The organism is Micromonospora sp. NPDC051925 (assembly GCF_044548625.1).
In the GTDB taxonomy this organism is placed as follows: Bacteria; Actinomycetota; Actinomycetes; order Mycobacteriales; family Micromonosporaceae; genus Micromonospora.
In genome coordinates this window covers 114,873-167,345 of the sequence record NZ_JBIUCH010000020.1, presented here as the reverse complement: position 1 = coordinate 167,345, position 52,473 = coordinate 114,873, and the positions used below count along the sequence as shown (strand labels likewise).

General features: G+C 71.8%; 49 protein-coding genes and 1 pseudogene (1 of these 50 cut by a window edge). 33 read left to right on the top strand and 17 right to left on the bottom strand.

What is annotated here, in order from left to right:
* The first annotated feature begins 118 nt into the window (after nt 1-118).
* From ACIG87_RS25445 to ACIG87_RS25435, 3 genes are all read left to right on the top strand, one after another.
* Entirely contained in the window at nt 119-3,814 is a 3,696-nt protein-coding gene (locus ACIG87_RS25445; protein WP_396853793.1) for a DEAD/DEAH box helicase, read from the top strand.
* A 176-nt stretch (nt 3,815-3,990) separates the two neighbouring features.
* Nucleotides 3,991-4,179, top strand: a complete 189-nt coding sequence (locus ACIG87_RS25440) for a hypothetical protein (protein ID WP_396853791.1) — start codon at nt 3,991-3,993, stop codon at nt 4,177-4,179.
* 107 nt (nt 4,180-4,286) lie between these two features.
* Nucleotides 4,287-4,874, top strand: a complete 588-nt coding sequence (locus tag ACIG87_RS25435) for an HAD family hydrolase (protein WP_396853789.1) — start codon at nt 4,287-4,289, stop codon at nt 4,872-4,874.
* 5 nt (nt 4,875-4,879) lie between these two features.
* Here ACIG87_RS25435 and ACIG87_RS25430 read toward each other — a convergent pair whose 3' ends face one another.
* Nucleotides 4,880-5,500, bottom strand: coding sequence for a pyridoxamine 5'-phosphate oxidase family protein (locus ACIG87_RS25430; protein WP_396853787.1), 621 nt, complete (start codon nt 5,498-5,500; stop codon nt 4,880-4,882).
* A gap of 152 nt (nt 5,501-5,652) precedes the next feature.
* On the opposite strand from ACIG87_RS25430, the gene ACIG87_RS25425 reads away from it, so the two are divergent.
* From ACIG87_RS25425 to ACIG87_RS25415, 3 genes are read left to right on the top strand one after another with little or no spacing between them, the layout of a single operon-like run.
* Entirely contained in the window at nt 5,653-6,159 is a 507-nt protein-coding gene (locus ACIG87_RS25425) for a DUF2231 domain-containing protein (protein WP_396853785.1), read from the top strand.
* A 50-nt stretch (nt 6,160-6,209) separates the two neighbouring features.
* Entirely contained in the window at nt 6,210-6,698 is a 489-nt protein-coding gene (locus ACIG87_RS25420; RefSeq protein WP_396853801.1) for an Hsp20/alpha crystallin family protein, read from the top strand.
* A 6-nt stretch (nt 6,699-6,704) separates the two neighbouring features.
* Nucleotides 6,705-7,841, top strand: a complete 1,137-nt coding sequence (locus ACIG87_RS25415; RefSeq protein WP_396853784.1) for a glycosyltransferase family 9 protein — start codon at nt 6,705-6,707, stop codon at nt 7,839-7,841.
* Nucleotides 7,842-7,917: 76 nt separating this feature from the next.
* Here ACIG87_RS25415 and ACIG87_RS25410 read toward each other — a convergent pair whose 3' ends face one another.
* Both ACIG87_RS25410 and rfaE2 read right to left on the bottom strand, forming a co-directional pair.
* A complete protein-coding gene (locus ACIG87_RS25410) occupies nt 7,918-8,790 on the bottom strand; it encodes a glycosyltransferase family 2 protein (protein WP_396853782.1) in 873 nt (290 codons plus the stop codon).
* Entirely contained in the window at nt 8,787-10,634 is a 1,848-nt protein-coding gene (gene rfaE2 / locus ACIG87_RS25405; RefSeq protein WP_396853780.1) for a D-glycero-beta-D-manno-heptose 1-phosphate adenylyltransferase, read from the bottom strand. The genes ACIG87_RS25410 and rfaE2 overlap by 4 nt, the downstream gene beginning before the upstream one ends.
* A gap of 160 nt (nt 10,635-10,794) precedes the next feature.
* Here rfaE2 and ACIG87_RS25400 point away from each other — a divergent pair, with 160 nt between their 5' ends.
* A complete protein-coding gene (locus ACIG87_RS25400) occupies nt 10,795-11,343 on the top strand; it encodes a type 1 glutamine amidotransferase domain-containing protein (protein ID WP_396853779.1) in 549 nt (182 codons plus the stop codon).
* Nucleotides 11,344-11,463: 120 nt separating this feature from the next.
* On the top strand, nt 11,464-13,137 hold the full coding sequence (locus tag ACIG87_RS25395) for an MDR family MFS transporter (protein ID WP_396853778.1): 1,674 nt from the start codon (nt 11,464-11,466) through the stop codon (nt 13,135-13,137).
* Between the two features lie 140 nt (nt 13,138-13,277).
* On the opposite strand, the gene ACIG87_RS25390 is transcribed toward ACIG87_RS25395, so the two are convergent.
* Nucleotides 13,278-13,769 (bottom strand): NUDIX domain-containing protein, encoded by a 492-nt coding sequence (locus tag ACIG87_RS25390; RefSeq protein WP_396853776.1) that lies wholly within the window; start codon nt 13,767-13,769, stop codon nt 13,278-13,280.
* Nucleotides 13,770-13,854: 85 nt separating this feature from the next.
* Here ACIG87_RS25390 and ACIG87_RS25385 point away from each other — a divergent pair, with 85 nt between their 5' ends.
* Complete coding sequence (locus tag ACIG87_RS25385) at nt 13,855-15,504, top strand: fatty acid--CoA ligase (RefSeq protein ID WP_396853774.1); 1,650 nt, start codon at nt 13,855-13,857, stop codon at nt 15,502-15,504.
* A 178-nt stretch (nt 15,505-15,682) separates the two neighbouring features.
* Here ACIG87_RS25385 and ACIG87_RS25380 read toward each other — a convergent pair whose 3' ends face one another.
* The 6 genes from ACIG87_RS25380 to ACIG87_RS25355 form a co-directional block, all read right to left on the bottom strand.
* Nucleotides 15,683-16,696 carry an NADPH:quinone reductase gene (locus ACIG87_RS25380; protein WP_396853772.1) on the bottom strand — a complete coding sequence of 338 codons (1,014 nt, stop codon included), beginning with the start codon at nt 16,694-16,696 and terminating at the stop codon, nt 15,683-15,685.
* Nucleotides 16,697-16,708: 12 nt separating this feature from the next.
* The gene (locus ACIG87_RS25375) at nt 16,709-17,845 is read right to left on the bottom strand and encodes a glutathione-independent formaldehyde dehydrogenase (RefSeq protein WP_396853771.1); all 1,137 of its coding nucleotides are present in this window, start codon (nt 17,843-17,845) and stop codon (nt 16,709-16,711) included.
* 41 nt (nt 17,846-17,886) lie between these two features.
* On the bottom strand, nt 17,887-18,540 hold the full coding sequence (locus ACIG87_RS25370; protein ID WP_396853800.1) for an HAD family hydrolase: 654 nt from the start codon (nt 18,538-18,540) through the stop codon (nt 17,887-17,889).
* A 188-nt stretch (nt 18,541-18,728) separates the two neighbouring features.
* Nucleotides 18,729-19,553 (bottom strand): hypothetical protein, encoded by an 825-nt coding sequence (locus tag ACIG87_RS25365; RefSeq protein WP_396853798.1) that lies wholly within the window; start codon nt 19,551-19,553, stop codon nt 18,729-18,731.
* A gap of 142 nt (nt 19,554-19,695) precedes the next feature.
* Complete coding sequence (locus tag ACIG87_RS25360) at nt 19,696-20,337, bottom strand: FKBP-type peptidyl-prolyl cis-trans isomerase (RefSeq protein WP_396853769.1); 642 nt, start codon at nt 20,335-20,337, stop codon at nt 19,696-19,698.
* A gap of 294 nt (nt 20,338-20,631) precedes the next feature.
* Nucleotides 20,632-21,729, bottom strand: coding sequence for a Ku protein (locus tag ACIG87_RS25355; protein ID WP_396853767.1), 1,098 nt, complete (start codon nt 21,727-21,729; stop codon nt 20,632-20,634).
* Between the two features lie 84 nt (nt 21,730-21,813).
* Here ACIG87_RS25355 and ligD (ACIG87_RS25350) point away from each other — a divergent pair, with 84 nt between their 5' ends.
* The 15 genes from ligD (ACIG87_RS25350) to cas6e all read left to right on the top strand — a co-directional run bounded on the left by ligD (ACIG87_RS25350) (nt 21,814) and on the right by cas6e (nt 36,546).
* Nucleotides 21,814-22,752: a non-homologous end-joining DNA ligase gene (gene ligD / locus ACIG87_RS25350; protein ID WP_396853765.1), complete on the top strand. Its 939-nt coding sequence runs from the start codon at nt 21,814-21,816 to the stop codon at nt 22,750-22,752.
* Nucleotides 22,745-23,659: a non-homologous end-joining DNA ligase gene (gene ligD / locus ACIG87_RS25345; RefSeq protein ID WP_396853763.1), complete on the top strand. Its 915-nt coding sequence runs from the start codon at nt 22,745-22,747 to the stop codon at nt 23,657-23,659. The genes ligD (ACIG87_RS25350) and ligD (ACIG87_RS25345) overlap by 8 nt, the downstream gene beginning before the upstream one ends.
* A gap of 145 nt (nt 23,660-23,804) precedes the next feature.
* Entirely contained in the window at nt 23,805-24,776 is a 972-nt protein-coding gene (locus tag ACIG87_RS25340) for an XRE family transcriptional regulator (RefSeq protein ID WP_396853761.1), read from the top strand.
* Nucleotides 24,777-24,929: 153 nt separating this feature from the next.
* Nucleotides 24,930-26,171 carry a helix-turn-helix domain-containing protein gene (locus ACIG87_RS25335; protein ID WP_396853759.1) on the top strand — a complete coding sequence of 414 codons (1,242 nt, stop codon included), beginning with the start codon at nt 24,930-24,932 and terminating at the stop codon, nt 26,169-26,171.
* 156 nt (nt 26,172-26,327) lie between these two features.
* Nucleotides 26,328-26,495, top strand: coding sequence for a hypothetical protein (locus tag ACIG87_RS25330; RefSeq protein ID WP_396853757.1), 168 nt, complete (start codon nt 26,328-26,330; stop codon nt 26,493-26,495).
* Nucleotides 26,485-27,672: a helix-turn-helix domain-containing protein gene (locus ACIG87_RS25325; protein WP_396853756.1), complete on the top strand. Its 1,188-nt coding sequence runs from the start codon at nt 26,485-26,487 to the stop codon at nt 27,670-27,672. Before ACIG87_RS25330 ends, ACIG87_RS25325 begins: the two co-directional genes overlap by 11 nt.
* The gene (locus tag ACIG87_RS25320) at nt 27,669-27,851 is read left to right on the top strand and encodes a hypothetical protein (RefSeq protein ID WP_396853754.1); all 183 of its coding nucleotides are present in this window, start codon (nt 27,669-27,671) and stop codon (nt 27,849-27,851) included. The genes ACIG87_RS25325 and ACIG87_RS25320 overlap by 4 nt, the downstream gene beginning before the upstream one ends.
* Nucleotides 27,852-28,407: 556 nt before the next feature.
* Nucleotides 28,408-28,758 (top strand): HD domain-containing protein, encoded by a 351-nt coding sequence (locus tag ACIG87_RS25315; protein ID WP_396853752.1) that lies wholly within the window; start codon nt 28,408-28,410, stop codon nt 28,756-28,758.
* Between the two features lie 114 nt (nt 28,759-28,872).
* On the top strand, nt 28,873-31,338 hold the full coding sequence (cas3, locus tag ACIG87_RS25310) for a CRISPR-associated helicase Cas3' (RefSeq protein WP_396853751.1): 2,466 nt from the start codon (nt 28,873-28,875) through the stop codon (nt 31,336-31,338).
* A complete protein-coding gene (locus ACIG87_RS25305) occupies nt 31,331-31,726 on the top strand; it encodes a hypothetical protein (RefSeq protein ID WP_396853749.1) in 396 nt (131 codons plus the stop codon). The genes cas3 and ACIG87_RS25305 overlap by 8 nt, the downstream gene beginning before the upstream one ends.
* 4 nt (nt 31,727-31,730) lie before the next feature.
* Complete coding sequence (casA, locus tag ACIG87_RS25300; RefSeq protein ID WP_396853748.1) at nt 31,731-33,305, top strand: type I-E CRISPR-associated protein Cse1/CasA; 1,575 nt, start codon at nt 31,731-31,733, stop codon at nt 33,303-33,305.
* A 12-nt stretch (nt 33,306-33,317) separates the two neighbouring features.
* Entirely contained in the window at nt 33,318-33,917 is a 600-nt protein-coding gene (casB, locus tag ACIG87_RS25295) for a type I-E CRISPR-associated protein Cse2/CasB (protein WP_396853747.1), read from the top strand.
* Nucleotides 33,918-33,929: 12 nt separating this feature from the next.
* Nucleotides 33,930-35,090 carry a type I-E CRISPR-associated protein Cas7/Cse4/CasC gene (gene cas7e / locus ACIG87_RS25290; RefSeq protein ID WP_396853746.1) on the top strand — a complete coding sequence of 387 codons (1,161 nt, stop codon included), beginning with the start codon at nt 33,930-33,932 and terminating at the stop codon, nt 35,088-35,090.
* A 5-nt stretch (nt 35,091-35,095) separates the two neighbouring features.
* Complete coding sequence (gene cas5e / locus ACIG87_RS25285) at nt 35,096-35,848, top strand: type I-E CRISPR-associated protein Cas5/CasD (protein WP_396853744.1); 753 nt, start codon at nt 35,096-35,098, stop codon at nt 35,846-35,848.
* Nucleotides 35,839-36,546, top strand: coding sequence for a type I-E CRISPR-associated protein Cas6/Cse3/CasE (cas6e, locus tag ACIG87_RS25280; protein ID WP_396853742.1), 708 nt, complete (start codon nt 35,839-35,841; stop codon nt 36,544-36,546). Before cas5e ends, cas6e begins: the two co-directional genes overlap by 10 nt.
* A 71-nt stretch (nt 36,547-36,617) precedes the next feature.
* On the opposite strand, the gene ACIG87_RS25275 is transcribed toward cas6e, so the two are convergent.
* Complete coding sequence (locus tag ACIG87_RS25275; protein ID WP_396853740.1) at nt 36,618-38,927, bottom strand: esterase-like activity of phytase family protein; 2,310 nt, start codon at nt 38,925-38,927, stop codon at nt 36,618-36,620.
* 168 nt (nt 38,928-39,095) lie between these two features.
* Nucleotides 39,096-39,377: an SCO0607 family lipoprotein gene (locus ACIG87_RS25270; protein WP_396853738.1), complete on the bottom strand. Its 282-nt coding sequence runs from the start codon at nt 39,375-39,377 to the stop codon at nt 39,096-39,098.
* Between the two features lie 251 nt (nt 39,378-39,628).
* Here ACIG87_RS25270 and ACIG87_RS25265 point away from each other — a divergent pair, with 251 nt between their 5' ends.
* The gene (locus ACIG87_RS25265) at nt 39,629-40,384 is read left to right on the top strand and encodes a TIGR03089 family protein (protein WP_396853736.1); all 756 of its coding nucleotides are present in this window, start codon (nt 39,629-39,631) and stop codon (nt 40,382-40,384) included.
* 132 nt (nt 40,385-40,516) lie between these two features.
* Nucleotides 40,517-41,173, top strand: coding sequence for a hypothetical protein (locus ACIG87_RS25260; protein WP_396853734.1), 657 nt, complete (start codon nt 40,517-40,519; stop codon nt 41,171-41,173).
* A gap of 110 nt (nt 41,174-41,283) precedes the next feature.
* Here ACIG87_RS25260 and ACIG87_RS25255 read toward each other — a convergent pair whose 3' ends face one another.
* Together ACIG87_RS25255 and ACIG87_RS25250 are read right to left on the bottom strand one after the other, a co-directional pair.
* Entirely contained in the window at nt 41,284-41,580 is a 297-nt protein-coding gene (locus tag ACIG87_RS25255; protein WP_396853733.1) for a hypothetical protein, read from the bottom strand.
* 359 nt (nt 41,581-41,939) lie between these two features.
* Entirely contained in the window at nt 41,940-43,619 is a 1,680-nt protein-coding gene (locus ACIG87_RS25250) for a DNA repair helicase XPB (protein ID WP_396853731.1), read from the bottom strand.
* A gap of 170 nt (nt 43,620-43,789) precedes the next feature.
* Between ACIG87_RS25250 and ACIG87_RS25245 the strand changes: the two genes are divergently transcribed.
* Both ACIG87_RS25245 and ACIG87_RS25240 read left to right on the top strand, forming a co-directional pair.
* A complete protein-coding gene (locus ACIG87_RS25245; RefSeq protein WP_396853730.1) occupies nt 43,790-44,701 on the top strand; it encodes a L,D-transpeptidase family protein in 912 nt (303 codons plus the stop codon).
* 200 nt (nt 44,702-44,901) lie between these two features.
* Nucleotides 44,902-45,153: a hypothetical protein gene (locus ACIG87_RS25240; protein ID WP_396853729.1), complete on the top strand. Its 252-nt coding sequence runs from the start codon at nt 44,902-44,904 to the stop codon at nt 45,151-45,153.
* Between the two features lie 48 nt (nt 45,154-45,201).
* Here ACIG87_RS25240 and ACIG87_RS25235 read toward each other — a convergent pair whose 3' ends face one another.
* Complete coding sequence (locus tag ACIG87_RS25235) at nt 45,202-47,670, bottom strand: helicase-associated domain-containing protein (protein ID WP_396853728.1); 2,469 nt, start codon at nt 47,668-47,670, stop codon at nt 45,202-45,204.
* 84 nt (nt 47,671-47,754) lie between these two features.
* Between ACIG87_RS25235 and ACIG87_RS25230 the strand changes: the two genes are divergently transcribed.
* Together ACIG87_RS25230 and ACIG87_RS25225 are read left to right on the top strand one after the other, a co-directional pair.
* Nucleotides 47,755-48,378 carry an HAD family hydrolase gene (locus ACIG87_RS25230; protein ID WP_396853726.1) on the top strand — a complete coding sequence of 208 codons (624 nt, stop codon included), beginning with the start codon at nt 47,755-47,757 and terminating at the stop codon, nt 48,376-48,378.
* Between the two features lie 28 nt (nt 48,379-48,406).
* Complete coding sequence (locus ACIG87_RS25225) at nt 48,407-48,793, top strand: cold-shock protein (RefSeq protein WP_396853724.1); 387 nt, start codon at nt 48,407-48,409, stop codon at nt 48,791-48,793.
* On the opposite strand, the gene ACIG87_RS25220 is transcribed toward ACIG87_RS25225, so the two are convergent.
* Nucleotides 48,754-49,632: a 1,4-dihydroxy-6-naphthoate synthase gene (locus ACIG87_RS25220; protein ID WP_396853722.1), complete on the bottom strand. Its 879-nt coding sequence runs from the start codon at nt 49,630-49,632 to the stop codon at nt 48,754-48,756. The genes ACIG87_RS25225 and ACIG87_RS25220 overlap by 40 nt on opposite strands.
* A gap of 272 nt (nt 49,633-49,904) precedes the next feature.
* On the opposite strand from ACIG87_RS25220, the gene ACIG87_RS25215 reads away from it, so the two are divergent.
* From ACIG87_RS25215 to ACIG87_RS25205, 3 genes and pseudogenes are all read left to right on the top strand, one after another.
* On the top strand, nt 49,905-50,366 hold the full coding sequence (locus tag ACIG87_RS25215) for a tetratricopeptide repeat protein (protein ID WP_396853720.1): 462 nt from the start codon (nt 49,905-49,907) through the stop codon (nt 50,364-50,366).
* Between the two features lie 478 nt (nt 50,367-50,844).
* Nucleotides 50,845-51,042 (top strand): annotated as a pseudogene (locus tag ACIG87_RS25210) (helix-turn-helix transcriptional regulator); the annotation flags it as partial.
* Nucleotides 51,043-51,246: 204 nt separating this feature from the next.
* Complete coding sequence (locus tag ACIG87_RS25205) at nt 51,247-51,885, top strand: GNAT family N-acetyltransferase (protein WP_396853797.1); 639 nt, start codon at nt 51,247-51,249, stop codon at nt 51,883-51,885.
* A gap of 106 nt (nt 51,886-51,991) precedes the next feature.
* On the opposite strand, the gene ACIG87_RS25200 is transcribed toward ACIG87_RS25205, so the two are convergent.
* Nucleotides 51,992-52,473, bottom strand: partial view of a futalosine hydrolase gene (locus ACIG87_RS25200; RefSeq protein WP_396853718.1) — the 3' portion only. 169 nt of this gene lie beyond the right edge of the window; only the last 482 of its 651 coding nucleotides appear in the window; the start codon falls outside the window, past its right edge; the stop codon is at nt 51,992-51,994.

The following is a 52,473-nucleotide window of genomic DNA, read 5'->3' as shown; positions in this document are numbered from 1 at the left end:
TTTACGCCATTCACCGACGACCCGCTGGCGAGGGCCCGGCCCTCAGACCGTCTACAAACCCACACTGGACGAACGCTCTCGAATCACCCACTCAGGCGTCACCGAGAAGCACCCAAGCGTGCTGCGGGGACGGGCCGCGCTGCTCAAGCGTCACCCGGAGCGCGTCGCCGACTTCGAGAAGGCATGGCAGGAGGCCGACGGTGCTGCTGTCAACGGGCATCTGCTGCACGCGCTCATCGCTGGCGTCCTGACGGAGATGGCGGAGGAGTTCGGCTTCCGGCCGAACTCGTCCGACACCGACCTGCGGATCATGCAGGAGTCTGTCTGGTGCTGGTACGAGCTGGTGCTCGCTGGGCTCGACGGCCGAGCCTCGGTGGGAAGCGCTGCGTACCCACCGAATCGGGGTATCTATCCCAACGAGGACAGTTACAAGAGCCGTAAGGACTGGGCTTTGCGTCGGACCCGGGCGGGGTCCAAGGGCTCGCAGGGCGAGCAACTCGCCGCCCGAGAGATCGTCAGGCGGATAGGCAGTGCGATCGAGGCCGTGCCACAGCAGAGCGGTCAGGTCGATTCGCTCAGCATCCTCGACCAGATGCTCCCGCCGACTCTGGCCGCCGCCACCCGGCGGCGGCTGGCCCGGTACACCGGTACGCCGCAGCTGACGACCTATCAGGCCGAGACCATTCCGGTCCTGGCCAGGGCCATGGGATCGGGCGAGAACCTGCTACTCAGCGCAGTCACCGGCAGCGGCAAGTCGCTACTGGGTCAACTCGCGGCAGGATATGTGGTCGGCCGGCGGCAACTCGGCCACCGCAATCGCCGGGCGGTCATCGCCCTGCCGCTCAAGGCGCTCGTCGGTGACGTCGTCAACGAGTTGACCGGCTGGTTCGCGGACGCCGGCCTGCAGTTCCGGGTGCTCGGGGGAAGCCGTGACTATCCCGAGAACGTCGAGGATCTGGCCTCGGGCCGGTACGAGGTCGCGGTCATGATCTACGAGACGCTCGACGCGTACCTCAGCAGCGGACAGGATCCTCTGCGCGGCTGCGGCGTCCTGATCGTTGACGAGTTGCAGTACCTCGACGACGAAGGACGTGGCCCGAGGCTCGAGTCGATGCTGACCAAGGTGCGGCTGAACTACCCGAAGCTACCCATCGTCGGCATCAGCGCGGTGTTGTCCCAGGAGAGCCGGGCGCGGCTCGCCGAGTGGCTCGACGTCGACCAGGAACGCCACCGGCACACCTCCGAGCGCCCGGTGTCCCTTGACGTCCGCGCCTACGACGGTTTCATGTGGCGCAAGTTGCGGGACACCAGCGCCGTCAGGGACGACGGGGACGGTGGGGACGGTGGGGACGGCGGTGGCGGCAACAGCGAGATCGAAGAGGCGCAGCTGGACCTGAAGTCCCAGATGTTGTCGGACTGGGCGAGGGACGGCAGCGCGTCACGCTCGATCCTCGACCGCGCTCGAAGCGGCGGAAACGTGTTGGCGCCGGCGGTGGTCGTGCACAAGCTCAAGGAGAATCCCGAACTCCGCGTGTTGGTGTACACCCGGTCGCGGACCAGCGCCTTCTCGCTGGCCGCGGCGATTCAGGCGGCGATGGACCGGGAGTTCGGTCCTGTCCGGCGTACCCGGAACAACCCTTGGCGGTTCGGTCGGTACCGCGACGAGTCGCTGGACACCGAGGTGGCCGAGGAGCGACGCCAGCGGTTGAGCCGCACCGCCGCGCACGGCGCCCGCAAGGACGTCGAGACCGCATTGATGACCGGCTGCGCGTATCACACCCGGCAGCTCACTCGTCCGCTGCGGGAACTCGTCCAGGACGAGTTCCGGGGCGGCCTGCTGCGGGTGCTGGTGACGACCGACACGCTCAGTGTCGGCTTGAACCTTCCCGTGGACGTGGTCGTTCTCGCCAGTTCCACGGTCAGCACCGGCGGGCCTGCCGGGGAACTCCGTTCGCTGGGGCTGGGAGACGTCAAGAACCGCATCGGGCGAGCGGGCCGGCTCGGGTTGAGCAAGAGCGGTGACGCGTGGGTGCTCACGGAGGACGCCGACTACCTGCACCGCAAACTTCGCCCGAACGACGAGCTGGACGCGACGACGCTCAGCACCGTCGAGGGTCTCTGGCAGCACTTCGTGCTTCCCCGGCACGGCGGTACCGAGGTGGCGAGCCGGATGACCAGTGACGACATGGCGTCGCTCGTGCTTCAGGACATGACGGCACGGGGCCGGAGCCAACCTCTGACGGAGCACACCGCCCGGGCGCAGAAGGTCATCGGCGCCACCCTGCTGGCGGATCTGACCTCGGCAGATTTGCCCCGGGCCGAGGACATCCTGCAGGGGCTGATGAAGAGAGGGCTGGTCGCCAAGCTGGACGCCCATGGGTGGAAGGCGTCACCGCTGGGTGTGGCGATCGCTGTCAACAATCTGCCGCTGCCGACGGCCCCCGTTCTGGAACAGCTCGCCGACCTGGCCGTCCGTGGTGCGAGCGATCTGGACCTGATCGCCGTCGCGGCCACCAGCGCGTCGGTGCGGCGGCTCAACTGGATCTCGATGTCGCCATGGGAGCCGGATTGGACGCACGGCGAACTCGAACAGGAGACGATCAAGTCGGTCGGCCGTCTCATCGCGCCCCTCTGCGCCGAGGGACGCGAGGCCCGGCTCGCCGCCGAGGAGCAGTTGCTTCGGGAACTGCGGCAGCGCGACCCGAACGCTGTGCTCAGACCCCTCCCGGAGTCCGTCCTGGCCGATCAGGGACACAGCGAGGACAGCGCCGTGGTCGGCCTGCTGCGCAACTCGGAAGGGTTGCGCGACGTGAATGTGGTGCTGCGTGCGTTCGTAGCCTATCTCTGGCGGCACGGCGTGCCGTTCGCAGAGATCAAAGGACGGGTGGAAGCCGGCACCCGCTACGAGCGTGAGCGGCGTCGGCGTCGACACCGCGTCACCACCGAGGTGCGCCGGGTCGAGCTGCACCTCGCCGACGTCGAGCAGTTGTGCGACCAGGTGAGCAACGTCCTGGGCGCTGCAGACCACTACGCGCGGCACCGGAACGCGGGCTCACGCACCCAGCGGCTGCGTCCGCTTGCCGAGGCGATGTGGTCAGGCGTCCCGGCATGGCTCACTCCGCTTCTCGACCTGCACGTGGAGGCGTTGCACCGCGAACGGTTGATCACCCTGCCGGCTGACGAAGAGCCCGAGGAGCTACGGGACCTCCTGACAACGACCCAGCTGGGGTTGACCGAGGCGGAGATCGAAGCCGCCCGCGCCGCACTGGACGCCGCCGAGCGCCGGCAGCAGCCACTGCAGGCCCGGCTTCCCATCGGACTGAGTGAGAAGCCGGTTGCCGACGATTCTGACGCGCCTTCCTACGGCGACTACTTCACGGACTTCAGTCTGGCGGAGGACCTGCCGGAGGTGGTCGACCTCCTGACCGGTCTTTTGGAGCGGTACCACCTCTGGGTGCAGGCCATGACGGACCGCGTGCAGTTCCGGCTGCCCACCGGCCAGACCGGCACGCTGATCGTCGCCACCGAGCGCGTCACCAGCGCGGTCGTCCAGCAGATGCTCGTCGACGAAGGTAGCGGGGAAGAGGCCCGCGCCCTGTTGTGCCTCGGCGGGATGACCGACCGGGCGAGGTCCTACGCCCAATCGGTGCTCGTGCCGGGACGGATCGTCCTGACCGGCATCGACAGCCTTCTGGCCCTGTTGAACCGCTCCCTGCGGGCCGGTCAGGACTCGGGCACGCCGATGGCGGAGGCCGTGTTCACGAGTTTCGCGGCGGAGTGTGGCCGGGTCTCGGTCGTCCTGACGTCCGCCTGAACATCGTGCGACCCTGCTGCGTCGACCGACTGCGCGACGTGCTTGTCATGCGACCCGTGCGTCCTTCATCAAGGGAGTAGGCCCCCGACCGGGGGCTCGAAGGGGAGAACGACCGCCGCGTCCAGCTTGGAGAGGTCAGAGGCGGCGGTCGTTCCGGAACGTCCCGGAGGACGCTCATGAGCAATCAAACCACCAAAGTCCTGGTGGCGGGAGTCACTGTCGGCGACACCGCGCTGACCTTTCTGGTCACTGCGGGAGAACTGGATCCGAACGCACAGGGCCTCGTCGCGATCGTCCTGAGCCTGACGGTCCTGGTGCACGCGGTGACGCTGCTGGTCTGGACGTCGAAGGGTGGGGCCCGGTAAGGGTTCACAGTGGGGTGCGGGTGGGCTCGGCCTACCCGCACCCACGTCTGTGCCCCGGCAGGGCACGTACCTGCGCCAGCACGCCCCGGTGTGGCTATCCTGGCCGGGTGCTGCCCCTGCCGCCCGGTGACTTCCGGGCCTACCTCTTCGACTGCGACGGCACGATCGTCGACTCCATGCCGGTGCACCACCTGGCCTGGCGGTCCGCGCTCGACGAGTGGGGCTGCGACCTGCCCGAGGACCTCTTCTACGCCTGGGGCGGCCGACCGGTGGCCGACATCGTCGTCGACCTCAACGCGCGGCACGGGCTGGCCATGCCGGTCGACGTGGTGGCCCGTCGCCGGGAGGACGCCTACCAGAGCTTCCTGCCGCAGCTCACCGCCGTACCGGGGGTGCTGGCGCACATCGAGCGGGCGCACCGGCGGGTGCCGTTCGCCGTGGTCTCCGGCAGCACCCGTGAGTCGGTGACCGCCTCGCTCAGCGCGCTCGGCCTGCTCGACCGGTTCGACGTGCTGGTCTGCGCCGAGGACTACGCGCGGGCCAAGCCGGACCCGGAGTGCTACCTGATGGCGGCCCGGCTGCTCGACGTACCGCCGGAACACTGCCTGGTCTTCGAGGACACCGACCTGGGCGTCGCGGCGGCGACGGCGGCGGGTATGGCCTCGGTACGCGTCCCACCGCCCTGGCAACGCTGACCGGCTCAGCCCCGGTAGAGGTTCTGTGCGTACGCCGGGCCGTAGCGGTGTTCCAGGTCGGCCAGGCTCTCCGCCGGCGACTCCACCTCCTTGATCAGCCGGGCCCGGGACGGCAGCACGTCCGGCTGCCAGGTCTCCGGCTGCCACAGCTCGGAGCGGAGGAACGCCTTCGTACAGTGGTAGAAGATCTGCTCGACGGTCACCTCGACGGCGAGCACCGGCCGGTGCCCCTGAACCAGCATGTCGTCGAAGTAGGGCGCGTCGCGCACCAGCTTCGCCCGGCCGTTGATCCGCAGGGTGTCCGTCCGGCCCGGGATCAGGAAGATCAACCCGAGGTGTGGGTTGGCGAGGATGTTGCGGTAGCCGTCGGCCCGCCGATTGCCCGGCCGCTCCGGTAGCGCGATCGTCCGGTCGTCGAGCACCAGCGCGAAGCCGGCCGGGTCGCCCTTGGGCGAGACGTCACAGCTGCCGTCCGCGCCGGCCGTGGCGACCAGGCAGAACGGCGAGGCCGCCAACCACTGCCGGTCCCGTTCGTGCAGCACGGCGCGTTCCTTGGCCACCGCCCGGGCACTGGGTGCCCCCAGCAGCTCGCGTAACTCCTCGTGCGAGGTGATCTCCTCCGTCACGTCCGCCTCCCCCATCCGTTGATCTCGGTGGCGGGCGGTGCGCACCGGCCGCCGTCCGTCAGCCTAGGCGGGCACGGCGAGCAGGGCTGCCCCCGGCGACCGTGGGGTACCGGCTCACCCTGCCCCTGGACGCGAAGCAGTGGAGGACCGCGATGGAGAGCCGACTGAAGGTGCTCGGGCACCCGGTGCACCCGATGCTGGTGATGTTCCCGGTCGCGCTACTGGTCACCGGCACCCTCTTCGACATCGTCGACACCGTCGGCGGCCCCGACTTCCTCGCCGAGGTCGCGTACTGGAACATCACCGTCGGTCTGGTCGGCGGCCTGCTGGCCGCGGCGGCCGGCGCGTTCGACCTGCTGGCCATCCCGGCCGGCACCCGGGCGAAACGGGTGGCGCTCACCCACGCGGCGGCGAACGTCGCGGTGATCCTGCTCTTCGCCGCCGTCTGGGCGGTCCGGTTGAACGCCGACTCCCGGGCGTCCGGCGGCGCGCTGATCGCCATCGAGGTGGTCGGGGTGGCCATCCTCGGCGTCAGCGCCTGGCTCGGCGGGGAGCTGGTCGACCGGTTGGGGGTCGGGGTCGACCGGGACGCCGGCCTGGACGCCCCGAGTTCACTGCGGCCCGGTGCGGCCCGCCGACCGATGGGAGAGGCGCGGTGACCGAGCAGCCGGGCCGGGGCTGGCGGGGCCGCCAGCAGGGCTGGGGCCCGATGGGGGAGCTCCAGTCGTTGCGTGCCGAGCTGAGCCGGCTGGTCGGTGGCGGCCGGGGTGCCTCGCCGGACGTCGAGCTGACCGAGGTCGCCGACGGCTGGGAGGTGATCGTCCGGCTGCCCGGGGTGGCACCGGAGGAGGTCGCCGTCGAGCTGGACGACCGGGAACTCTGCGTCCGGGCCCGGTCGGAGGCCGAGGTCAATGCCGACCAGGGCATTCCCGGCGGTTTCGAGACGCGGGGCTTCGAGTACCGGGTGGACCTGCCGTCCCGGGTGGACCCCGACACCATCGACGCGGTGATGGACCACGGCCTGCTCCGGGTCCACCTGCCCCGGGCGGAGCGGCCCGCGCCGCGCACCATCACCGTCGGCCGCACCGGCTATTCGCCCGGTCCGCTCCGTCGCGGTACGACCACCGGGGTGGACCCGGCGGCGGACCGGGAGCTGCACCACCCCGACACCACCGTCGACCCCTTCCACCGGCCGTAGGGCCCGATGGTCACCCCGGCACTGGGCGGCCCGGTGGGCGAGCGGGTGCCCGACGTCGCCCGGATCGCCGTGCTACGGGCCAACGCGCTCGGCGACCTCGTCTTCCTGCTGCCCGCCCTGGATTCGCTGCGGGCGGCGTACCCGGCGGCGGAGATCGTGCTGTTCGGCGCGCCCTGGCACGTGGCGCTGTGGCGCGACCGGCCGGGCCCGGTGGACCGGGTGCTGGTCGTCCCGCCGGCCCCCGGCATCCGCGAATCCGGTCCCGACGAGGCGTCCGGGTCGCTGGACGACTTCCTGGCCGGCGCGGCCCGGGAGGGCTACGACCTGGCGTTGCAGGTGCACGGGGGCGGGGCCAACTCGAACCCGATCATGAGCCGGTTGGGTGCCCGGGTCACCGCCGGACTGCGCGCCGAGGACGCCCCACCGCTGGACCGCTGGCTCCGGTACGTCTACTACCAGCCCGAGGTGATCCGTTACCTGGAGGTGGTGGCCCTGGTCGGGGCACCCGCCGTCACCGTCGTACCGACGCTCCCGGTGACCGACGCCGACCGGGCCGAGGCGCGGGCGGTGTTGGGTGAGCCGGCGCGTCCCCGGGTGGCGCTGCACCCCGGGGCGACCGACACCCGGCGGCGCTGGCCGGCGCAGCGGTTCGCCGAGGTGGCCCGCGCGCTGCACAGCGACGGGTACGAGGTGCTGGTCACCGGCACCCCCGCCGAGCAGGCGGTGGTCGACGAGGTGGTGGCGGCGGCCGGGGTGCCGGTCCGCCCGCAGGTCGGCACGCTCAGCCTCGGCGGGCTGGCCGCCGCGTACGCCGGGTGCGGGCTGGTGGTCTCCAACGACACCGGACCGCTGCACCTGGCCGGCGCGGTGGGCACCCCGACGGTGGGCGTCTACTGGGTCGGCAACATGATCAACGGGGCGACGCCGCTGCGCGCCCGGCACCGCCCGATCGCCGCCTGGACGACGCGCTGCCCGGTCTGCGGGGTCGACTGCACGCCCGGGATCTATCCGCACCGACCCGGCGACGGCAACTGCCCGCACCGGGACTCCTTCGTCGCCGACGTGCCGGTGGCCGAGGTGCTCGAAGCCGCCGCCGACCTGCTGCGCCCGGAACCGGGCGCGGGCGGGGCCGCCGCCGGCTGACGGTGTGGGCTCGGGCCGGTCGCGGTGCCGGCTCGGGCCGGTCACGCGGCGGCGGGGGCCCGGCCGGCGGTGGGGCTCAGGCCGGCTGTGGGGTGTCGGCGACGACGACCTCCCACGCCTCGACGGTGCGTTCGGTGACCGTGGTCGGCGACTCCAGGTGGTACGCGCCGCTGGGCAGCACGCCCGCGCCGCCGTACCGGGCCAGCACCGCGAGCTGGGCGGCGACGTCCTCGCCCTGGTGGTTCTCCGGCACCCGCCGCCAGAAATCGAAGCCACCCGAGTCGACGAGCGCCGCCCGGTCGTAGAGCACGCAGCCGCCGATCCAGGAGACCTTGTACGCCCGCCAGGCCCCCGGCGGCAGGTTCAGCTTCTGCTGTACGTGCAGCAGGTTCGCGGCCGGGTGGATGGCTGCCCGCTGCCACTGCGGCGTGTCCGGGCGGATCCGCTCCGGGACGACCGGCCCGTCCCACTCCTCGTAGTGGTCGTGCGTCTCGGGGCGTACGTCGTCGACGTACGACAGGCCGTGCACCGCGTTGCCGACGAACCCGCAGCCCAGCTCCCCGATCGCGGTGACCAGCCGGTCCAGGGTGCCCGGTTCCAGCCAGACGTCATCGTCGAGGCAGAGCACGTACCGGGCCACCGACCGGTCCAGCAGGTACGCCCGGTGTTCGGCCAGCCCGCGCCGGGGCAGCCGCCGGGTGAGCAGCACCTGGTGCCCCTGGTGGCGCAACGCCCGGACCATGGTGGCCGCCGCCGGGTGCGCGTACGCCGGATCGTCGTCGGACTGGTCGCTGACCACCACCCCGAAGTCGGGCACTCCGACCTGGGCGGCCAGCCCGGCCAGGGTGACCGCCAGCTCGGCCGGCCGGTTGCGGGTGGGGATCAGCACGTCGAGCCGGCGGGGCTGGCGGAACTCCTCGGACGTGCCGGGGTCGAGCGGTCGATTCACGTGGTCCTGCCCATGCTCTCGGCGGTCGGGCTCGGGGTCGGGCTCGGGCTCGGGGTGACGGTGGTCGGTGCGTTCTCCGGGCCGGTGTCGGCGGCCTGGGCGCGGATCCGGTCGATGATCGCCGAGGTGGACCGGTCCGGCACGTAGCCGAGGGTGCGTACCTGACCGCCGAGCCGGCGCACCAGCGGTGCCTCCGGGACCATCTCCGGCGGGTAGTCGCCGCCCTTGACGTACACGTCGGGCCGGACCGCCTCGATCAGGTCGGCCGGCGAGTCCTCCTCGAAGACCACCACGTGGTCCACGCAGGACAGCGCGGCAAGCAGGGTGATCCGGTCCTCGATCGGGTTGACCGGCCGGTCGGGGCCCTTGAGCCGGCGGACGCTGGCGTCGGAGTTGACCGCGACCACGAGCAGGTCGCCGAGCGCCCGAGCCTGTTCCAGGTAGCGCACGTGACCGGGGTGCAGCACGTCGAAGCAGCCGTTGGTGAAGACCACGGACCGGCCGGCCCGCCGATGGTCGCCGACGATGGCGTCCAACTCGCCGGTGCCGACCAGCGTCGGGTGGGTGGTGCCGCCGGGTGCGCCACCGAGCGCGTCGAGCAGGTCCTCCCGGCGGCACACACAGGTGCCGGTGTCGGAGACGGTGATGGTGGCGGCGAGCTGGGCCAACTGGGCGGCGGTCGGCAGGGACGCCTCGGCGGCCAGCGCGAGGGTCATCGCCGCCAGGTACGCGTCCCCCGCGCCGACGGCGTGGCTGGCCGGTACCGGGGTGCTGTGGCTGCGCCGGGGTGCCCCGTCCGCGCCGCCGACGATCGCGCCCTCGGTGTCCAGGGTCACCGCGACCACGTCCGCGCCGGTGTGCGCGCGCAGCTCGGCCAGTCGCGCCTGCGCCAGTTCGGCCCGGTCGACGCCCTCGCCGACGGTGGCGTTGACGGTCACCCCGGCACCGGTCACGCTCAGCCCGTCCCCGGTCATCGCGACCCGGCCCTCGCCGGGGGTCGGTTCGCCGGTCGGGCCGGCGGGGGCCTGGCCGACCCCACCCGGGGCGGTGCCGACGACCAGCTCCGACGGCCCGTCCGCCGGGTCGCTCGGCGGGTGGTCCAGGTGCAGTCCGGGGCCGCCGGTACGGGCCGGGGCGGGCGGTGCGCCGAAGCCGGCGGCGGCCCGGGCCAGCAGCCGGGTCGCCTCGGCGAAGCTGGGGGTGACCACCGTCGGGTTCAGCCCTCGCCAGTCGGCCAGGTCGTGGGCGTCCAGGGCGACGGTGGCGTAACGGTGCCGGTGGGCGACCAGCCAGGCGCGTACCGGGGCGGGTAGCGCGCCGAGGCCGTAGTCGCAGACCACCAGGGTGGGCGCGGCCCCACCGGCCACCGCCCGCAGCTCCTCGGTGGCGCAGCCCAGTGCGGTGAGCAGCCGGGCGACGCCGTCGTCGTCGAGCGGGTCGTCCGGGTCTCCGGAGTCCTCCCGGAGCAGGATCTGGTTACCGGCCAGCATCCGGCGCTTCACCGGGGTCGGCCGGTGCGGCTCGCTGACGGTACGGTCCCAGACCCCGGCCCGGTCCAGGCAGTCGTGCAGTTCGTCGCCGGCCACGTCCGCGCCGACCGGGGCGACGAGCAGGGCCCGTCCGCCGAGGGTGGCGACGTTGACCGCAGTGTTCGCGGCCCCACCGGCGGCGGTGATCCGTCGACGCAGGGTGAGGATCGGCGCGGGTGCCTCCCGGCACAGCCGCTCCGACTCGGCGAAGCGCCACTCGTCGAGCATGGCGTCGCCGACGACGAGGACGGCCCGTTCCCCCCAGCTCTCCACGACGGTGGCGAGCCGGCGCTGTTCCGCTGCTGCTCCTGCCATGCCCACCTGCGTCCCCCGGCCCGACCTGGTCAAACCTGGTCCGCCGGCAGGCGGCGACGGTGGCGGGGTGGCCGTCCCCGGTGACCGGGCGAGCACCGTCACGTTTCGGGCGATCGGCACCGGGAACCGACCAGAGGTAACCGGAGAGGAGAGAACCGACATGGCAACGACCACACTGCAGGGCAAGCGGATCGCCTTCCTCGCCACCGACGGCGTGGAGGAGGTCGAGTACGTCCAGCCGCGCGAGGCGGTCGAGAACGCCGGGGCGTCCGCCGAACTGGTGTCGCTCGAAGCGGGCACCATCCAGTCCTTCAACCACCTCGACCAGGGCAAGACGTACGACGTGGACGTGACGGCGGCCGACGCGGACGCCGACGGCTACGACGCGCTGGTGCTGCCCGGCGGGGTGGCGAACCCGGACTTCCTGCGTACCGACCCGGACGCGGTCCGGTTCGTCAAGGCGTTCTTCGCCGCCGGCAAGCCGGTCGGGGTGATCTGCCACGGCCCGTGGACGCTGATCGAGGCGGGCGTGGTGTCGGGACGCCGGATGACGAGCTGGCCGAGCCTGCGTACCGACCTCACCAACGCCGGCGCGACCTGGGTGGACGAGCAGGTGGTGACCGACGGCGGCCTGGTCAGCAGCCGCAACCCCGACGACCTCCCGGCCTTCTGCGCGGCGATCGTCGAACGGTTCGCCGCCGCAGAGTGACCCGCTGCCCGACCCTGATGATCAGGTGAGCGGTGTCGCCGACCCGCGTGTTCGTCGGGGTCGGGACGGGTTTTTCGGGGTCCGGAGGCATGTTCGGGGCGATCCGGGAAAGAAGGCGGGATGACCGCCCAGACCCACGGCCGCCCGGTGCTCCGGGCCCGCCAGCTCCGCCTGCTGATGTTCGGCCTGATGACCGGCATGCTGCTGGCCGCGCTGGACCAGACCATCGTCGGTACGGCGCTGCCCACCATCGTCGGCGAGTTGGGTGGGATCGACCACTACTCGTGGGTGGTGACCGCCTACCTGCTCGCCTCGACCGCCTCCACCCCGCTGTACGGCAAGATGGCCGACCTGTACGGGCGACGACCGGTCTTCCTCTTTTCGATCGGTACGTTCCTGCTCGGTTCGCTGCTGGCCGGGTTGTCCCAGAACATGACCCAGCTGATCGTCACCCGGGGGGTGCAGGGCATCGGCGCGGGTGGGCTGATGACGCTGGCGTTCACCATCATCTCGGACGTGGTCTCGCCCCGGGAGCGCGGTCGCTACCAGGGGTTCTTCGGGGCGGTCTTCGGGGTCTCCTCGGTGGCCGGGCCGCTGGTCGGCGGCTACTTCGCCGAGACCAACTGGCGGTGGATCTTCTACCTGAACGTGCCGCTGGCGATCCTGGCGATCGTGGTCTGCTACCACGTGCTGCGGTTGATCCCGTTCGAGCGCCGGGACCACACCGTCGACTGGCTGGGCGCGGGGCTGCTGGTGGCCGGGGTGAGCGCGCTGCTGCTGGCGCTGAGCTGGGGCGGTAACTCCTACGCCTGGGGCTCCGTGGTGATCATCGGGCTGTTCGTGGCGGGCGCGGTGCTCGGGGTGGCGTTCGTGCTCCAGGAGGCCCGGGTCGCCGAGCCGATCCTGCCGTTGCGGCTGTTCCGCTCCGCCACCTTCGCGTTGGCCAACTCGGCCGGCTTCGTGCTCGGTCTGGTGATGTTCGGGTCGATCATCTTCATCCCGCTCTACCTCCAGATCGTCAAGGGCGCCACCCCCACCCGCAGCGGCCTGCTGATGCTGCCGATGATGGCCGGCATCATCGTCACCTCGATCGTCACCGGCCGGGCGATGAGCCGGATCGGCCGCTACAAGTGGTTCCCGGTGGCCGGCTCGGTGGTGCTGGTGGTCGGCATGCTGCTGTTCACCCGGCTCGAGGTGGACAGCTCGCTCTGGGCGGCGTTCGGCTACATGGTGGTGATCGGTGTCGGGCTGGGCCTGTGCATGCAGTCGTTGATCCTCGGCGTGCAGAACGCGGTGGACATCCGGGACCTGGGCGCGGGGACCTCCTCGGCGACGTTCTTCCGGTCGCTGGGCGGCTCGTTCGGGGTGGCCATCCTGGGCGCGGTGCTCTCCTCACGGCTGGCCAGCGGGCTCGCCGACCGGCTACCGGCGGCGATCGCCCAGCTCCCGGCCGAGCAACGGGCGGCGGTGACGGCGGGCGGCACGGACATCTCGATCAACGACCCGGCGACCATCCTGGCGCTGCCCGGCCCGGTCCGGGCGGCCATCCAGGCGTCCTTCGTCGAGTCGCTGCACCTGGTGTTCCTGACCACCGGCCTGATCGCCCTGGTCGCCGTGCTGGTCACCTTGGCCCTGCCGAACGACCAACTCCGGGGCGCGGGCCCGCAGGGCGCCACCGGCGGCGTCGACCCGCTCGGCGGCAAGGCCCCCGCCCCCGGCGGCAAGCCCCTACCCAAGGAGACCAAGGAAGAAGCCGCCACCGACATGAACGCCAAATCCCAAACCATGCTCTAACCCCCTCCCCCACCTCCTCCCGCCCTCCTCACTCGGTGCGTGTTGATCAAGAGGTTTGCGTCAAGGAGCACGCGGCGGATGACGCAAACCTCTTGATCAACGCGACGAGGGGCGGGGCGGGGGAGGGGGAGGGGAGGGGGTTATTTGAGGATTAGGCGGTTGGTTTGTTCGAAGACGTCCAGGTCGGCGAGGGTTTGGGGGACCGAGGGGGAGAGGGGGGCGGGGAACTCGTGCCGGTGCAGGAAGGCGGCGTCGGTGGTCTCGTCGGTGACCCTTGTCAGTTCGCCGTCCCAGTCCTCGACGCGGAACGCCGTGGTGAAGATCTGGTAGGTGTGGCCGTACATGTTGGTGTTGATGTGTTCCGGGCCCGTGTAGAGGGCGAAGGCGCTGACCCGCAGGGCGCGTAGCCCGGTCTCCTCACGGACCTCGCGGACCGCGCAGTCGGCGATCGACTCGCCGAGTTCCATCGCGCCCGCCGGCAGCGCCCACTGGCCGTTGTCCGAGCGCCGGATCAGCAGCACCCGCCCGGCGTTGTCGCGGACCACGGCCCGCGCGCCGACGAACATCAGCGTCCGGTCACCGGCCAGGGCGCGCAGCTGGCCCACGTACGAGTCGGCCCAGGAGATACTCATCCGGACAATCTACGCAGCATTCCGGCGCTGGCCCAGCGGTTCCGGGGGTTCCCAACGTGTGACCGGCGACACTAGCTTGTCACCCATGCGTAGCACGATGATGGACGCCCCGCTCCAGGTCGCCCGGATCCTCGAACACGGCGTCACGGTGCACGGCACGGCCGAGGTCGTCACCTGGACCGGGGCGGAGCCCCGCCGGATGTCGTACGCCGAGGTGGGTCGCACGGCGGCCCGGCTCGCCCACGCGCTGCGCGACGAGTGCGGGGTGACCGGCGACGAGCGGGTCGCCACCTTCATGTGGAACAACAACGAGCACCTGGTGGCGTACTTCGCCGTGCCGAGCATGGGCGCGGTGCTGCACACACTGAACATCCGGCTCTTCCCCGACCAGGTCGCCTACATCGCCAACCACGCGCAGGACCGGGTGGTGCTTGTCGACTCGACGCTGATCCCGCTGCTGGCCCGGGTGCTCGGCGAGCTGACCAGCGTCCGGCACGTGGTGGTGGTCGGCGGGGCAGACCCCGAGCCGCTGCGGGCGGTCGCCGGTGACCGGGTCACCTTCCACCACTGGGACGACCTGCTGGCCGGCCGTCCCGAGCGCTACGACTGGCCGGAGCTGGACGAGCGGGACGCCGCCGCGCTCTGCTACACCTCCGGCACCACCGGCAACCCCAAGGGCGTCGCCTACTCGCACCGGTCGATCTACCTGCACTCGCTCCAGGTGTGCCTGCCGGAGGGGTTCGGGCTCGGGCCGGGCGACCGGGAGCTGGCCATCGTGCCGATGTTCCACGCGATGTCATGGGGGCTGCCGTACGCGGCGTTCCTCTCCGGCGCGTCGCTGATCATGCCGGACCGGTTCCTCCAGGCCGCGCCGATCGCCGAGATGATCGCCGCCGAGCGGCCCACCCTGGCCGGCGCGGTGCCGACCATCTGGAACGACCTGCTGGCCCACCTGGACGCCAACACCGTGGACACCTCGTCGCTGAAGGAGGTGATCGTCGGCGGTTCGGCCTGCCCGCCGGCGCTGATGCACGCGTTCGCCGAGCGGCACGGCATCGAGGTGATCCACGCCTGGGGGATGACCGAGATGTCCCCGCTGGGTTCGGTGTCCCGGGCGCCGGCCGGCGCGACCGGCGACGACGCCTGGCGTTACCGCTACACCCAGGGGCGGATTCCGGCCGGGGTGGCCGCCCGGATCGTCGGCCCGCTGGGCGAGCCGCTGCCCGCCGACGGGACGTCCGTGGGGGAGTTGGAGGTGCGCGGGCCGTGGGTGACCGCCAGGTACGTCGGCGACGACACCCCGGACGCCGAGAAGTTCCGCGACGGCTGGCTGCGGACCGGTGACGTCGGCACGCTCTCGCCGGACGGGTTCCTCACCCTCACCGACCGGGCCAAGGACGTGATCAAGTCGGGCGGGGAGTGGATCTCCTCGGTGGAGCTGGAGAACGCGTTGATGGCCCACCCGGACGTGCAGGAGGCCTGCGTGGTCGGGGTGCCGGACCAGCGCTGGGGTGAGCGTCCGCTGGCCACCGTGGTGGTCCGCGAGGGCGCGTCGACAAGTGTGGAGCAGCTCCGTGCGTTCCTCACCGGCGCGGTGGCACACTGGCAGGTGCCGGAGCGTTGGGCGGTCATCGACGCGGTCCCGAAGACCAGCGTCGGCAAGTTCGACAAGAAGGTGGTGCGTTCGCGGTACGCCGACGGCGACCTGGAGGTACGGGAGCTGGCGGGGCCGTAACACTTTTCGGCGTCTCGTCGCCGATGGGGTAGGGACGTCACTCCTGAAACATCCCTCCCCAGGGGCGGCCCCGGCGTTCGCACCGCGCCGGGGCCGCCCTTCCTCGCGGGCGACCCGCAATGTCATTGTTGCGAAACTTGCTCGCCTCTGTCCGGGTGATCGCGAAATGTCCTCGGAACTACTCCGCGGTGGCGTCGATCAGGACCTTCCCCACCACCGCGTCCTCCACCGCCTGGTGGGCGGCGGCGGCCTGGGCCAACGGATAGCGGTGCACCGGCAGGCCGGCCTCCTCGCCCACCCGTACCGCCCCCTGGGCGACCGCCGCCGCGACGTCGGTGAGCGCCTGCGCCTTGGCGGCCTTCGGCTCCGTGTAGACCAGCACGAACTGCCAGCGGGCGTTCGGTGCCATCAACGGCCGGATCGGCAGGGTCAGCTCACCGCCACCGTCGTCGGCGTACACGCAGACCGCCCCGCCGGGGCGCAGCAGTTGCACGTCGGCGGCGGCGTTGCGGGCGGCGGAGACCTCGACGATCGTGTGCACCCCGTCGGGCGTGATCTTGTGGACCTCCTCGACCACGTCCTGCTCCCGATAGTTGATCACGAAGGAGGCTCCCGCCGCCGCCGCGAGCTGGGCCTTCTCCGGGCTGCTCACCGTCGCGATGACGCAGGCGTCGGCCCAGCGGGCCAACTGGATCGCCGCGTTGCCGACCGCGCCCGCCCCGCCCTGCACCAGCACCACGTGGTCGCTGAGCGCCCCGGCGTGCAGCCTGTCCGGCACGTATTCGCCGACGGTCAGGCAGCGGTGCGCGGTGAGGAACGGAATGCCCAGGCACGCGCCGAGGTCGAACGAGGCGTCCCCGAGCGGCACCACCTGTCGGACCGGCACCACCGTGTACTCGGCGGCGGTGCCCCAGGGGCGTTGCCAGGCGGCCTCCCAGATCCACACCCGCTCACCGGTCAGGTCCCGGTCGACCCCCGCGCCGACCGCCTCCACCACCCCCGCGCCGTCCTGCCCCGGCGTCTGCCAACCGGCCGGTAACGGCTGCTGTCGACGGCTCTTCCAGTCGGTCGGGTTCACCCCGGCCACCGCCACCCGGACCAGCACCTCTCCCGGGCCCGGCTCGGGCACCGGCCGGTCGACCAGTTGGAGCACCGACGGGTCACCGGTGCGCTCGTACACGATCGTCTTCATCGAACCGTCTCCTCAGGCCGCCGGTTTGAGCACCACCTTCGAGTAGCCTTCCTCGCGGCGGTCGAAACGTTGGTACGCCTCCGGTGCCGCGTCCAGCGGCAACTCCTTGCTCACCACGAAGCTCGGCTCGGCCCGTCCCGACATGATCAGGTTCCGTAGGTACTCGTTGTAGGTCTTCACGTTGGCCTGCCCGGTTCCCATCCGCAGGCCCTTCTCGAAGAACTTGCCGACCTTGAACAGCAGTTCGCCCCGGCCGGAGTGCTCGTCCGGGGCACCCGGGTCGTGGGCCAGGTAGAGGCCGACCACACCGATCGCGCCGGTCGCCCGGACCACCTCGACGAGGCTGTTCAGCACCGCGGCCGGATGCTCCACACCGCCCGCCCCGGTGGCCTGGTAGCCGACCGCGTCGACCCCGTGGTCGGTGCCCGTCCCGTCGGTCCGGTCGAGGATCTGCGCGACCGGATCCCCCTTCGAGAAGTCGACCGGGACCGCGCCGATCGACTCGGCCAGCCGCAGCCGGTCCGACACCTTGTCCACCAGGAACACCTCGGCGGCACCCATCAGGATCGCCGAGTACGCGGCCATCAGCCCGACCGGCCCGCCGCCCATCACGGTGATGTTCTCGCCGGGTCGCAGCCCGGTCATCGCCACCCCGTGGTAGCCGGTGGGGAAGATGTCGGCGAGCATCGCGTAGTCGTTCTCGTGCTCGGTGCCGGGTGGCAGCTTCAGGCAGTTGAAGTCGGCGTACGGCACCCGCAGGTACTCGGCCTGCCCACCCCGGTACGGGCCCATCGCCACGTACCCGTACGCGCCACCGGCGAAGCCGGGGTTGACGGTGAGGCAGAAGCCGGTCTTCTGCTCCCGACAGTTGCGGCAGAACCCGCACGCCACGTTGAACGGCATCGACACCCGGTCGCCGACCCTGATCCGGCGTACCCCGGTCCCGGCCTCGACCACGGTGCCCATGTTCTCGTGGCCGAAGACGATGCCCGGCTCGGCGAGCGTGCGCCCCTCGTACATGTGCAGGTCCGAGCCGCAGATCGCGGTCGTGGTGACCTGCACGACCACGTCGTCGGGGTGCTCGATGCGCGGGTCCTCGACCTCGTTGACGGCCACCTCGCGCGGCCCCTGGTACACCACAGCTCTCATGCTCCCGACGCTAGGCGGGCCGGCCGGGTCGCGGAGGCGGTTCAGCCGAGCCCGTCCACCACCCCCGGGGTGAGGTCGTGCACCGAGGAGAGCACCACGGCGGCCAGCTCCGCCGCGTCCGGGTCCAGCGGGTACGACCCGTGCGGCACCGCGATCACCCGCATCCCGGCGGCGGCTGCCGAACGGACCCCGTTGGAGGAGTCCTCCACGGCGGCACACCGGGCCGGGTCGACCCCGAGCCGTTCGGCGACGGTCAGGTACACGTCGGGCGCGGGCTTGCCCCGAGCGGTCTGCTCGGTCGACAGGGTCACCCGGAACGCGTCGGTGAGGTCCGCGGCGGCCAGCGCCGCCGCGATCAGCCGGGTCGGCGAGGAACTGGCCAGACCCAGCGGCCACCGCGCGGCCAACCGGCGTACCACCCGGTCGGCGTCGTCGATCAGCGGTACGCGCACCGCGTACCGCCGGGCCATCTCCTCGACCACGTCGCCGGCGACCTGCTCGGCGCTCCGGTCGACGCCCAGCTCACCGCTGAGGTACTCGGCCCACTCGCCGGTGCTCATCCCCATCAGCCGACGCTGGGTGTCGGGCTGCCAGGTGCCGCCCCGCGCCGCCACGTACGCCCGCCGCACCTCCTTCCACACCGGCTCCGAGTCCACGATCACGCCATCCAGGTCGAACACCACCGCATCCACCATCACCCCCCCATCCTCCCCTCCCCCTCCCTCCCCCTCCCCCCTCCCCCTCCCACCCCACGGCACCCGGTGATCAAGAGAGTTACGTCAGAATCCGGCCTCCGGATGACACAAACCTCTTGATCACCGGGGCCTGTCGGGGGTGGGGGGAGGGGGAGGGCAGCAGGGGGGGGTGGGGGTGGGGGTGGGGGTCAGGTGGGGAGGGTGGGGAGGCCGATGGGGTTGCCTGGGGGGATGGTGGTGTGGCAGGCGCGGGCGATCGGGTCGAGGAGCTCACGGAGGCGGTCGGTGCGGTCCGGGCCGAGGGCCTGCCAGGGGCGGGTGGCGGCGCGGTCGGTGGCGTCCTCGACGGCCCGGAGGCCGCCCCGCCCCGCGTCGGTGGGCACGCCGTCGGTGGTCAGCCACCCTCGGGCGACCAGCCTGGTCCGGGCGTCGGCCCACTGCTCCTCCGTCCAGCCACGGCCGAGCAGGTGCTGCGCCGGCATGTCCCCGGCGACCCGGAAGGCCAACGTCTCGACCGGGTCGAGACCGGCGGCGACCAGGGCGGCCACGTGCCCGTCACCCCGATGCTCGCGCAGCGTGGTGGCGGCCTGCCAGAGCCGGGCCAACGGGTAGTCGCCGCGCGGCAGGGCGGCGTTGGCCGCGCCGAGCACGCGGCCGGCGGTGTCGGCCCCGGTGGCCGCCGTCTCCAACAGTTCGGCGGCCTCGGCCAGGTGCGCCTCGGGCAGCTCGTAGGTGAGTTCGGCAAGCGCCTGCACGGCCCCGGTGAGCCGGGCGCGCAACGCCTCCTCGGGGGTGGCCAGCTGCCACACCGCCGGCAGCGCGCGGCGCACCATCGGCGGGGCGAAGGTGAAGAAGGCCGCGATCACCGGGGCGGCGTCGACCGGGCCGAGCGGGGCGGCGCGGCCGGCGAAGTAGCCCCGCCAGTAGCCGCGCAGCCCGATCGCCTCATGGGCGGCGCGGGCCCGGGGATGGAAATAGGTGATCGCGTGCAGGGGTTCGATGTGCGTCCACATCAGCCGGGCGGTCCGCCCGGGAACGTCCAGCGCCGGCACGCACACCTCCACGTCGGTGAGGGGTCACCGTGGCGCGGACCGGCCGCCCACGGTGACCCCGAACCTAATGCTGGTAGGTGTCGGGCCGGAAGATCCCTGTGGTCTACTGCACCGCCAGCACGTCGACAATGAACCGCAGCGGGCCGGCCGGGGCCCCCTCACGTTGCGGCTTCTCGCCGTACGCCAGGTCGGCGGGGATGTCGAGCTGGACCCGGCTGCCGACGGTCTGACCCTGCAGGCCCTGGTCCCAGCCCGGGATGACGTTGCCCTGGCCGAGGCCGAAGGAGAACGGCTCGGACCGCTTCCAGGAAGCGTCGAACTCCTCACCGGTCCGGTACGACACACCCACGTAGTTGACGGTGATCTGCTGACCGGCCTGGGCGGCCGGGCCGGTGCCCCGGATCAGCGGGGTGGCCTTCAGCCCGGTCAGCTCGCCTTCGCCCTTGGTGGCCTGCGGCTTGGTGCAGAGCGCCTGGTCGGCCCCCTCGGGCAGCTTGGGGAAGGCACCCGCGCAGCCGGCGGGGGCGGCGGCCGGCTTCGGGTCGTCCTTCTCGCCGTTGCGGACGACCACGAACACCCCGACGATCACCGCGATGACGGCCACGCCGGCGACGGCGCCCAGCCATGCCTGCCGGCGCTTGCGCGCTTCGGCGGCCTTCTGCGCCGCCAACTGGGCGGCGAGCCGCCGCTGTGCCTTCGTCTCCGGGCCCTGGCCCTCCGAACGGTTCTCCGTACGCTCGCTCACGTCCTCGACTCCCTGCTGATGTGGGGTGGCCGGCCCGGCGACCCGGTGCCGTGGCCAGCGCACACGGTACCCGGATCGATGCCGTAGGTGGGCCGTCGCCCGCCCGCCGTGTCCTCGGATGGGGCAGCGACTCCCGTTCCTTCCGATTCTTCACCGGTGCCGGACCCGCCAGATCCACCACCGGCTGCCCGGCCCGCCGCGCCCCGCCGGCCAGGTCGCAGCCTGTGCCGACCCGCGGGCGGCTGCCGGCGGGACGGTGTTGCCGTCGTCCCGGACCATGCCCCGACCACCCGGTCAGGCGCTCTTGCGCGGGGCGGCCTTCTTCTCGGCGGTCTTCTTCGCGGGCGTCTTGGCGGCCCTCTTCGCCGGCTCCGCCTTCTTCGTCGCGGCGGTCTTCTTCGCCGGCTCCGCCTTTCTGGCCGGCTCCGCCTTCTTGGCCGGCTCCGCCTTCTTGGCCGGCTCCGCCTTCTTCGCGGCGGTCTTCCCAGTGGCGGTCTTCCCAGTGGCGGTCTTCCTGGCGGCGGTCTTCTTCGTCGGGGCCTTCGCCGCCTGCTTGGCCGACCGGGCCGACGAGATCGGCGTCGGCTCGGCGGCCCCGCCGGACGGCGCCTCGCCCCGGGCCACCCGGGCCCGCTCGACGGATGCCTTCAGCGCCGCCATCAGGTCCACCGCGGCGGCCGGCGCGGCCTCTTCCTCCACCGGCTGCACCACTTCACGCCCCTCGACCTTCGCGTCGATGACCTCCTGCAACGCCGCCCGGTAGTCGTCGGTGAAGGCGTCCGGCTGGAACTCGCCGGCCATCGAGTCGATCAGCGAGGAGGCCATCGCCAGCTCCGGCGGGCGGACCTTCAGGTCCTCGTCGAGGAAACCGAAAGCGGGGGTACGCACCTCGTCCGGCCAGAGCATCGTGTTGAGCAGCAGCACCCCCTCGCGGACCCGCAGGGTGGCCAACTGCTCCCGCTGGCGCAGCGCCACCTTGACGATCGCCACCCGCTCCGAGTCGGCCAGCGCGTCGCGCAGCAGCACGTACGGCTTGGTGGCGGCACCCTCCGGCTCCAGGAAGTACGCCTTGTTGTAGAGGATCGGGTCGACCTGCTCGGCGGGGACGAACTCCAGCACGTCGATCGCCCGTGAACTGGTCAGCGGCAGGTCGGCGAAATCCTCGTCGGTCAGGATCACCAGCTCGCCGCCGCCCAGGTCGTACCCCTTGGCGATGTCGTCGTAGCTGACCTCCTCGCCGCAGACCGAGCAGGTGCGCTTGTAGCGGATCCGGCCGCCGTCGTCCCGGTGCACCTGGTGGAACCGGATGTCCTTCTCCTCGGTGGCCGAGTAGAGCTTCACCCCGATCGAGACCAGCCCGAACGACACCGCCCCCTTCCAGATCGCCCGCATCCCGTGCTCCTCTCACCGCCCTGACCAGGATCGCAAACGATCGAAGCCCCTGCACCACGTTCCGTAGGCAACTACATTCGGAGCGTGCCCGGCGCACCGTTGAAGCCGATGCTCGCGACGACCGGGCCGCTCCCGGTGGGCGCCGGCTGGGCGTACGAGTTCAAGTGGGACGGGGTCCGGGCGCTCGCCGACCTGGTCGGCGGCCACCCGCACCTGTACGCCCGTTCCGGCGTGGAGATCACCGCCGCGTACCCGGAACTGGTCACCCTGGCCGAGCAGGTCGACGACGCGCTGCTCGACGGTGAGGTGGTGCTCTTCGACCCGGCCGGGCAGCCCTCGTTCACCGCCCTCACCGAGCGAATGCACGTGCGGGACCGGGCGAAGGCGGCCCGGCTGGCGGCCACCATCCCGGTCACGTACATGATCTTCGACCTGTTGCGGTGGCGCGGTGAGGACCTCACCGGGTGGCCGTACCACGAACGGCGGGCGGCGCTCGACGGCCTGGGGCTCGGCGCGGCCCGGTGGGCGGTGCCGCCCTCCTTCGCCGACGGCGCGGCCACCTACCAGGCGGCCGGGGAACACGGGCTGGAAGGGGTGCTGGCCAAGCGGGTCGACGCGGCCTACCGGCCCGGGGTGCGCTCGCCGGACTGGGTGAAGGTCAAGCTGGAGGTGACCGGCGACTTCGTGGTCGGCGGCTGGCGGCCCGGCGCGCGGAAGATCGGCGGGCTGCTGGTCGGGGTGCCCCGCCCGGACGGCCGGCTCACCTACCGGGGGCGGGTCGGCGGCGGGATCGGCGCGGCCCTGGAACGGGAGCTGCTGCGCGAGCTGGAACCGCTGCGTACCGACGGCTCGCCGTTCGCCGCGGACGTCCCGCGCGACGACGCCCGGGGGGCGCTCTGGGTGACCCCCCGGATCGTGGTGGAGGTCAAGTACGGCCAGCGCACCCCCGACGGGCGGCTGCGGTTCCCCCGGATCCTGCGGCTGCGCCCCGACAAGCCGCCCGAGGAGGTCGAGGATGCCTGAACGGTTGAAGGTCGAGGTGGCCGGCCGGGCGCTGGAGCTGTCCAACCTGGACAAGGTGCTCTACCCGGAGGCCGGCTTCACCAAGGGCGAGGTGATCGACTACTACACCCGGATCGCCCCGGTGCTGCTGCCGCACCTGGCCGACCGGGCGCTGACCCGGATCCGGTTCCCCAACGGCGTCACCGGAGGCTCGTTCTTCGAGAAGAACGCCCCCGCCGCCACCCCCGCCTGGGTACGCACCGAGACGCTGCCGGTACCCGGTTCGAGCAAGGGCCGGGAGACCATCGACTACGTGGTCGCCGACGACCTGCCCACCCTGGTCTGGCTGGCCAACCTGGCCGCCCTCGAACTGCACACCCCGCAGTGGCGGATCGGTACCCACCCGGACCTGATGGTGGTCGACCTCGACCCCGGCCCGCCGGCATCGTTGCCGCAGTGCTGCCAGGTGGCCCTGCTGCTGCGCGACCGCCTCACCCTCGACGGGGTGGCGGCGTACCCGAAGACCTCCGGCAAGAAGGGCATGCAGCTCTGCTGCCCGATCGGCGGCACCCAGGACGCCGACCTCGTCTCCGGCTACGCGAAGCGGATCGCCCAGGAGCTGGAGCAGGCCCACCCGAAGCTGATCGTGTCGCGGATGGCGAAGAACCTGCGGCCCGGGAAGGTCTTCATCGACTGGAGCCAGAACAACGCGGCGAAGACCACGGTGGCGCCGTACTCGCTGCGGGCCCAGTCGATGCCGGCGGTGTCCACGCCGCTGACCTGGGACGAGGTCGAGGCGGGGGCGGCGGGGAAACGGCCTGCGGCGAAGCCGTACACCGCCGGGGAGGTGCTGCGACGGGTGGAGAAGTGGGGGGACCTGCTCGCCCCACTGCTCGACGGCGGCCCCGCGCTGCCGAAGGTGAAGTGAGCCGGCCCGACGCTGACGTCGGCGTGCCGCCTCGGAGTACGGAGCGTCACGTGACTGACCGTCGCAGTGGGCGGTACCGTCCGAAGTGGTGGCCGTGGCACCGGTCAGGCCGCCAGCCAGGCCGACAAGCCCGGGAAGGTCGCCCATGCCCCGTCGTCCCATCCCCGCAGACCGGCAGCTCGACGCCGCTCGCATCGACGCGGAGCGGGTCTGGCGGGCGATGATGGACACCCCGATGTCGACGCGTCCCGTTGCGGCGGCCACCACCGAGCAGGTACGTCGGGAGTCCGCGCTCGTGCGGGGCCTCTACGGGCGGTGCGACTACGCCGGAGCCCTACGCCGACTCGTGGACCTGGTCCCGGCGATGCACAGCCTGACCGACCGGCGGGTGGCGCTGGCAGAAATGGTGCCGGTGTACGGCGTGGCGATGGGATCGCTGCTCAACGTCGGCTACCCGGCGCATGCCTGGTTGGCCGCCGAGCGCTGCGCCGAGGCGGCCGGGCTGCTCGACGACCCGGTTGCCGCCGGGGTGGCCGCCGCCAACCGGGCCCGCGTCTCCGCCTACTCCGGCGCGTACGGTCCGGCCGGCGCCCTGTGCGACGCGGCCGGTGCCGACCTCGCGGGCAGCGCGGCGGACAGCGCTCTGGACGTGCTCGGCTTCCTCCACCTGGCCAGGGCGCATCACCTGGCCGGGCTGCGGGACCAGGCGCGGGCCGAGGACCATCTCGCCGAGGCGGCCAGGATCGCCGCGCACACCGAGGAGACCACGAGCTGGGATCTGGACTGGGGTCCACGGAACGTCGCACTGTGGCGGATGGCCTACCAGCTCGACACCGGCCGCCCCGACCTGGCGCTGACGACGGCCGCGAGGGTGGATGCCGCAAGCTTGCCCCCGGTACGGCAGGTGTACTTCTGGCTCGACATGAGCCGGGCCACCGAAGCTGTCGGCCAGGACCGGGAAGCCGTGCGGATGCTGCTCACCGCCGAGCGGGTCGGCCCGCAGCACGCCCGGTCGTCGGTATCCGCCCGGGAGACCGCCAGGGCGCTGCTCCGTCGGGGTGCGACCTCGCCGGAGCAGCGCGGCCTCTGTGAACGGATGAGCCTGACCGTGCGGTAGTGGTGCGTAGATGTGCCAGCCGATCATGTGCGCTTCATAGCGTCCCCGCCACGGCGGCATGGCCGGGGTGGGTTCTGCCTCCAGAAGTGGCTCGGCAGTGGTCGGTGCGCAGAGTGGTGGGATGGCAGCGGATCGTCACTGCACGTACCGTCAATGTCCAGGGCTCTGTATGGGGGCCGTCAACCTCAGGCAGGAGGAGCCATGGGCGACTACATCGGACTGCGGGTGGCAGTCTGGCGTGACGCTGCTGGCATGACGCAGCAGCAGCTCGCCGACCGGGTGGGAGTGAGCGCCGCCTACATTTCAATGATCGAGTCGGGCCGGCGGCCGGTCACCAAACGCTCCAGGCTCATCGCCCTGGCCGGTGCCCTCGGAGTCAGCGTCACCGACCTGACCGGACAGCCGCACCAACCTCGCAGCGAGGATGACCTCGCCATCTACACCACCGTGCCGGCGCTGCGCGGGGCCCTCGACGACGACCCTGACGTGCCGAATCGGCCGTTGGACCCTGCCGTCCTCGGCGCGGCGGTAGATCAGGCGATGGCGGCCCGGATGGCCTGCGACTACAAGGCGCTGGCTCGGCTGCTGCCCGGCCTGGTCGCGGACACCCGGCAGCTTGTCGAATCCGGGCACCAGGACGGGCCGAGACTGTTCGTCCGGGCTGCCGTGACGACCGTGCTCGCTGTCAAGCCGTTCGGCTACATCGACTTGGCGGCGCGATACGCCGAACGCGCAGAGGTGGTTGCCGCGTTGGCCGGCCCCGCCGAGCTGGCGGCCAGCCGATTCGCCGTCGCGCAGAGCGCCCTGTCGTCCGGCACCCACGGCGGCCGACGCCGCTCGCTCGCCCTGGCTGCAGGTGCGGCCGAGCAACTCGGGGACATCGGCGACGCGGAGACCTTGACCTGGTACGGGATGCTCCACCTGCACGCGGCCATGTCGGCCGCCTCGCTCGACACCGGTGACCCGGACGGGCACCTGGCAGAAGCCGAGAGTGCCGCACGCCGCGCCGGATCGGACCCGTGGCGAATGGAGTTCACTCCGGCGAACTGCGGAATCTGGCGGGTGGGTGTGGCGGTCGAGAACGGAACGCCGGAGCGTGCCCCGGAGCACGCACGGCGAGTCGACCGTTCTCAGGTCCGTACCGCGAACCGGCGATGCCGTCTGCACCTGGATGCAGGCCGGGGGTGGTACGCGGCCGGCGACCAGGAGCGGGCCATCCTCTCGTTCCTGGAAGCTGACACGGCGTCACCGGCGGAGCTGAGGTCGCGGCCGAGCGTCCGAGAGATCGTGGGGCAGATGGTCAGGGACGCGCGGCGGCGCGGCTCTCCCGAGCTGCGGGATCTGGCGGTCCGCATCGGCATCGACCCACTGGACCCTGAGCCGAACGCAATCTAACTGACTGTTAAGCCACCGTCACTCAAGCGAACCTACCGTCGGAATCGAGAGGCGACAGGGCGTCCACCGGACCAGTCCGAGCGCCCGCCGTAGTCGCCTCTCGTGAAGACGGGTGCGAGGCAGGATGCCTCCGTGCCCCGGCCAGCGGGGGTGACGATGCGGAGTCGTGGCGACGAGCCGGAGGCGAGTCGGGGCGAGCAGGTGCAGGCGGCCGAGCGGGAGGCGGCGAGGCAGCGGCTACTGGCACAGGCCGAGGCGGAGCGCGTACCGGTGGAGGAGACCACCCGGGCGGTGCCGGACCGACGGTGGCGTCGTGGTCGGTGACGACCTGCCGATAGGGCGGCGGGTGGCGCACTGGCGGGTGCGGCGCAGGTTGACCCAGCAGATGCTCGCCGACCGGCTGGGCAAGTCGAAGAGTTGGGTCGACAAGGTCGAGCGGGGCGTCCGCGCCCTCGACAAGTTCTCAGTCATCCGCGACATCGCCGAGGTGCTGCGGGTGGACCCTTCGGCGTTGACCGGCGAAGACATCGCGTCGGTGGCGACCGCTGATGCCGTCGACGGGGTGGACGGCATCCGGGCCGCGCTGGCCCAATACGACGTGCTGTGGGCGGGCTCCGGCGATCGACCGGCGCTGCCGGCCGGCGAACTGGACCGGCGGGTGGGGCACGCCTGGCTGTCGTACGAGCACGCCGACTATCCACGGCTGGTGCGGATGCTGCCGGGCCTGCTCGGCGACGCCCAGCGCAGCCAGGCTGCCGACGACGGGGACGAGACGACAGCGCTGCTCGTGCAGTCGTACCGGATCACGGCGTCGGTGCTGGTGAAGCTCGGCGAACCGGAACTGGCCTGGCTGGCCGCCGACCGGGCGATGGCGGTCTCCTGCGGGGACCGGCAGTTGACGGCGGTCGCCGCGATCCCCCTCGGGCAGGCGCTGCGGGCATCGGGGCGGGGCCGGCTGGCGATGGCCGTGACGATCGCCGCCGCACGCCGCGTCACCCCGGCCGCACCACCTGACCTGTCGTTGTGCGGTGCGCTGCTGGTGGAGGCGGCCTTGGCCGCCGCGACGTGCGGTGACGCGCAGAGCACCGAGGAGCTGATCGACCAGGCGGCGAAGATCGCCGGACGGGTCGGCGACAGCCGCGACCACCACCGGACCAGCTTCGGACCGGCGACGGTCGAGGTGGCCCGGGTGACGGCGGCGGTCGCGCTGGGCGACGGCGGTACGGCGGTCACCTGGCACGAGAAGGCGGTCAGTGGGAGCGGGTGGAAACTGCTGCCGGCCGAACACCGCGCCGCGCACCTGGTCGACGCGGCACAGGCGTACCTGCACGTCGGTGACCTGCTAAGGGCGGGCCGCGCGCTGGTCGACGCCGACCGGACCGCACCGGCCGAGGTCCGCTTGCGGCCTGCCGCCCGTACGGTGATCGCCCATGTCATGCGCGGCGGCCCGGCACCGGCCGGCGTGGCGAACCTGGCCGCGCTGGTCGGCCTGACCAGGTGACCGCGCCGTTCCTGTCCCTGGCGCAGATCCGTAACCGGCTCACGCTGACAGCCCGGACGATCCTGCGCGAGCACCGACCGGGGCGGGATGGTCGCTGCCCGGTGTGTCGGGCGGCGTACTGCCCGGCGGTGATCCTCGCGCGGGAGGTTCTGGCTGCTCTCGGGCAGCCCGGCGAGTGAGATCCCAGGGAGGTGGGGACGTGTTCGACCACGGATGGGCGTGAGCTGCCGGAATCACCCCCGCATGCGCGGGGAGCAGAGGCATATCCCGGCCTACCCGATGTTCCGGACAGGATCACCCCCCGCATGCGCGGGGAGCAGCGGGCCACCTGGACCGACCCCGACGGCACAGTGGGATCACCCCCGCATGCGCGGGGAGCAGGGCAGCGTGACCACAATTCGCGCATCCCGATCAGGATCACCCCCGCATGCGCGGGGAGCAGACTTCCTGACCTGGGGCGCTAAAGATCAAATCTGTGGTTTTTCTTCACTTTGCTTTGCAAGATCACCATCGTGGGTCGCCTGTGTCCGGTTGTCGAGTCGGGTGCTGTTGGTGGGTCAGCGTACCGGCCGGTCGTGCTCCTGGGACATGTTGCGGCTGTGGTCGATGCGTCTGATGCGCGATGAGTCTGGGTGCAGCCGTATCGCTCGTACGTGAGGGTCGTTCTCGATGCCGGAACACTCGTTTCTGTCGGGTCCGTTTGGTCTCGTGTAGTGGTTGGAGAGGTGACCCCCGGTGTCGTACCCCTCTGGTTGTCTGTCTGGTGTGGTCGATTGGGGCGACCTCAGCGAGGCCGCGCGTCTCGTCTGGGGTAAGACGAACCGTGACCGAGGGCTGGTCTGGCTGCCGTTTTTCCGGCATTTTGCCGACAGCGCCGATGTGGCTGGCCTCTTGTGGGATAGGTGGCTGCCGGTCACGGTCCGGCAGCGCATTGCCGAGCCCTTGCCGGGTGGTCTGGTGGACGCTCGGGTCCTGGTGCGGTGGCTCGCCGGCATCCACGACACCGGTAAGGCGACCCCGCCTTCACCTGGCAGGTGGGGCGGCGGCCGAGCAGATTCTTCGCATCGCTTTGTGACACCTTTCTGACAGGTGTCTTGTGTGGCCAATTCCCAGACGACCATTCTCGGGCCTTTGTGCGCGAGAGCGGCCAGCCGGTAGCTTCGTCGGGATCTAGAGACAGCAGATGTAGGGCGGATCAGCGTGGCCGTTGGCCTCTCGGGTGACAAGCGAGTCGACGTACGGGTTTTCTGGGGAAAGGCGGGCGCTCCCAAACAGGGTGAGGAGACCATTCCGCACCCGCTGATCTGCCACACGATTGACACCGCCGCTGTTGCCGAGCTGCTCTACGACCGTCTGGTCAGCGCCACCTGCCGCGCGGAACTCAAGGTCGCTTTCGACCCGCTCGGCGGCCGACCTGCCGCCTGGGTCGGCCTGCTCTGCGGGCTGCATGATCTCGGCAAACTCTCGCCGGCCTTCCAGGCGTTGCGGGCGGACGTCGCGGCCAAGCTGCTGCCACCGGAGGCGGTGGCGCAGACCGACCGTCTGAGCCGGATCCGAGCGGGCGGTCGCCGGACTGACACTCTCCATGGCGTCCTGACGGCCTATCACCTGCGGTGCTTCCTGCTCGACTGGGGAGCGAAGCCCGAGACGGCTCGGACGTTGGCGCAGGCTCTCGGTGGGCACCATGGCAGCTTCTTCTCCGACGCGGCGCTGCTCAACGTCGAATCGGCTGTTCTGGACCACGGCGGCGAGCAGTGGGCGAGGTGGGCCGAGGAGCTGTTCTGCCGTACGGCGGAGCTGCTGGGGCTGCCCGATCCACGTACCGTCGCCTGGTCGGAGGTGGTGCTCGGGACCGGCGGTGCGGTCGCGCTCGCCGGCCTGACCACGGCGAGCGACTGGATCGCTTCCGGTTCGATCCGCAAAGCCACGCACGCGGGCAGCGACGTCGAGCTGACCGAGTACCTGCGACTCGCTCGGGACCGCGCGAAGGAACAGGTCGACCGGCTCGGGTGGTCCGGGTGGGTGCCGCCGGGTGACCTGAGCTTCGACCGGCTGTTCGGGCAGCAGCCCCGGCCCCTGCAACGGGCCGTCGAGCAGTTGATGGCCAGCAGGGAGCGGCCCGGAATCCTGATCGTCGAGGCACCCACCGGCGAGGGTAAGACCAGGATCGCCCTCCAGACCACCGTAGGTCTGGTGCACCGGCTGGGGCTGGCCGGGTTCTTCGTCGCCATGCCCACCCGGGCGACCAGCAACCAGATGTTCGACGAGGTCGACCCGTTGGTGGCGGGCATCGACCCGGCGCTCTCGGTCAAGCTCCTGCACGGCACGGCCGCCGAACACCTGGCCGACCGGCGGGCGCAGGCCGCCCGGATCGAGCCGGTGACTCCGGAGGACGTCGGCACCGACGACCCGGCCGGTGGCCAGGACCAGGTCGTACGGGAGTGGTTCACCAAACTCAGGGCGTTGCTCGCCCCGCTGGCCGTGGGCACCATCGACCGGGTGCTACAGGGCGGAATCCGGTCCCCGTGGGCACCGGTGCCCCTGGTCGGGCTCTCCAACCGGGTTCTTGTCGTCGATGAGGTGCACGGCTACCAGGTGTACATGTCGACGATCCTGGACCGGATCCTGTGGTGGCTGGGCCGGCTCGGAGTGCCGGTGATCCTGCTGTCGGCGACCCTGCCCCGGGTACGCCGGGAGGAACTGCTCCGGCACTGGTACGCCGGTGCCCGGCGGTCCCGCCCGAACGAGGTGGAGCTGTCGTTGCCCGAACTGCACTATCCGCACGCGGTCTGGCTGGACGACCAGGGGGTTCCCGAGGTCGCGCAGGCGGCGGCGTCCAGCACCAACGTCGGCCGACGGGTCGGTCTGGTGCAGGTCGCTGACCAGGAGCTGACCGGGTGGGTGTTGGCGCAGGCGGCTGGCGGTCGTGGGGTGGCGGTCGTGCACAACCTCGTACGGCGGGTCGACCGTACCGTTGAACTGCTCGAAAAGGCGGTGTCCGCGCTGCCCCCGGGTGCACGGCCCCGGATCGTGTCGCTCACCGGCCAACTCCCGGCGGCGGTACGCGCCCAGGTCGAGCAGGAGCTTCGGGAACTGTTCGGCCCGGAAGGCACCCGCGCTCCCGCAGGCGGCTACGTCGTCGTCGGAACCCAGGTGCTGGAGCAGAGTCTGGACCTGGACTTCGACGCGATGGCCAGCGATGTGGCCCCCGTCGACAGCCTGATCCAGCGGGCCGGGCGGCTGCACCGGTTCCGCCGGGCAGATCCGGGCTCGCCGCCGACCCTCGCCCTGGTCGGCGTGACCGAGAAGGCATCCGGTCCGGTCTGGCCGGCGTACACCACGCACATCTACCAGGACGTCGTCCTGCTGCGTACCTGGGCGTTGCTGCGCGAGCGGCGAGAGCTGCGGATGCCGGACGAGGTTCCGGAGCTGGTCGACGCGGTCTATTCGGACCCGGACGGGATCGCGTACCCCTCGGGGTGGGAAGCGCGGTGGCAACTCGCCCAGGCCAAGCTGGAGAAAGCGCAGAACGACGACCGGAAGAACGCGGCGGGACGCTTCCTGCCACCCCCCACCCATCCTCGCGCGTTGCTGGAACTCACCGCGCATCCGCGCTTCACCGGCCAGACCCGCAAGCCGGACGGACGGGGCCGCCGCAGTGAATGACCAGGGCGAAAGCTGGCCGCTGGACGACTGGATCGACGTGGTCGTGCTGCGGGACGAGAACGGTCGGACGGTACCGGTGACGGGCCAGATTCCCGTCGATCTTGCCGATACGAAGCCGCCCCACCCGGAGTCGCTGTCGGAGTTGCTCGACTCCACGGTCCGGGTAGCCGCCGGTGAGGGAAACCTGTCGGTGGTGCTCGATATCCTGCGCGTGATCCCGATCCCGGCGGTCTTCGCCGCATCACCCTGGCTCGTCGACTCCCGGCCGGTCGTGGTGCGGAACGGAACCGGTGCCCTCGGCAGCTTGTCGGTGCGCTACTCCGACAGCGCCGGCCTGCGGATCAGTGGCCCGGAGACGGGCCTCGACCACGACGATCAGGACGGGTGAACCAGTGCGTTTCAACCTGACCGAGCAGCCATGGCTGCCGGTGGTGCGGATGGACGGCACCCGGGACGAACTCGACCTCGTCACGCTGTTGACCGACGCCCATCTCCTCCGGCGCATCCTGGGCCAGACGCCACCGATGACGGCGGCGCTGCACCGGCTCGTCCTGGCCTTCATGCACCGGGCGTACGGGCCGGCCAGCGAGGTGGAGTGGGCGGAGTTGTGGCGGGCGGAACGGCTGCCCACCCCGAAGGTGCTCGCCGACCGCTTCGAGCTGTTCGATGCCGAGCGGCCGTTCCTCCAGTGCCCGGCGGTGGCGGGGGTCGCCGCCTCCAGCGCGGCGAAACTCGTGCCGCACCGAGCCGTCGGCAACAACACGACGCTGTTCGACCATACGACCGCATCGGCCGAGGTGCGTCTGACACCCGCCGAGGCGGCCCGGTGGCTGGTGACCCTCCAGGCGTACGACCCGGGCGGGATGAAGACCCCGTACCGCAAGGACAAGGCATCCCAGGCTGCGCCGGCCAACGCGATGGGGATGGTGCTGGTCGAAGGCGGCACTCTCAAGGAGACGCTGCTGCTGAACCTCATGCCGTACTGCCCCGACGACGAGACGCCCAGGAGCACCGGCGTGGACGACCGGCCGGCGTGGGAGGCCGCCCCACCTGGCCCCGAGCCGGATCAACGGCACCCCGAGGGCTGGACCGACCTGCTCACCTGGCCGGCTCGCCGGGTATGGCTGGTGCCTCGGCAGATCGACGGCAGCACGTACGTCGACCGGGTCGTGGTCACTCCCGGCACCAGACTCGCCGGCGATCCGCAGGACCGGGAGTGGATGGCGGCCCATCGGCGTCCGAAGATCAAGGAGGGGCGTACGACCAAAGGCAAGTCGACCACACCGACGTACGGCCCCTGGTACCCGGTACGGCTCCAGGAACACCGTGGGGTGTGGCGGTTCAGCCAGGAACTCCTCCTCGCCCCGATCGGGTCGGAGGAACGGCACTGGCAACGACCGCTGACCCTCGACCACGTCGCCCGGATGGTGATGGACGGGGTGATACCCCGCCAGGCGGTCTACACCCTGCGGGTCTTCGGGCAGCAGCTCGACAGCAAGGGCTCGGTCGTGCAGCAGGCCCTGGAGGAGACCGTGGCCGCCCCCGTCGCCCTGCTGCGCGCCGACCATCCGGTCGCGGGGCCGGTCATCGGACGCAGCATCGAGTTGGCCAACCTCGTCGGCAGTGCGCTGAACCAGATGGATCGGGAGCACCGGGCGCAGTTCAGGGCTCCCGCCGCGCACGGGCTCGACCTGGCGTACTGGCCGCTGCTGTCCCGGCCCTTCGATGCGCTTCTGGAAGGGCTGGCCCGCGCGCTCGAATGCGGGACCAGCCCGGTGCCCGCCACCCGGGACTGGGACCGGGCGGTGCGCCGGATCGCTACCGAGGCCGCCGTGCGTTGGGCCGAGGGCTCGCCCCGGCAGGGCCGCAACCTGGAGATCGCCGGCCAGTGCTACGGACACTTCGTCGACCAGCTGAACAGCGAGATCAACGCCTATCGCGGTCACCTCGCCGGCCACATCGAGTAGGAGGACGGCACCATGGACCCCAGCACCACCGTGACCCAGCGACGGGACGCCTTCGTGCGTGGCCTCTACGGGCTGCACTACGCCGTCACGTCGGACAACCCGCGCAGGTCCGGCGACGCCCGGCGGGCCCTGGCCCGGCTGCGGCGTTCCTTCTCCGGTGGCCAACAGGAAGCCGAGGCGTACGACGTCGTCTTTCCCTATGAGCCACCGGAGCGGGAGCAGAAGTCGTGGCTGCTGGTCGCGGGGCTCTTCGCGTTGCACCCGCACGGGAACACCGTTCGGGGACGGTCCCTCGGCACCGCCATGCGTGACCTGGTCGAGAAGCGTCCCTCGGCAGCCCGGCGGTTCACCCAACTGCTCTCCGTCGACGACACCGCGCTGCCGCACTACCTGCGGCAGGCCGTCCAGCTTCTGCGCTCAGGTGACGTCGCCATCGACTTTCACCGCCTGCTCACCGACCTGGTCGACATGCAGGGTTCCGCCGAAGAGACGCATCGGGTCCGGCTGCGCTGGGCGCGGGACTACCACCGGCCGAAGCGTACGCCGAAGGCCACCTCCAGCACCGAATCCGAGCCGGCAGAGGGCGTCGTTGCCGAGCCGGTTGACGCCTAACCAGGAGAGCCTGTGATCATCGAGTTGCATCTGTTGCAGTCCTTCCCGGTCAGTAACCTGAACCGGGACGACGTCGGCCAGCCGAAGACCGCCACGTTCGGCGGCCAGGTACGCGGTCGCATCTCCAGCCAGTCCCTCAAGCGGGCCGCACGTCTGCTCTTCCAGCGCTACGGGCTGGCGGCGACCGAGACCGGGGTACGGACCAAACGATTGGTGGACAAGACCGCCTGGGTGCTCAAGGAGGAGCGCGGCCGGGACTACGACGAGTCTGTGGGGGTCGCCTCGTCGGCGCTGCTGGCCCTCGGCTTCGGCCTCGACAAGCGGCGGAACACGCTCACCGAGTACCTGCTCTTCGTCGGTAACCAGGCGGTGGAACTCCTCGCCGACTACTGCGACCGGGACTGGGACCGGCTCGCCGCCGACGCGGCGGCCCGGACCAAGGCGGCCGAGAAGAAGAAGGCGGACGCCGCCGACGAGAAGAAGAGTAAGATCAAGCCGGACCGGCAGACGCTGGAAGCAGCGGGCCGGATCCTCGACGCCGGCCGGGTCGTCGACGTCGCGCTCTTCGGGCGGATGATCGCCGACAACAAGGACTTCAACGTCGACGCCGCGTCCCAGGTCGCCCACGCGATCTCGACCCACGCCGTGGTCAACGAGTACGACTACTACACCGCCGTCGACGACCTCCAGCCGCAGGACGAGTCCGGCGCCGACATGATCGGCACGGTCGACTTCAACTCCGCCTGCTACTACCGGTACGCCAACCTGCACCTCGACCAGCTCGGCACCAACCTGCGCGGTGACACCGATCTGGTGGCACGGGCGACCCGGGCCTGGCTGGAGGCGTTCATCGACGCCGTACCGAGCGGCAAGCAGAACTCCACGGCGGCGCTGACCCCGCCCGAGACCCTCCTGGTGGTGGTCCGGGACAAGGGTGCCTGGAACCTGGCCAACGCGTTCCTCAAGCCGGTCACCGGCCACGACCTGATGGTGACCTCGACGCAGGAGTTGTTCGGCCACTTCAACCGGCTCCGCCGGTTCTACGGCGAGGACGACCTGCGGGCGGTGGTCGCCGCTTCGATCAGCGCGGACGTGACCGGCCTTGACGCCCGGGAGGTCGCACCCAGCCGGCACGAACTGGTGTCCCGGGTGCTGGCCGCGACGAAGGTGTGAGGGCGGTGCCGATCCACTCCCTCGCACTCTGCCTCGACGCGCCGATGCAGTCCTGGGGCACCCGCTCCCGCAACAACATCCGCGACACCGGTCGGGAGCCCACCAAGTCCGGGGTGGTCGGCCTGCTCGCCGCCGCTCTCGGCATTCCCCGCGACGACACGTCGTCCCTCGTCGATCTGGCCAACCTGCGGATGGGTGTCCGGGTCGACCGGGAGGGCATCCTGGAACGGGACTACCACGTCACCCAGAACGTGCCGACGACAACGGGCGGCGGGCACCGCACCACCCTCAGCCACCGGTACTACCTCGCCGACGCGATCTTCCTGGTCGTGCTCGAAGGCCAGGATGCCGCCCGGCTCGCCCAGATCCAGGAGGCCCTCCGGGCACCGGTCTGGCCGCTGTTCCTCGGCCGGCGGGCCTTCCCGCCGGCCCGGCCACTGGTCACCAACGGCCCTCACGAGGAGGCCGATACCGGCCTCGGACTGACCGACCAGTCCCTGGAGGAAGCCCTTACCACCCATCCGTGGCTGGAGAACCGGGCCGACGTCCGGGCTGCCGAGCGACGGAACACGGCCCGGACCCCGTTGCGCACCACGGTCGACTGCCAACCGACAGAGCCCGCTGCCGAGCTGCGGATGGACGTTCCCCTGTCGTTCGCGCCCCACGACCGCCGGTACTCCGCCCGCGCGGTCCGGACCGGAACCGTGCCGCTGACCGACGAACTGATCATCACCGCGAAGGAAGCCTCGTGTACCTGAGCAAGCTGACGGTCAACGTGTACTCGCGCGACTTCCGCCGCGACCACGCCGACCTCCGGCAGATGCACCGGACGGTGATGTCCGGGTACCCCGACCTGCCTGCGGACACCCCTGCCCGGCAGTCCCAGTCCGTGCTGTGGCGACTCGACAGCGTGCACCGTGGCTTCGTCGAGTACGTGCAGAGCAGCGCCAAGCCGGACTGGAGCCGCCTGTCCGGCGACTACCTCATCGAACCGCCCCAGGTACGCAGCCTGCAACCACTGCTCGACGCCATCACCCCCGGTCGGCGCTTCGCCTTCCGCCTGGTCGGAAACCCGACCCGCACCGTCGTCCGTCAGGCGGACCGGGACAGGCCGGCGGCGGAGGGTGGTAAGCGGGCACGCGGTCAGCGGATCGCCCGACGCAAGCCCGACGAACAGATCGAATGGCTGATCAGGAAAGGTGGGCAGCACGGCTTCGTGGTGCCGACCGCGTACAACGGGCAACCGGACGTGTCGCCCTCGCCGTGTCTTGTCCAGACCGGACAGCCCCGCGCCGGTGACCGGGGACCGATCACCATCGAGCCGGTTCGATTCGAGGGGCACCTGATCGTCACGGACGCGGAGGCCTTCCGGACGGCGGTCCAGCAGGGCATCGGCCACGGCAAGGCGTACGGCTGCGGCCTGATCAGCCTCGCCCCAATCCGTACGTCCAGCTGAACCTGGAGGGGCGGTCGAACCCGATCGCCCCGGGCAGGTGGGGACGGGCGGCCCGCCCCCACCCTCCCGACTCAGCGCTGCCCGAAGACCTTCCGGTACGTGCCGAGGCGCAGCAGGGCGGTCTCGCCGGTGGCGTCCAGGACGCCGTCGTTGTCGGTGATCGCGTACACCTGGCCGTCGCCGCCCACGGTCAGCCCCTCCAGCTTCTCCTGGGTCCAGCCGTTGGTGGCCCGCAGTGCCGGCAGCACGTCGACGGCGAGCGTCTTGGGCAGCACCGACAGTGTGCCGGCGGTGGCCGGGCCGGTCGGCAGCGGCACGGTGTAGATCCGCTTAACGGTGGCGGCCGGGCCGTTGAGCTTGTCCCGCTCGATCACGGCGAGCCGGTCACCGACCACGGTGATCTCGGAGAGCCCGATCCAGTCACCGGAAGCGCTGGTGCTCGCCAACTGGTAGCCGAACCAGCTCCAGCTGTCCGCGGTCACGTCGTACCGGCCGATCCGGACGACGCCGGTCGGGTCGGTGGCGACCTCGCGCTGGAGCACCGCCCAGACGATCTCCCGGCCGTTCCGGTCGGTGCTGGCGGTGACCCCCTCGAAGCCCTGCTTGCCCAGCCCGGCGGCGATCTCCGCCGGCAGCGGCACGGTCTGCTGGGTCTGCCCGTCGCCGTTCAGCCGGACCAGCTTGTTCTCGCTGCCCTTGGCACCCTCGACGGCGAGCCAGAAGCCGCCCTGGGGCCGGGCGAAGATCCCCTCCGCGTCGTACCCGATCGGCTTGCCGGCGGCGTCGGTCACGGTCGACGAGCCGGTGACGACCGCCGGTGACTTCCGGGTGTCGAGGGTCAGGATCCGGGTCGGGGTGTACGCGGCGTCGGTGACGCTGTAGAGCTGCTGCGGCTGGCCCGGTACGGCGGAGAGCGCGCCGAGCGCCCCCCAGCCGATCGGCGCACCCTGCGCGTCGTCGGCCGACACGATGCTCGGGAAGCCGGGGGTCTGCTCACCCAGCCGGTAGAGCGACACCGAGGCGCGGACGCCCACCGAGGCGTCGTCGGTCTCGCTGGAGACCGCGAGCAGGTCGCGGGAGGGGATGGGGAGCAGGCCCTCCGGGCCGTTGGTGGTGGGTAGCACCTGGCGCAGCACCGGGGCGGTGGGCCGGCTGAGGTCGTAGACGGCGACGAAGTTGCTCCGCTCCGAGCCGACGAACGCGTACCGCACGCCGTGGTACTCGGCGATCGCCACGCCCTCCGGCTCGGTGCCTTTCTTCGCGGCCCGGTCGTTGTTGTGCAGCCCGTAGCGGACCGCGAGCCGTTCGAAGGTTATGCCCGCGTCCCAGGCCACCTGGCCGGTCCGGCTGTCGAAGATGGACCAGCCCCGGGTGCCGCCCCGCCAGTCGCCTTCGTTGGCGGTGGCCAGGTAACGGTCGTTGACCCAGGCCACCGCGTCGGGCTCGCGGGGAACGTCGGTGATCGCACCGGTCAGGTCGATCCGGCCGTCCTTGACCGTGTCGATGCCGTCGACCGAGGCCGTACCCGCGCTGAAGGCCCGGGTGATCCGGCCGGTGGGCAGGTCCACCAGGACGACGCCGTTGTTCTCCTGGAGGGTCACCGCGAGCTGGTTGCGCTCGTTGATCGAGACGTACTCCGGTTCCGGGTCGGTGGGCTCGGTGATCCCGGCGGCGGCCAGCACCGGCAGCGCCTGGCCGTCGGGGCCGGTCAGCGACACGGTACGCAGCTTCCACCGCTGCGGCGTCGTCTTGCCGTCGAGGTCGATGAGCTGTACGAAACCGGCGGGCGCCTGCGGCAGGTCACCCTTCTTGCGGCCGGGCGGGGTGGCCTCCTCGTCCCGCTCGTTCTCGATGGCGATCGCCGCGTAGCGCTCGTCGTGGCTGATGGCGATGGAGTCGGGCTGCCCGCCGAGGTCGATGCTGCGTACCCGCTGGCGGGTGGCCAGCTCGATCACGTCCAGCCGGCCGGAGGGGGCGGTGTAGCCGGCGCTGGTGTTCACCACGACCAGGACGTACCGGCCGACGATCGCCACCGAGGTCGGCTCGTCCTCGGCGTCGCCGAGCTGGGCCAGGGAGAGGGTGCCGAGGCCGGTCGGCTGCTGCGGCTTGCTGATGTCGAGGAACCCGATCCGCCGGGCCGCCGCGTCGGTGTAGACCAGGGTACGGCCGTTCGGGCTGACCGCGGAGATCTCGGCCACCGTCGCGGCGGCCGGGTCCGCACCGGCGGGCCGGTTCTGGAACACCGGGTAGGTGGCGGTGCGGTCGAAGGCGAGCTTCCGGTCGGGGTAACGCTGGGCGGCGTCCGCGCTGCCCGGGGTGGTCAGGGTGGCCAGCGCCAGGCCGGCCACCACTGCCGAGGCGAACACACTTCTCGCTGTCACTGCTCCTCCGAACTTTCGATTCGGACGGAGGCTGACAGGCACGACCGAGCACGGGCTGGCCAGCGGGTGAACGGCCGGCGACGCGCCGGCGGTGAGCTGGCTCGGCGGCCTCGCCGGTTCGGCCCGTCTTCGCTGGTCGAACCGGTGGCCGGGCCGATCCGATCCGGGTCAGGTGTCGATGACGGCACCGTTCTCGTCGATGCCGTGGTCGCGCCAGTAGACGTCCCACTCGTCGTCGACGTGCTGCGGGACCTTGCCCTGGGGATAGCGGACGTACGGGGCGGTCGGCTCCTGCCCGTCCGGGAAACAGGCGCTGCCGCCCTGCGCGCCCACCGCGATCGCCGGGTACTCACCATCGCTACAGATGTTCTCCCGGTAGCCGCAGCCACTGGTCACCATCAGCATGCCCAGGCCGACGCCGGCAAGGACGATCATGATCCGTACTCGCATGCGGTCGAGTCTTGTCGCGGCGAACGCCACTGTCATGCGTACCCGTACTCAGCACCCGACCGGCCCGGCGTCCACCGTGGATGAATGCATCGGTTGTCGGGCTCGGTCGGGGTCGACGGGTCGGAAGGTGTCGTCGGCGTGGTCGGGCTCGATGGGTGGGCTCGACGGTGGGCGTACGCCCCGGCGGCGAGCGCCATCAGCCCGAGCAGCGGGCTCGGTAGGGTGAGGCATCCGCCAGGACAGGAGGCCCGATGGCTGCCAGCTTTGCCGTCACCACGTCGGCCGACGCGCCGCAGCAGGTCGATCGGCCGCTACTGACCTACTGCGACGACGCGACCGGTGAACGGACCGAGCTGACCGCGAGCCAGCTCGGCGGCTGGGCGGCGCGCACCGCCGGCCTGTTGCGCGACGGGTGCGAGTTGGGGCCGGGCAGCCGCGTCGCGGTGCTGCTGCCGCCGCACTGGCGTACCGCTGCGGTGTTGCTCGGGGCCTGGTCGGTGGGGATGGCGGTGTCGTTCCGGCCGCGTGCCACCGCCGGGCTGCCGGTCCTCGAACCGGGCGGCGACCGGCCGTACGACGCGGTGTTCGTCACCCCGGAACGCCTCGACGACTGGCTGGACGACGTGCCCGACGGGGTGCACCGCTATCTCGTCGGCACCGGCCCCGGGCCGCTGGCCGACGTGCCGGTAGGTTGGCTCGACTGGTCCGCCGAGGTGCTCCGGCACACCGACGCCCCGCCCGACTATGCCGCCGTCCACCCGGCCGCCCCGGCCACCCCGGACGGCACGAGTTACGCCGTCTGGGGGCGGCTCGCGTCTGAGCTCGCCGGGCAGCTCGACCTGCGCGGCGCTGACCGGTTGCTGGTCGACGCGGCCGAACACGAGCAGCCGGTGAAGTGGCTGCTCGCGCCGCTCGCCGTCGGCGCCTCCGTGGTCATCTGCGCCAACCTCGACCGGTCCGACCTGCACGCGAGGGTGGCCACCGAGCAGATCACCCGAGTCCTCTGACCGCCCCACCCCACCCACCCCACCGCCCCACCCACCCGGCACCAGCCCGCCCTGCCCCGCCCGGTCTCAGGGGGCGTACGACGCGGGTTTTCACCGGTGTTCGACGTAGCGCGGCGGTGGCAGTTTTGCCCCATGGCTTCCCGACCCGTACGGCGCTGGCGTCAGCTCACGGTCTGGCTGCACGTCGTCACCTCAGTGGGATGGATGACGCTGGCCCTGGTGCTCTTCGTGTTGCTGGTCGCCAGCCTGACCACGGAGAGCCGGGCGGTGGCCGTGAGCGCCACCTCGATGGCCCACCTGCTCGACGGCCGGTTGCTCGCCCCGCTGGCCAACGCCTCGGCGTTCACCGGGCTCATGCTGGCCGCCGCGACCCCGTGGGGGTTCTTCCGGTACCGGTGGGTGCTGGTGAAGTTCGCGATCACGCTGGTCCAGCTCTATCTGGGCATCTTCATCCTCGACGAGGCCCTGGCGGAGACCGCGTCGGCGGCGGCCACCGGTGCGGCCGGCCCGGCCCTGCCCATGGCGGTCGGTTCGGCGTTGATGGCCGGAGCGATCGCGTTCCAGGCATGGGTGTCGATCGCCAAGCCGTGGTCGACGACCCGGTGGATGCCGGCCGACCGGCGGCAGGTCTCCGCCGAGACGGCACCCCGATGGGTGTTCGTGGCTACCGTTGCCGGCGTCGCGGCGGACCTCACCGTCGCCACGGTGCTCGGCCATCCGGCACCCGTGGTCTCCCTGACGATCCTGGCCACCTGGCTCACCCTCCGCCGCCGCCCCACCCCGAGGTGATGAGTTGACCAAGAGGTTTGCGTCATCGCCGCGCCGATCGGTGACGCAAACCTCTTGGTCAACACGGCCGGCGGCGGGGTGGGGGTGGGGTGGGGTGGGGGTGGGGTGGGTCAGCAGGTGGTGTTGCTGGCGGGGACCCAGCCGTCCAGGGACGGGTCCTCGGCGCCGTGGCCGTAGATCCAGGCGTCGTCGTTCTCGGACCAGCCCTGGCCGTGCCAGCGGAATCCGCGCCCGGCGGTCAGGGTGCGGAGCACCTGGGCGTGCGGTGCGGTGCGGAGCCAGGTGTTCTGGGTCAGGTTGCAGAGGTAGCCGGGCGCGTCGCTCGCCGAGGCCGGCGTGGCTGCCACGGCCGTGCCCGGGAGGACGACGATCGCGATCGTCAGTGCGTGCAGAAGTCGGCGTTTCACTCGGATTCCCCTCGACGTGTCAGTGTCAACTGTCGACTGTGGACACCGTACCCGTCGGGGACGACGAAATCCTGCGGGGCGGCGAGAGCCTGCGGGGACGCGAAAGCCTGCGGGGACGCGAGAGCCTGCCGACTGAATCGCTAACGACATCAGCTCCAAAGGACGCACAACGAACCACCCGCACCCGGGCCGAACCACCCGCCCGCACCAGCGCCGCGCGGCGCGCGCCCGTGCCGCGAGTGCCCCTGCCACGGGTACGCCAAGGGTCGCCGCCGCCCGCGCCGAGGAGCCGCGCGCACCAGCACCCACGCCGAGAAGCCCACCCCCGGGTGGCACGGAGAGAGCCGAGAACGGACCGGTCAGTCGACCGTGGGCAGCCTCGGGCCGAGGACGTCGTCGGCGTCGACGATGGTGTACGCGTAGCCCTGCTCGGCGAGGAACCGCTGGCGGTGTGCGGCGTACTCGGTGTCGATGGTGTCCCGGGAGACCACCGTGTAGAAGTGCGCCTGCCGGCCGTCGGCCTTCGGGCGGAGCACCCGGCCCAGCCGCTGCGCCTCCTCCTGCCGTGAGCCGAACGTCCCCGACACCTGGATCGCCACCGCCGCCTCGGGCAGGTCGATGGAGAAGTTGCCGACCTTCGAGATCACCAGGGTTCGCAGCGTGCCGGCGCGGAACGCGTCGAACAGCCGCTCCCGCTCCTTGTTGGTGGTGGAGCCCTGGATGATCGGCGCGTCCAGGTATTCGCCGAGTTGGTGCAACTGGTCGATGTACGCGCCGATCACCAGCACCTGGTCGTCGGGGTGCCGCTGCACGAGGGCACGAACCACCGGCAGCTTCGTCCGGGCGGTCGCCGCCATCCGGTAGCGCTCCTCGGCCTCCGCCGTCGCGTACGACATCCGCTCCGCGTCGGTCAGGGTGACCCTGACCTCGATGCACTCGGCCGGGGCGATCCAGCCCTGCGACTCGATGTCCTTCCACGGCGCGTCGTACCGCTTGGGGCCGATCAGGCTGAACACGTCACCCTCCCGGCCGTCCTCGCGTACCAACGTGGCGGTGAGGCCCAGCCGGCGGCGGGCCTGGAGGTCCGCGGTGAACCGGAAGATCGGCGCGGGCAGCAGGTGCACCTCGTCGTAGACGACCAGGCCCCAGTCGCGGGCCCCGAACAGGTCCAGGTGGGTGAACGCGCCACCGCGCCGCGAGGTGAGCACCTGGTACGTGGCGATGGTGACCGGACGGATCTCCTTGCGCTCGCCCGAGTACTCGCCGATCTCGTCCTCGGTGAGCGAGGTGCGGGCGATCAGCTCCCGCTTCCACTGCCGGCCGGCGACCGTGTTGGTGACCAGGATCAGCGTGGTCGCCTTCGCCTCGGCCATCGCCGCCGCCCCGACCATGGTCTTGCCCGCCCCGCAGGGCAGCACCACCACGCCCGACCCGCCGGCCCAGAACGCCTCCACCGCCTCCCGCTGGTACGACCGCAGCGTCCACGGCTTGCCGCCGTCCTTGCCGGCCTCGGCCAGCTCGATCGGGTGCGCCTCGCCGTCGACGTACCCGGCCAGGTCCTCCGCCGGCCAGCCCAGCTTGAGCAGCGCCTGCTTGAGTCGACCCCGCTCGGAGGGGTGCACCTGGATCGTGTCGTCGTCGATCCTGTCACCGAGCATGCCGGCGAGTTTCTTGCTCTTGGCGACCTCGATCAGCACCATCCGGTCCAGCCCCCGCAGCACCAGGCCGTACGCCGGGTCGTTGGCGAGCTGGAGCCGGCCGTACCGGTCCATGGTGTCGGCCACGTCCACCAGCAGGGCGTGCGGCACCGGATAGCGGGAGTACTTCAACAACGCGTCGACCACCGCCTCGGCGTCGTGGCCGGCGGCACGGGCGTTCCACAGGCCCAGCGGGGTGAGCCGGTAGGTGTGCACGTGCTCCGGGGAACGCTCCAGCTCGGCGAAGGGCGCGATCGCCATCCGGCAGGACTGCGCATCCGGGTGGTCGATCTCCAGCAGCAGGGTCTTGTCCGACTGCACGATCAGTGGTCCACCGCTCACGCCTGGTCCTCTCCTCGGCCGGAATCCCCGACCGGCGGGCGAATCCGCCGCAGGTCGACCATCCAGTGTTGCACGCGGCGGGACGTTGCCAGAAAATCTTCGCAATGGGTGCAACGTTTCCCAGACGACATGCGTCTACCAGTGGGACGGCCGATCCGGGGAGGCACTACATGCAGGTTCGCCACCGAGCCCGGGTCGTCGCCCTGGCGATGGTCATGCTGGTCGGCGCAGGTGGGTGTGCGCCCGATCCGCAGGCCGATCCGGGTGGCACTGGAGGAGGGCTCGCCCCGGTCGGCAGTGCGGAAAAGGCAACGGGGGCGGGTGCCGCCTCCCTGCCCGACCAGCTGACCCGGTCCACCACGAAGCCCCGACCGAAGGTGAAGTCACAGCCGAAGGCGAAGTCGCAGCCGAAGGCGGAGGCCCGCACCACCAGGGCCCCCAAGCCGTCGAGCGGACGTCGCCAGCCCGCCCCGACGAAGGCCAACCTGACCCGCTGCCAGCAGGGCGAACACCAGCGTGAGGTGGAGACGTACCTGGCCCGGCTGGGCGGGTTCGGCAAGCTCACCGTGGACGGCCGGCAGACCGACGCCGACTGCGCCGCGATCAAGAAGTTCCAGCAGCGGTACGACATCCGCCCCGCCGAGGGCCGCGCCGGCCCGTCGACGTACGACGTGGCGAAGCGGCTGGCCACCACGGACGTCAAGCGCTGCGCCGCCGGCTCCGGCACCACCTTCTGCATCGACCTGACCCGGCAGACCACCTGGGTGATGCGTGACGGCAAGGTGGTCGCCAAGCCCACCGTCACCCGCACCGGGATGGCCGGTTACGCCACCCCCGCCGGCACGTACAGGGTGAACTTCCGCAACCTCAAGGAGTGGTCCAACCCGTACGAGGTGTGGCTGCCCTACTGGCAGCGCTTCAACGGCGGGATCGGCTTCCACGAGACCACCACCTACCTGCACAACGCGGCGATCGGCTCGCACGGCTGCGTCAACCTGCTGCACGCCGACGCGGTGCGCTGGTGGGAACTGGGCAAGGTCGGCTCCCGGGTGGTCCTCGTCGGCCGCCGTCCCGGCACCTGAGCCACCCCGCCGTCCCGGCACCTGAGCCACCCCCGCCGCCGTCCCGGCGACCCGCCCGTCGATGCCCGACCCCCCGCCCGTCTCGGACTGCCCCGTCGGTAGTTGTCCATAGGGGCCGGATCAGGGGTATATCCCCCCTGTCCGTCCTGGCGACCGGGTGCCACCCTGGAAGCCAGGGGCCACGGGGTGGGAGGGCTGGCATGACCGTCGACCACGAGATGATCGCCGAGGACGCGGCGAACGGCGACCGGGTGACACCGACCGACGAGGTCTCCACGGCGACCATGGTCGGATACGCCGTCGCCGGGATCGCCGTCGTCGGCTGGTTTCTCTTCGGCTGGCTGGTGCAGCGGCAGGGCTTCATCGACTCGGTCGGTGAGGCCGCGGGCACCGCGTTCGCCCTGCTCCTCGTCGTCTCCGTCATCGGCACCGTACGCCGCAGCCGCCGGTGAGCGGCACCGGGTGACGCCGCCGGCGGGCGGCGTGACGTCGGTGAGCGGTCAGCCCTCCCGGACGGCTGCGGTGATCCGGTGCAGGGCGAAGGTGTGCAGCATCTCGGTCCGCTCGTCCTCGGCGCGCAGGTAGCCGGCGCCGATCGACACCGGCCGGAGCAACCGGGACAGCGTCGCCCCGTGCGCGTCGACATAGCCGACCCAGACCAGCGCCTTGTCCCGGACCGCCTGCTGGAGCACCGCCAGGGCCTCGGCGTGACCGTGCGCGGGTAGCGGGCCGGCAGCCGCTCGGGCCGCGCCGCCGCGTACCAACGCCGGTGCCCGCTGGGCCGCCCGTGCCGCCGCGTCACCCCGCCGGATCTGCTCCACCACGCCCTGCAGCCGGGGCAGCGCCAACCGGGGCGTGGCCAGTGGGTCCAGGGTGCGGGCGCTCAGCGGCGTCCGGGCCGGAGCCCGCCGGGTCCGGGGCCGGCTCAACACCATCGTGCCGGTGGCGTCCTCCGGCACCGGTGCGTAACCGGCGTCACGCAACGCGGTCAGCATCCGCCCCACCTGGTACGAGGTGCAGAGCACCGTCGGGGCCAGCCGGCGGAACGCCAGCGGCGTCAACCGCCGGTCGGCCAGCACCTCCGCGAGCAGCGCCTCGTCGTCGCTGCGCACGTACCCGCCGGCGGAGCCGACCCGCAGCCCGCCGTGCTGACGCGCCACGTCGTCCACCAGGTAGGTCAACCCCTGCGGAACGGGGGTACGGGACCGGCGGCGGAACAGCTCGTGCAGGTCGTCGGCGGTGTACCCGGTGTCCAGGGCCCGCCGGACGCTGGCCGTGGTGACCCGGTGCACGCTGGCCCCACCCGCCGACTCCGGCTCGGCCACCGCCTCCAACTCGGCGGCCAGGGTCGGATCGGGCGGGCCGGGCACCACCACGCTCAGGTCGGCCTGCACCAGGAAATGGTCGACCGGGGCGGGGAGCAGGGCGTCCAGCGCCCGCACCGTGTTCGACGGGTCGCCGCTCTCGGTGTCGGCGCGCAACCCCAGTGGGTCGCCCCCGCCCCGCTCGTCGGCGTCCGTCACCTCGGCGAGCAGCAGCCGCCCGTACGAGGTGAGTGCGCCGAGACCGGTCACCCCGAGCCGGGCCGCCTCGGCCAGCACCTCCCGGTGCGCGGTCTCCCGCCCCCGACTGCGCCGGGGCGCCCGCCAGTCGAGCAGCGCCAGCACCTCCTCGGCGGTGGGGGCGGTGGCCGGTTCCAGACCGGCCAGCACTTCGAGAACCGCCCGGCGGGCGGCCGGCGCACCGGCCCGTTCCGCCTCGGCGGAGAGCACACTGATCGGCCGGTCCCGGTCGTCCCGCTGCCCGACCAGGCCGGCCTGCCGGCTCATCGTCAACCAGGCGCGGGCCAGCTGCTCCCAGCGATGGGCCAGCGACACCGCCCGCCACACCTCGTACGCCCCGGTGGGCAGCACCTGCTGGTCGGCGCCGTACCGGGTGGTGGTGGTCCCGGGCAGGTCCAGTTCGCCGAGCAGACCGGCCGCGTACGCCACCTCGACCAGCAGCGCGGTCGTCGGCTCGTCCAGGCCCACCGCGCGGGCCAGGCGGCGCAGGTCGCGGACCCCGATCCCGCCGGAACGCAGCACCGGCGCGGGCTCGGCGGCCAGCGCCTCCAGCAGCGCCTCGGTGTGCCGTACCACCTCCATGGTCTGCCCGACCCCGGCGGAGTCGGCGGCCTTCGGTTCCCGGGGCGGCGAGTCGACCGGCGGGGGGCTGGTCCGCAGCGGTCCGAGCGGGCCACTGTCGCGGCGCAGCAGCAACCCCACCTCGCGGGGCAGCTCGACGGTCCCGGCGGAGACCGCCACCAGCAGCCGGGCCTCGACCAGCCAGCGCACCGGCGACCCGGTCGGCGCTCCGCCGTTGGTCGGGTCGGGAGGCAGGTCGCCCTCCGCGCCGAGCGCCGGAGCCTGCAGCGAGCCGGGGGGCACGCTGCCGACCGGTGGGCCGGAGGCGAGCCGGTCCAGGATCGCCCGTGCCGAGGGGGGTGCGGCGAGCAGCGTCCGGCGCAGTTTCGCGGCGTCCGCGCAGAGCGCCGCCGTCCGCAGGTCCAGCTCGTCCGCGGGCCGACCCAGACCTGCCGGGTACGGGGCCAGCTCGTCCACGCTGCCGGCGACGCGGAGCGCCTGCTCCGGGCCGTACAGCAGGAACCGGGCGCGGAGCCGGTCGACCGCGCCCCGGACGGTGGTCGGGGCGGGTGGGTGCGGCCCGGCGGTGGCCATGGCGAGTACCGCGTCGGTGGAGGTGGTGCCGTCCGTGGGGTGCCGGGTGAGCCGGGCGGCGTCGAGGATCTGGAGGGTGAACTGGTCCAGCCCGTCGAGCGCGCGGGCGACCGACACCCGCGACTCGACCCGCAGGGCGAGCGCGGATACGTCGGCCGGCACCGGTACGACGAGGTCGGGCCGCAACTGGAGCAGCGCGGCGAGCGCCTCGTCGGGCAGCGCACGCAGGTGGTCGGCGAGTGAGGTGGTCATCGTCGTTCCACGCTAGCCCGCTACCGGGCGATCGCGCCCCCCGGACGTCCGGCTCGGGTCGACCTGTCCGGGTACCTTCGCAGGATGTCCACGCTGATGGTCGGTTTCGATCTCGACATGACCCTGATCGACTCCCGCCCCGGCATCGCCGCCGCCTACCGGGCGCTCACCGCCCGGACGGGCGTGCCGGTCGATGCCGAGCTGGCGGTCTCCCGGCTCGGCCCGCCGCTGCGTACCGAGATCGCCCACTGGTTTCCGGCGGCGCGGATCGAGGAGGCGGTGACGATCTACCGGGAGCTGTATCCGGCGTACGCGATCACCCCGACGGTGCCGATGCCCGGTGCCCGGGAGGCGGTGGACGCGGTGCACGCGCACGGTGGCCGGGTGATGGTGGTCACCTCGAAGATCGGTCGGCTGGCCCGGTTGCACCTGGACCACCTCGGGCTGGCGGTCGACGAGTTGGCCGGGGACCTGTTCGCCGAGGAGAAGGCGACGTCGCTACGGGAGCACGGTGCCGCGCTCTACGTCGGTGACCACGTGGCGGACATGGTGGCGGCCGGGGCGGCCGGCATCCCCGGCATGGGGGTGGCCACCGGCCCCTGCACGGCGGACGAGCTGCGGGTCGCCGGTGCGCGGCTGGTGCTCGACGACCTCACCGGATTCCCGGAGGCGCTCGACCAGATCATCGGGCTAGCCTTGGAGCAGTAGACGTATCGAGTGAAGCAGGGGTTCCAAGGTGCCGACGGGGCGAGTGAAGTGGTTTGACGCGGCCAAGGGATACGGTTTTGTCACCAGCGACGAGGGTGGCGACGTGTTCCTGCCGAAGGGCGCGCTGCCGGCAGGTGTCACCGACCTCAAGGGCGGGCAGCGGGTCGACTTCAGCGTGGTGGACAGCCGGCGGGGTACCCAGGCGATGGGGGTCAAGCTGCTGGACGCGCCGCCGTCCATGGCGGAGCTGCGTCGACGGCCGGCCGAGGAGCTGCACGGTCTGGTCGAAGACATGATCAAGGTGCTGGAGGCGAAGGTCCAGCCGGACCTGCGCCGGGGTCGCTTCCCCGACAAGAAGACCGCGCAGAAGATCGCTCAGCTGGTCCACGCCGTGGCGCGCGAGCTGGAGGTCTGAGGCACCAGCCCGGCGTCGGCGGCCCGGCCCAGCAGCGCCTCCACGGCGGCGAACCCCGCGTCCCCCAGGTCTGCGGTGAACTCGTTGACGTAGAGGCCGATGTGCCGGTCCACCACGTCGGGCTCCATTTCCTGCGCGTGCGAGAGGACGTACGCCCGGCTGGCCGAGGGATCGGCCCACGCCTGGCGTACCGACTCCCGGATCCAGCCGGTGGCCGCCGCCGGGTCGACCACGCCCCGGCGGGCCAGGATCGCGCCGAGCGGGATGGGTAGGCCGGTGTCGGCCTCCCACCACTCGCCCAGGTCCACCAGCGCGGTCAGCCCGTGCCGGTGGTAGGTGAACCGGGCCTCGTGGATCACCAGACCGGCGTCGTAGCGGCCCGCCGCGACGCCGGGCATGATCTCGTGGAACGGCACCACCTCGATCCGGGCCGGCGGTCGTCCCGCCGACCAGAGCCGGAAGAGCAGGTACGCGGTGGTCCGATCGCCCGGCACCGCCACCGTGGCCCCGCTCAGGTCGACCCGGTCCGGTCGACCGGCCCCGGCGGTTTCGGCGGTCCCGATGGTCCCGGCGGTGCTTCGGGTGAGCACGAGGGGGCCGCAGCCCCGGCCGAGCGCGCCACCGCAGGGCAGCAGGTGGTAGTCGTCGAGCAACCACGGAAGCGCGGCGTAGCTGACCTTCACCAGGTCGTAGGCGCCCCGTTGGGCGGCGGTGTTGGTGACGTCGACGTCGGCGAAGGTCACCTCGACCGGCGGAGCGCCCGGCACCCGGCCGTGCACCAGCGCGTCGAAGACGAAGGTGTCGTTGGGGCAGGGCGAGATCGCCAGGGAGAGCGCCACGCCCCCACGGTATCCCCGCCATCCGGTATCCGCTTCGCCGTACCCACCCCGATGTGACGCCGCCCGCCGGCTGGGCCGAGGTTAGTGATATGCCTGTGCTCCCTTTCGAGCTGATGACGTCAACGAGTCAGCGCGGGGAGGAACGGTGCCGCGGTCGGTCGGGGCGTTTCGCGGCGACTACTTCTGCCATCATCGCGAGAGGAGCAGGTGCCACGGCGCCATCGTCGGATGGAGGGCGTGGCGGGTGGCGAGAGTGAACGCAGGAGCAGCTGATGATCACCGATGACACGCTCGCCCGCATCAACGAGGGTGTGCAGTTGCATCATCGTCAAGGCCAGCCTCAGGCTGCTCGCGTCCTGTTCGCCCAGGTCTGGGACGAGATCGGCGGGGAGTGGGGCGACCCCTTGCATGTCTGCGTCCTCGCCCATTCGATGGCCGACGTGCAGGACGACGTCCAGCAGGAGTTGGTCTGGGACCAGCGAGCGCTGGCCGCGGCCGACCTGCTCACCGATGACCGGGTCGCGCAGGCTGGGGTGCCGATGTCGGTGGCCGCCCTGTATCCGTCGTTGCACCTCAACCTGGGTGAGTGTTACCGCAGGCTCGGCGACCTCGCCCAAGCCCGCGAGTGCCTCCGACGCGCGCAGGCGGGAATCGGCGCGCTCGGCGACGACGAGTACGGAAAGCTGATCAAGGGTGGCCTGGATCGGCTGGCACAGCAGCTGACCTCCGAGTAGGCCCGCTACCGAAGAGACACCCGGCAGCCGGCGGCGTCGCCGGATGCAGCGAAGCAGATCGAATGCTGCCCTGCCACGACCACGGGCATCGGACCGTCAGGACATCGGCGGTCCGGTGCCCCCGCCACGATCACCTTGTCTCTGAACCGTCAGCGCGTCAATGGACCGGAGTACGGGCAGCCCGAGGGATTCGTCGATCGGCCGGTGAGGACGAATGCGTGGATCGGCTCGCTGGCGGATGAGCGGATCGGCTCGCTCGCAGGTGGGCGGATGAGCGGTGGGTGGGCGGGTGGTTTGGTGGGTGTGGTGGAGGGTGGATGGGCGGATCCGGTTGGTGGGCGGAAGCTCGGTGAATCGTTGACGTCATCAGCTCGAAAGGGTGCGACCGCAGTATCTTGTCCCCAGCTCCAGCGGTTGTCCACAGGGTTGTCCACAGGCCGGAGTGGGGCTGTTGAAACCGTGGCGTCGCCCCGGGAGCATGGGCTACGTGAAGACGAAGGACGTCCCGCCGGCCGATCTGGGCCGGACGGTCCGGGCGCTGCGCCGAGGGGCCGACCTGAGCCAGCGGGACCTGGCCCTGCGGTCCGGGGTACCCCAGGCGACCATCGCCCGGATCGAGTCCGGGAGGGCTGTCGACCCACGGTTCCGTACGGTCGAGCGACTGGTGCGGGCAGCCGGCGGAACCCTGACGGTCTCGCTGCCCGCCGCGCCACCTGCTGCGCCGAACACTGCGCCAGCTGCTGAGCCGACCACGACTGTGACAACTGGGGCATCGGCCGCACTGACCGCTGCTCAGACCACTGCTGCTCAGACCGTTGCCGCACTGACCGCTGCTGCTCAGACCACTGCTGGGCTGAACGCTGGGGCGTCGACTGACGGGGTGACCTGTTCACTGCCGCCGGTGCCGCACGACGACCTGCGGGACACCGCCGGACGGCGCTATCCGGCCCACCTGGACGCCTGGCCGGTGCGGGAGCCGAAGGACTGGCCGGGCGCCTGGTGGGCGGAGTGGTACAACCTGCCACCCTCGCGGTGGCCACTGCGGCTGCCGCCGGCGACGTACGAGCGGAATCGGGGTTATCGGGACCGGCGTCGGGCGGCGGAGCGGGTTCGTCGGGACGCCACGATCCGTTGGGTGGTTGGTGACGGGCGGCCCGCGACGGCCTGGCGGTTCGTGGCCGAACTACCCGACGGCACCCTGCTCGGGGAGTTGCGTGCCCACGAGTGGGATCCGTGCCTGGTCTACGGCGAGGACTGGCCATGGCCCCGTGAACTGGTGCTCGACGGGGTGCTGGTCGCGGCCGAGCATCGTCGGATCGGCATCGGTGGCCGATTGGTGGCTGCCATGCTGCAGCGGATGGAGCAGGTGCGCGTCGGCCTGGTCCGTACGGTGGTCGAGGACCACTTCGGTACCCGCTTCCTCAGCGCCTGCGGCTTTCGGGTGGCTGCCAGCCGGCCCCTTGCGATGTCCCTGGAACGTCCGATCGGCGTAGCGCCCGAGCCGCCTCGGATCGCCTGACGCCCGGGTGCCCCTCGCCGTAACGCCGAGGGCTCCCTGAGTAGGGCCAACGTCGGGCAGGCCAGCGTCGGCCAGTCTCAGTCCGGCCAGTGCCGGGCCGTCTTGGTCAGGCCAGCGCCTGGGCCGCCTGGGTCAGGGCGGCGAACGCCTCGCGCATCCGCCAGCCGTCCCGGTCCCGTGGGCCGATGGGGTTCGAGATGGTACGCAGCTCGGCGAAGGGGATACCGGCCTGCGCGGAGGCGATCGCCACCGCGTACCCCTCCATGGCCTCGGCCACCGCGTCGGGGTGCCGGTCGGCCAGGGTCGCGGTGCTCTCGGTCGTGCCGGTGACCGTGCTGACCGTCAGCACCGCCCCGACGACCGCCTCCGGGAGGGCGGCGCGTAGCGCGCCCAGCAGCGCCGGGTCGGCCTCGACGGTGGGGCCGCCACCGAGCAGTTCCGCAGGCATGCCCAGTTCGTCGACGGGGATGAAGCCCTCCGGTGACTCGGCTCCCAGGTCCGCGGCGACGCTGCGGGAGGCGAGCACCGTACCGCCGACCGGCGCCCGACCGGCGAAGCCGCCGGCGATCCCCGCGCTGACCACCGCGC

Coding starts and splice junctions, on each gene's coding strand:
- ACIG87_RS25440 (WP_396853791.1), top strand. CDS start 3,991: ATGAGCAATCAAACCACCAAAGTCCTGGTGGCGGGAGTCACTGTCGGC.
- ACIG87_RS25425 (WP_396853785.1), top strand. CDS start 5,653: ATGGAGAGCCGACTGAAGGTGCTCGGGCACCCGGTGCACCCGATGCTG.
- ACIG87_RS25420 (WP_396853801.1), top strand. CDS start 6,210: ATGGGGGAGCTCCAGTCGTTGCGTGCCGAGCTGAGCCGGCTGGTCGGT.
- ACIG87_RS25415 (WP_396853784.1), top strand. CDS start 6,705: ATGGTCACCCCGGCACTGGGCGGCCCGGTGGGCGAGCGGGTGCCCGAC.
- rfaE2 (WP_396853780.1), bottom strand. CDS start 10,634: ATGGCAGGAGCAGCAGCGGAACAGCGCCGGCTCGCCACCGTCGTGGAG.
- ACIG87_RS25400 (WP_396853779.1), top strand. CDS start 10,795: ATGGCAACGACCACACTGCAGGGCAAGCGGATCGCCTTCCTCGCCACC.
- ACIG87_RS25395 (WP_396853778.1), top strand. CDS start 11,464: ATGACCGCCCAGACCCACGGCCGCCCGGTGCTCCGGGCCCGCCAGCTC.
- ACIG87_RS25390 (WP_396853776.1), bottom strand. CDS start 13,769: ATGAGTATCTCCTGGGCCGACTCGTACGTGGGCCAGCTGCGCGCCCTG.
- ACIG87_RS25385 (WP_396853774.1), top strand. CDS start 13,855: ATGCGTAGCACGATGATGGACGCCCCGCTCCAGGTCGCCCGGATCCTC.
- ACIG87_RS25380 (WP_396853772.1), bottom strand. CDS start 16,696: ATGAAGACGATCGTGTACGAGCGCACCGGTGACCCGTCGGTGCTCCAA.
- ACIG87_RS25375 (WP_396853771.1), bottom strand. CDS start 17,845: ATGAGAGCTGTGGTGTACCAGGGGCCGCGCGAGGTGGCCGTCAACGAG.
- ACIG87_RS25370 (WP_396853800.1), bottom strand. CDS start 18,540: ATGGTGGATGCGGTGGTGTTCGACCTGGATGGCGTGATCGTGGACTCG.
- ACIG87_RS25365 (WP_396853798.1), bottom strand. CDS start 19,553: ATGTGGACGCACATCGAACCCCTGCACGCGATCACCTATTTCCATCCC.
- ACIG87_RS25355 (WP_396853767.1), bottom strand. CDS start 21,729: ATGCGGGCGATCTGGAAGGGGGCGGTGTCGTTCGGGCTGGTCTCGATC.
- ligD (WP_396853763.1), top strand. CDS start 22,745: ATGCCTGAACGGTTGAAGGTCGAGGTGGCCGGCCGGGCGCTGGAGCTG.
- ACIG87_RS25340 (WP_396853761.1), top strand. CDS start 23,805: ATGCCCCGTCGTCCCATCCCCGCAGACCGGCAGCTCGACGCCGCTCGC.
- ACIG87_RS25335 (WP_396853759.1), top strand. CDS start 24,930: ATGTCCAGGGCTCTGTATGGGGGCCGTCAACCTCAGGCAGGAGGAGCC.
- ACIG87_RS25330 (WP_396853757.1), top strand. CDS start 26,328: ATGCGGAGTCGTGGCGACGAGCCGGAGGCGAGTCGGGGCGAGCAGGTG.
- casB (WP_396853747.1), top strand. CDS start 33,318: ATGGACCCCAGCACCACCGTGACCCAGCGACGGGACGCCTTCGTGCGT.
- ACIG87_RS25270 (WP_396853738.1), bottom strand. CDS start 39,377: ATGCGAGTACGGATCATGATCGTCCTTGCCGGCGTCGGCCTGGGCATG.
- ACIG87_RS25265 (WP_396853736.1), top strand. CDS start 39,629: ATGGCTGCCAGCTTTGCCGTCACCACGTCGGCCGACGCGCCGCAGCAG.
- ACIG87_RS25260 (WP_396853734.1), top strand. CDS start 40,517: ATGGCTTCCCGACCCGTACGGCGCTGGCGTCAGCTCACGGTCTGGCTG.
- ACIG87_RS25245 (WP_396853730.1), top strand. CDS start 43,790: ATGCAGGTTCGCCACCGAGCCCGGGTCGTCGCCCTGGCGATGGTCATG.
- ACIG87_RS25240 (WP_396853729.1), top strand. CDS start 44,902: ATGACCGTCGACCACGAGATGATCGCCGAGGACGCGGCGAACGGCGAC.
- ACIG87_RS25235 (WP_396853728.1), bottom strand. CDS start 47,670: ATGACCACCTCACTCGCCGACCACCTGCGTGCGCTGCCCGACGAGGCG.
- ACIG87_RS25230 (WP_396853726.1), top strand. CDS start 47,755: ATGTCCACGCTGATGGTCGGTTTCGATCTCGACATGACCCTGATCGAC.
- ACIG87_RS25215 (WP_396853720.1), top strand. CDS start 49,905: ATGATCACCGATGACACGCTCGCCCGCATCAACGAGGGTGTGCAGTTG.